Below are 57,671 nucleotides of genomic sequence, written 5' to 3'. Positions count from 1 at the left end.
TGGCGACAGCCGCCGACACCGTAGGCCGTCGTGGCTGTCATGCCGGCATGGCAGGGGAACGGTCCGTCAGTACAGGCTCGACCGCAAGTGGGGAACGTGGCGCAAGCAGGGTCGCATTCGGCGGCAGGCCAGATGACCGGATACCTCTACCAGTGCGAACTGGCCCTGCTGGAACTTGCCCGGCGCAGCTGGGACGACATCACGGTCGAAGTCCGTATGGAAGTCCTCGACGACATCGAGTTCCTGCGCGAACAGACGGATGATCCACACGAACTTCTGCAGTCCAAGCACCGTGAGAAAGCCGGGCGGTTGAGTGAGACCGGCAAGGACTTCTGGCGTTCCGTCGCCTCGTGGATCGACGCGCTGAGCGCACTGGATCGTCTGTCCGCCGGGAGCATGCCGATGCTGCGGCTGGTCACCACTCAGCTGGCGGCTGACGACACCTTTCTGTACCAGCTTCGCGCCGGCCCCGAGCGCTCCGTGGACGACGCCCTGGCCGGCATGGAACGGGTCGCCCGGGCTGACGATCCCGGCAATACGGCCGTGGACCGCAGGAAGTTCATGGAGCTCACGGCCGCTCAGCGCTACCGGCTGGTCGCCGCCATCGAGATCAACGACGCGTCCCCGCTGATGTCAGACCTCGACTCTAGTCTGGCCCGGATACTGGGGATCAGGCCTGGCCAGCACGCCCGCGCCGTCCTCGAGGACATCAAGGGGTGGTGGTACGGCGTGGCCGTCGAGTTGTTGGACAAGAACCGTGCGCGGGTCTCGGTCACCGCCCAGGAGCTGCAGTGCCGCATGGAGGAGATCACCGACCGATTTGCGGGAAAGAACCTGCCCATCACCGAGACGTTGCGCCGTCTCACTGATGCCGAGATCGCCGCGTACGGGGACGATTTGGTCGTTGCCCAGATGCAGTGGATCGGTCTGAAGAACCGCACCGTCGCCACCCACCTGCGGGACTACCACTACGCCCGCGCTCAGCGCTCCGTATGGCTGCGTACCTTCAAGATCACTGAAGAGGGGCTTGAGGACTACGAGCGGCGCCTGTGGGACGAGTGGGATCACGTTTTCACCCGGCACACCGACGACGTCGAGGACGATACCCCCGCGGCGCAGCGCAAGACCGTCGGCAAGCGTGTCCTGGACGACACCATGGACAAGGCTGCCGACATGCCCGCCCGGCCCGGCAGCACCACCGAAGGCTGGATCGGCCGCGGCACCATGCACAGCCTCGCAGGCCGGGCACAGAACGCCGGTGACGATGAGTCCGTCGGCTGGCACCCCGACTACCCCGACCTGTGCCAAAGCCACAACGAGTCGCAGGGCCAGTGACCATGACCAACCATCGCGTCCCCGAAGCGCAGGCCCTGCTCAACACGGCCTTCGGCGCCTACCTTTTGGCCACCAGCGTCCACGCCGCCACCAAGAAGGCCGACCGCCCCCTGCCCTGGCCCAGCGCCTTCCTCGTCCTGCCGTTCGTGCTGCCTGCCGACACCCGCAAGGACCTGCCCGCCCAGGCTGTCCAGTCCATGGCCGCCTGGCTCACCGAACACCCCCAGCACCAGGCCGCCTTTGCGCAGCGGGCCGCCACACTGACCGAATACACCCGAGCCAGCCTGCGTACCGCCGTCCGCCACCACGCCCTTGAGGTCACAGAGTCAGGGCTGTGCTGCCCCCGTACGCCAAAGGTCGCCTCGGCGGCAGCGAGCGAGGAAGTCGCGGACTGCGCCCGCCGCGCCGGCCTTATCGGCCGCTGGCTTGCCGTCGTCGAGCCCGCCCTTGCCTTCAACCTTCTCGGCGTCCGCCCCTGACCACCTCTCCACAAAGGAGCCCCAGAACCACCATGCAGCTACTCGCCCTGGCCCTCTACCACCGAGACGGCAGGCCCATTCCGAGGGTCGTGCGGTTTCGCCCCGGGGCGCTCAACATCCTCACCGGCGAGTCCGAGACCGGGAAGTCCGAGATCCTCGACATCGTCGACTACTGCCTGGGACGCACTACCCCCAACCTGCCCGACGAGCCCATCGACCAGACCGTGGGCTGGTACGCACTCCTGGTCGCTTTCCGCGACAGTCGTATGCTCCTCGCGAGGCCCCGGCCCGCGGGCTCCTCGACCATCCAGGCCATGATCCGCACCGGCGGCGACACCCTTGACCTGCCCCGCGCCGACGAGCTGGTACCGAACTCGAACGTGGCCGCGCTGCGCAGCCAGGTCAGCGCCCGCCTGGGCATCGAGGATTTCCGTTTCCAGCCCCCCACCGGTGCCGCACGCGCGGCCTTCGACGTCTCCGTCGCGCAGGCGGCCCTGCTGTGCTTCCAGAACCAGAACGAGATCGCCGACAAGAAGGCTCTCTTCCACCGCCAGACCGAGAACGGCATGGCCCAGACCCTCAAGGACACCCTGCCCTACTTCTTGGGAGCTGCCGGCCCCGAACAGGCCCTGCGCCGCTACCACCTGAGTGAAGCCCTGCGGGCCCAGCGCGCCGCTCAGCGCAAGCTCGATGACGCCCACCGCCACCGCGAGGCGGTGGACGCGAGCGGCGTCGTCCTGCTCCGCCTCGCCCAGAGCGAAGGACTCCTGGAGGAAGTCCCGGCAGCCCCCGGCCCCGAAGAGATTCGCAGGCTATTGGAGCGGGCGCTGACCATCACTGTGTCGACCGTGGGCCCGGTAGACCTGAGGGACCAGCGTCAGGGCCTGAGTGACGAACGGCGGGAACTGCGGGGCCAATTGCAGCAGCTCGATGAGGCACTGGCCCTGGTGGATCGCTGGCAAAAGCAGGGCGAGGCCTTCACCGGCGAGCTGCACCTGCAGCTCGGCCGCCTCAAATCCATCAACCTCCTGGGTCCCGAACACGACCACGACACCGCCGTCTGCCCGATGTGTACGCGCCCGCTGGAAGATCCGGACGCATCGGCTGCCGAGATCACCACACTCACCGAGCAGCTTGTGGAAGAACTCGACCAGGCCCAGACCATCCAGCCGATCCGCGACGAGCACCGCAGATCCCTGCAGACCGAGCGGGCCGCTATCGTCGAACGCCTCCATGTCAACGGGGTACAGCTGAGAGAACTCACTGCCAGCGACGAACGCATGCGCGGCCTCCAGGAGCAGCACGTACGCATCGCCCGGATCCAAGGACGGATCGACCAGGCGCTTACCGCTGGCACTGGATCACCTGCCGGTGACATCGGTGAACTGCGCAACAACCTGATCCTTGCCCAGGAGAATGTCACCACCCTCCAGGCAATGATCGACGAGGACGACGTCACCGCCGAGACGGAACGGCGCCTCGCCGACATCGCCACCAACATGACTATCTGGGCCAGGCGCCTGGACCTCGGACAGGCCGCATCGGCGGACGAGGTCGCCATCAGCCTGAGCCAGCTCAACGTCGTCGTGCGACGTCCCCAAGGACGCCTCCCGCTCAACCGCATCGGCAGCGCCAAGAACTGGATCGGCTATCACATGGTCGCCCACCTCGCCCTGCATACCTACTTCCGGCTCCACAACCGGCCCGTCCCCGGCTTCCTCATGTTCGACCAGCCGACCCAGGCCTTCTTCCCCGCGAAGGTCAAGGACGCCACCACCGTCCAGGACGCCGACTGGGCCACCGTCACGGCCTACTTTGAACTCCTCAGGGACGTGGCCGACCTCAACGAAGGCGCACTGCAGATCATCGTGTGCGACCACGCCAACCTCACGGAGGAATCCTGGTTCCAGGACGCCATCGTCGAGAACTGGCGGCCGGAGGAGGGGCATCGCAAGGCACTGATCCCGAACGGCTGGCTCGACTGACAGCTAGCGCCGGATCCATTTGGCGTTCCGCGCAGGGACGGCACGTCATGCCCGGTGTGGTTACGCGGGTTTGGGGTTGATGGCCTTCCCGACGAAGTCACGGATGATGGAGGCGACTTGCGCGGCGGGCACGGTCTGCACCCACCGGTGGTCTGCTCCGTCACTATGACGATGGCAGACGAGTTGGAACTCCACCGAGCCGTCTTCTTGCGTGCAGCCCCACGTGTTGCTGGGTGCCTGCCCGCAGGAGTCATGCGGTTCGAAGGCTGCCACCTTGCGGACGACGTCGGCGTGGTGGTGCGGCGGGAGGGTACGGTCACCGTGGCAGCCGGTGCACTGCAGGAGGTGCTCCACCGCTCTGGGCTGTTCGATGAACCGCGGGCCGCCCTCGGCGTTGTTGCACCGTACGCACAACGGGCCGCGGATAAAGCCATGCGCGTGGCAGTGATCCCAGTACAGGGCACGCCGGGGATCGGAACACATCCAGCACAAGAACGCATCCGCCGGGGAGCGCTTCGCGAAGGCCGCCGCGTATAAGCGGCCTTGCAGGTGGCCCTTGTAGGGCCTGGCGACGGTGGTGCTGCACGACGGACACAGAGTGATGAACCCCTTCGCGCTGGAGGACCGCCACTGCTTCCCTTCGTCCCTGGCACCGCAACCGCTGCAGAGCAGAGTCTGCTGCGCCACCTCGGCCGAGAGGACATCCGTGCGGTCCAACAGGACGGCGTAGCCGCGAGGGACCAGCCACTGAGTTCCGGACCAGGTGAGCAGCGGCAGGGGCCTGGTGCAGGCGATGGTGCGTCGGCTGTAGCGCTCTGAAAGCCGGTCTGCAGTGATCCCGGCGGAGGGCTCCTGCCCGCTGTTTTGCTTGTGCGCCCAGGTTGCCTGGAAGACCCAGTCGCTGACGCGTGATCGCCAGGCATGGCCTTCCCCGTCAGGCATCTGAGAGACATTGACCAGGTCCTCGGGATCGAGCTCGAGCCCAGCGAGTCGCTCGCCCGCCTTGCGGACGTCCCGGTCGTCCAGCCACCAGCGCTGCTTGTGCTTGCGTCCGGGCACAACGACATCGCCGATGAGAACGTACGGGCTGGCCGCGAAGTCGTAGCGAGAGGGCCTGCCGAGATCGCAGGGGACATCGCATCCCTCGGTGGCCTCGCTCAGGAGCCGGCAGGCTTCGCCCGGCGTGATCAGCATGGCGTGGTGGTGGTCGAGGCAGCCAGCTGGGCGGGCGCGGTGGCCTGCGGCCGATGTGTGGTGAAAGCGAGTGTCATGGTGCTTCCTTTGCCTGTTGCGGGGCGGGGCGATGGAGGGACGTGTGATCGCGGCAGGCTGCCGCGGCTACCCCTCAGGAGACGGCATGCGCGCGATACGCGGGCCGTGCGCCGGGAGGGTCACGGGCGCAGTGGCGGCTCTGGGCCGATGTGCAGCGGTATGCCGGGTTCCCATCCGCCGGCCAGAGAGGTGGCTTTGGCTTCCTCGACGGCTGTGCGGTGACCGGTGGTGAGCAGGAAACCGGTGCGGTCGCTGTACTCCAGGGGACGCGTCGCGGGGGCGGGCACCGACCACAGCGTGCTGCTGTCCGTGCTGTCCGTGTGGGTGAGGGAGTTGAGCCACTGCTGCAGGGGGTCGTTGATCGCAGGGTCCTGGCCGGGGCGTCGGCGACGGGTGCGGGTGTGAGCTGTCAGCCAGTCGGACAGCCAGGGTCTGTTGATGCGGCGGCCGAGTTCCTCCAGGAGAAGTCCCGTGGCAGCAGCAGGCCCTGCCGTGGTGGCTCTCGCGCGCAGCCGCTGTTGCCAGCGAGCGTCGCCGATCAGCCGGGCGACCGCGATTGTTTCCGGGTACGGCAGCAGTGCATGCGCCGCGACGGCAGATGCAGTACATCCGGTGAGCGAGGCCAGCCGGTGGGTGCGGTGCTGCCAGATGGCTTCGCCCGTCCACCCCTGTACCTGCCAGGACCACACCACCGCCGCGGCCAGGGCAACGATCTCCTCGGCCTGCGGGTGGGTCCGCGCCAGGGCGGTGTGCCGGCGGTGGGCGGCCAGCACTTCGGGCAGCGTCTGGAGGGGAATGAAGACCGCCTTCCTGCAGTGAGCGAGCAGCCAGCGCCGGTGGCGTAGACAGATGTGATCAGCCGCTGCGGGGTACAGCAGCACCGGTTGCCGGGGCATCCAGGCGAGGGCCGTGCAGGGCGGGCAGGCGGTGATCCACCTGAGGCGGGGCGCGTACCAGGCTGCCCGCGGGACGTCGTCGCCGAGCCGTTCCTCAGCGGGTTCCAGGCTCGGCAGCAGGCTGGTGAGTTGCGTGGGTGCTATCCCGGCGAAGCGGGCGAGAGCTGTCTGCGCGAGGGAGTTGACGAACAGCTCCAGCCCGGCCTTCGGGACCCGGAAGATGCGGACGGGGTGCGGGCCGCTGAGGGCAGCGCGCAGCAGGTCCTGGGGTGGCAGGCCGTAGCTGAGGGCGAGGCGCCGTAGCCAGGAGCTGGTCAGTTCCCGGGCGACGGGGAGCACAGGGGCATGCGTGTATGCAGAGGGGGAGGATTCCATGATCCGAGTCATCGGCGTGAGGGTGAGTAGGGAACAGGGCGTCGGGCATGTCGCGCCCTACCGGGACCCTTGGGCGGGCCTGGTGTTGTCGTTGCGGCTGGCTGGGGCAGGCCTTTCCCGATAGGGGTCAGGCGGTTTTCCGCCCGGGGGCGGCGCGTTGCGCGTTCGTGGCCTGGATGTCGAGCACCACCTGGGACAGCAGCTTCTTGGTGATGGCGTGGCTGCCGTCCTCGAGGGAGCTGATTGCGGCTTCTCGGATGAGAGCGGAGAGGCTGGCCATCACTCCCTGGGTGCGCAGGTGGATGTAGTCGGCGTGGCGCACGAGTGTCCCGGGCCGGTGTCGGCTCAGCCGCAATGCCAGCTCCATGTCGCCCAGCAGCTTGCGCCACATTGCTTTCTGTTCGGCGGTGCCGTTCATCAGCGGGGGAGTGCGCAGCATCTTGAAGCGGGCGGCCAGTTGTGCACCGCGGGGCCCGGTCAGCAGGGGAGATCTCTCCACGTCGACGCCGGCCAGTACGAACGTCGCTGGCACGCGTTCGGCGAGGGTTTTGAGCTGGTCGGAGGTATCGGCGCCAGGCTGTGTCCGGGTGTTGAGCAGGTGCACGTCGTCGATGAACACCAGCCGAGTGCGCCGTTCGTACAGGACGTGGCAAACGGCATCGGTGATGACGGTCTCCGTCATCCGGCTGTGGAGAGGAATGCCAAGAAAACGAGCGAACTGCATGACCAGGCCCTTAGGCGTGTACGAGGGCGGGATGGCTGCGAAGACCACGGGCAGATAGTTCGTGCGGCCGGGGCTGCGGCGCCGCTCGTTGCGTTCGAATTCCCGGCCCAGTTCCATCAGCGTCGTGGACTTTCCGGCCCCGGGGGGCCCAGAAATGATCAGTCCGCGCCGTGCCGTGCCCTGCTGACGGTTGTTGAGCAGGAGTAGCAGCTTCAACTGCTGCAGGGCCTGTTCCATGGAGCCGGTCTTCAGCATCACGAACTCGGAGTGGTACTCCAGTAGCGCCTTGCGGTTCCAGGAGAGGTCGTGCACCGGCGGGGCCGGCCGTCGGGCCTGGCCCGTATATGCCTGCCACAGAGTGCAGTTGGTGATTGGGCTGAGGGCGAGCAGCTCCTTGTCGGCGAAGCCGCCATCGTCCGCGAAGCCGACTACGGCAGCCATGGGTTCTCCTGCGGGTCGGTGTCGGTAAGGAGCAGGGACCCGTCGGCGACCGGGCTGCCGACGGGGGAGGGGCCTTCGTCGTCCTCGTCGGGGATGATCTCTTCGTCGATTTCCGGTGCGGCGTACACACCGGCCAACCCGAACGACAGGGTGGGGGTGCTCAGTACGTCGAGTTCGCTCGCCGGTACGGGGACCGCGCCGCAGGCGCGGGATGTGGCCATCACCCGCCGCTCCGTCCGCGACAGCCCGCCCTTTCCGGAGGCCCGCTTGAGGAAATCGTCCAGTGCCAGGGCGAGTTGCCCCTCGTGCTCCTCGCGCGAGGCGGTCCGCTGGACGGTCGCGCAGATGTGCTGCCAGATGTGATGGGTGAAGGGAAGACTCACCGAAGTGGCGTGAATCCAGGGCACTTCGCGGAACCCGTCGTCCAGCCGAACCCAGATCCGGGACGGGTCGTAGGGGTTGTGGTGCACCTCCCACAGGCCGTCTTTCTTCGACACCGTCCCGTGGCCGTCGTGCAGACACGGGGCGTCGTAGGTGCGGTAGTCGAACCGGATTCCAGCATCGGTGACCGGCTGCCAGCGCACCGGCAGCAGTTCCACGTAGTCCTCTGAGCCTAGTGGGACGGGCACATACCCGGCCACCGGCAGCAACGCCGCCCACATCTGGTTCGGAGTGAGGGGCTTCTTCGGCATCATCGGATGGCGAAGGCCCTCATGCGGACGGTGGTGCCAGTGCACGAGGAATTCGTTGAACAGGTCCTGCAACTCGTGCAGTGTCCACAGCGGTTCCTGCTCCACCGCGGTGCCCCGCTCGGACACATTCGATCCGGTGTGGCCCGGCAGCCACTGGCAGAACAGGGAGTTGATCGAGCCGAAGGTGCGTTCCTCATTGCCCTTGGCCGGCCCGTTGGCCGGCGGCACGGGTTGCACAGAGATCCCCAGACTTTCGCACGCTGCCAGCGTGGCGGGAGAGATGAACACCTTGCCCTGGTCCACCACTACCGTCTTGGGCATGATGACCGGGCGTGCAGCGGCGTCCTTGAGCCGTTCGTCCAGACTCAGCAGCCGCTCGTGGGGGATGACCGAGGAGGCCATCGACAGCGTGGCGGGCCAGCCGGGCCGCATGGTCATCGGCGTCATCATCTGCGCCAGCAAGACCGCCACATCGGTCAGTTTGGTTCCCGGCGGCCGCAGAATGCCCCACAGGCCGCGGATCGCCACGTCCAGGGCCGTGGTCAGCTCCGGCCGCGCCACCACTCCGTCGTCCAGCACACACAAGACATCCAGCGGGGTGCTGTCTGTCATCACCAGCTCACCGGGCCGCAGCGCCACCGTAGGTGTGAACGGCGGTTTCGGGCGTGCGGCCCGGGCACGCCGCTGTGCCACCGTGCCCTCCAGGCCCAGCGCCGCCTCCACGCTGTCCAGGAGCCTGTTGAACGTGGACTGGGGCGGGACTTCCACCGCGCCCGGGCCATGCTGCGCATCCAGTTGCCACTGCACCTCACGGCGCATCCGCTTCTTCCAGCCCCGAGACCGGGAGCGCAGCGCCTCCTTGCCCAGCAGCGTGCGTACCGCCTCGAGCACCTGAGCATCGGCCTGGCTGGGTGGCGCTGCGCTGCGGCGCTTGGGCACCAGGGCCCACACCCCGCCCGCACCGTAGCGGGCACGCCACCTGCGGACCGTGGCACGGCTGACGTTCTCCCAGCCCTGTGCGGTCAGTTCGTCGGCCTTGGCGTGTTCCCGTTGTTCCAGTGTCGTGGCCGCCAGGTCGTACTGAGGCTTCGCCGGGCCTTGCGGGTTCGGTGTGGGGTAACCGGTCTCCACCTCACGGACGTGCCGTTCGATGGCGTAGGCACGCTGCTGCTGGCCTTCGGGCACGGCTGCCAGCAGGCCCGTCTGGGGCACGCGAAGGCGGGGTGGACCGCCGACCACCCCGAAGGAGGGATCGCCCAGCAGCGCAGCCAGGCCGAACACCGCCAGCCCACCAGCCTCCTGGGTCTCGCTGAGCCAGACCCGCGCCTCGGGGGCCAGGCTCGCCTCGATCCCAGCAACGGTCCACTCACGGCCGTCATAGCGCACAGCAGCGCCGATGCCTGGCGCCAGCCGGTTCACCGGTGCTCCTTCGCCGAGGTAGAAGACGCCACGGCGACGACCCGCTCGTGCAGTGGCACCTCCAGCGGTGCACGCAGCAGTCCGCTCCACAGGGCATGAAACACCGCCGGCCACACCGCGATCGGATCACCCAGCGCACGTACTCCCTCGACCAGCGGTGTGGGATGTTGGAAGCGCTCGACAACATGCGCCAACAGCCCGCCCGCACACCGCGGATGCCGGTAGTCGGCGAGCCAGCGCACATTGGCCTCCACAGTCGGCGCCGGCGGCCCGACCAGCCGGTAGTGCCAGCCGACCACACCGACCGCGGTCTCCACCTGCACGGCCCGCCGGGCTAGACGCCGACCGGCCCCGGACCGGCTGGCGCAGTCCATCAGGAGCCCACTGCCATCCGCGAGGCGCGCCATCAGATGCGGGGCGTGCGACACGACCTTCCCGCCCCTGCCCCGCCACAGCAGCTCTACCGGCCGGCAGGCCAGAGCGACCACCTGAGGGTCGCGATCGAGCATCATCACCTGGGTACGCATCGCCCCGAACCCGTACTGCACCATCTGCCCGGACGTCGCCGCCCACCACCATCCCGGCGCGATCCGCCGCCCCCGCAACACCGGGAAATCCCGCACCGGGCGACACTCCTCCAGCGCCAACTCGCCGCCGGCCTGGAGCCAGGGCATCACCCGCTGGACACCGGATGCATCCACAAACCGCGCCTCCATCAGCGCGAGGTCAACCCGAGAGGGACGCAGCGAAGATGCGGCGTGCACCGCTTCCGGCTGCTGCCCGTGCTCCCCCACCAACATTCCAGACATGAAGAGACCACACCTTCTTCGGAGTGAGTGACCGGCCGGAGCTGCTGCCCCACCGCGCGTCAGACCGCTCTGCGCTGGTCAGACGGCTCGATAGCAGCGCGAAGCCTCATCTGCCGTACACCTGAGCGGACCTGAGGACGATCACTGTGGTGGACGTTGCCCCTCGCGGAAAGACTTCTGGCCTCGAACAGCTCGAACGAGCGAGCGCAATCAAGGCGGATCCTTCGCGCCACTCGCACGGGTGTTTCGGCGAAGATCCGCACACGGATATTCGTGCAGGTCAGATGGTCGTACCGGCGAAAAGAATCGTTCGCTCGCCTGTCCTGCCGCCCGATCTGATCGGGCATGCTGCGCAGCGCAGCGATGGATCCGCACCAGCGTCGCCTGCCGACCAGGGGAGAGGGCACGGCGGACGAGTTCGGGGAGGACGTCGCGCGCCACGGTGCCCCTCGCGGCATCGGCACCGGCCCTCCGTACCGCGACACCCGGAAGGGAAACTGATGGACACTTTCTCGGCGATCGATGCCCTCCTGGCCACAGCCATCCCGCTTCCCCCACCGCACAGACGTGCTCACGTCCGTTCTGACCTCCGCCTCACCCCCGGCCAGGTAGCCCGGGTACTTGAGACCGACCCAGCCACCCTGATCGCGTGGGAGAGCGGCACCACCGAACCCGAAGGGCAGGCCCGCACCACCTACGCCTACTTCCTCATCCGAGCGCAGACCGTTGCCGAACTCGTGGCGGCAACCGCTCCTACTCATCCACTCGGCGCGGCCTCACCCGTCGGGCAGAGCAAAGCGGCAGCGGGCCAGCGCATTCCAGCCCCGCGCCGCGGCGCGCTGCGCCCCTCCACAACCGTCCAGGGCCCGATCGCCGAGACTGTCAAGGCGGCGCTCGCCGCACATGGTGACGGGCCCAAAGCCACGGAAGCCCTCGTGGCCGGCGCTGCCTCTGATGCCATGCGGCTGTTCGAGACCTGCCGAGAGGGCGGCAGGTGCGACATCGTCCGAGACCCTCCCCTGCCCGACATGCTCCGTACGTCGCCCCCGGGCGCACCCGACCTGATCTGGGAGGCCCGCGTCGACTGGCAGCACCCCCACCTCACGCAGACACCCGGAACTGTCGCCACCCTCAACATCAGCGGCGCCCGCCTGTCCGCCCTCAAGACCCACCTGCCCATCGGCCAGCTCAAACCCACCGCCCCACACCATGATCCGAAACGCTCCGGCATCTACCGCATCACGCCCGCAACCTGGGAGCACGACACCTACCTGCCCAACCCCTTGGGCACCCGCCATGAACCCGGCCCCGTATGGATCACCGAACCAACCCTGCGGCTGCTGCTGCGCCTGATGCGCCTGGACTTGTGCGCCCCGCCAACCATCCATGAGGCCTATACATCCGGGTCCACCGAGAATCTGCTCGAAAGATTCCGGACCACGCTGCGGGACGCCAGAACCCAAGCCCTCGAAGAGGACGATCACGTCACATTGGCGTACGTGACGGCCATGCACACCAAGTTCGTCGCGGCCATGGGGGAGTTGGCCCACAACACGACACTGCGCCGCCCCGACTGGACGCACATCATCCACTCACAGGCATACGCCACCCTATGGATGAAGGCCTACAAGGCCTACAAGGCAGGTCTGACCTTGGCGCGGGTGCGCGACACCGGCGAACTTCACCTCCAAGGAGACTGGCGGCACGTCTTCGAGGAGGGCACAGACCTGGGCAAGGTCACGCTGAACAGCACCTACCAACCCCACGCGACCTCTGCAGCGAGCGAACAAGGAAAGCACATGTTGTGCATCGATCCGTGCGTCGAAAAGCGACGCTATGAGTATGCAGGCGGGCGGTACGTAGGCTGCCGCACCTGCGGCGGAGACTTGTGCACCGGTTGCAGGACGGTGCACCTCGCTCCATCCGATGTGCCGTACGAGCTCAACGACGACAACCTGTGTCCCGGTTGTCAGCAGGCAAAATGAGCAGCTGGCCCCGGCAGCCCCGCCGTCCTTGACGCCCTGTCACCACCTCCTGCGGCAATGCCCGATCAGATATCTGATGTGAGTCGAGGGGGGCTGACCACAGGATAGGCAGCCAAGGAATTGGGCTGTGCCAACGCCCCTGCGGCGCTTGGTTTATGTCGGACTGTTCGCCAGGCTGTCCCAGTGCGGCGTCTGTGTCGTGATCTCGCTGGCCATGGTCCGAGGCCTCGCCGCCCCCCACACCCCCCTGCGCCATTTCGGCGCAGGTGAGACCGCGGTCCTGCGCGTCGATGCCGCCCGACAGGTAGACGAGGGTGACCGCCAGTGGGCCGCCTTCTCCTCGGCCCTGGAGGATCTCCCCAGGGCGCTGCGCGACTGATGCTGACAGCACGACAAGGGGCACGACCTCGACAGCGTGGCCACTTCACGGCTCTGCCGTGTTGGAGCTCCAGCAACACGGCAGCTGGGCTTTTGACTCTCCATCAGCCTCCCGCTAATGTGCATGCCTAATCAGATATCTAATTTGGCATGCAAGGGAGGGGGGTGGGGGTGCTGTTGACCACGGGGCAGGCTGCGCAGGAACTCGGCTGTGCCGTCACGACCTTCCGCCGCCTGGTCCATGCCGGACTGCTGCTGGGTCTGTCGCGGCGTGGCGTGCGCGTGATGGTTCCGCTCGCGACTGTCCAGGCCCTTACGGCACGTCAGCTCGCCCCGCTGGAGCGGCTGAAGGCCCCCGAGGTCGCGGTACTGCGCGTCGATGCCGCCCAGCAGGTCGACGAGGACGACCGCCGGTGGATCGGCTTTTCCACGGCCCTGGGGCCGGATGATCTCCTTCGGGCGTTGCGCGGCTGGTGGCGTTGTGACGCGCCGAGTGTCGCGGCCGGGGGAGTGCTGCCGGTAACCGTGTCCGGCTACGTGGTCGCCGTACTCACCGGCCTGGAGACGTGGGAGAAGAACGAACACGGCCGCCACGCCTTCCCGAAGGCGCGGCTGGCCGGCTACGTCACCGATCTCGCCGCCCCGGCCATGGAATTGACCGGAACCACCCCGGCCGACCGGCAACTCGCGCGCCTGCTGCTGGGCACCCGCCTGCCCTCCCACGCCGGCGGTCCGATCGCCTACGTCACCACCCGCCCCACCGGCTGAAGCACCCCAAGGCTCAAGGAAGTCGTGATGGACGCACAGAGCTACACCGCCGCTCTCGCCGACCTGCGTGCGGTGCGCGACGACATCAAGAAGGCCCAGGCCGCCCTGGCCAAGCTGGAGGCTGCGCGGGACAAGCAGATCACGGCGCTGGCCGGGTATGAGAAGGCGAAGGCCGAGCGGATCGCGCCCGCCGCCGGGCTGAGTCTGGCCGAGGTCGTCGCTCTCGCTCCCGCTCTGGCCCCCGCTTCCCTCACCGCCCCCGCCGATCAGGCGCCCGCCTCGGCAACTGCCCAGTCTCCTGTGGCAGCCCCAGCCGCCTCGGGCAGCGACGGAAGCGACGCAGCGGCCGTGCCGTCTGCCTCACCGGTCGAGGACACCCCGGACGCAGTGCCCCATCAGGCGGCCAGTCCGCCGGCACCGCCCGCCGCTGCCGCGGTGCAGGACCTGGTGCCACCGGCGGCCCTCGGCGCGCCGCGGACCTTGCCGTCCATTGCCGAAGGAGCGGCGGGGGACGGCTGGTTCACGCATACCGCGAACCTCGTCTCGCAGCGCCCCAACTTCACCCAGCAGGCCCGCTCCACCGTCTTCCTGGACACCACCACCGGCGTCCTGGTCCACCGCAACCAGCGCACCCGCCTGGAGTTGAAGACCGGAGCGGTCGGCGAGATCCTCACTGCCGTCGCCCACACCGTCCCCGACGGGGTGGAGCGCATCTACATCACCGCCGGGGACCCCTGGCATCACGACGCGGAGCGCTACCCCTATCTGCGCGATGCGGTCGCCGCCTGGCTGAACGCCCCTGCCGAGGGCTGGCGTACTGACACCGGCCGCGGCAAGGACAAGATGGCCGGACACTTCGTCCACCCCCGCAACCCCGTCGGCCGCTACCAGAGCAACGACGGCCACGCGCATGTGGAGATCCGCTCGGTGGGGGAGTGGTTCGACGCCGACGGCGCCGACCCCGCCACCGTCCGCGACGCCTTCGTGCTGCTGTGGAAGGCACTGCGCCAGCACTTCGACGACGCCGTCATCATGGGCTCGCCCTCCCAGACCGGCCGCGACCTGTGGACCCGCACCATCCCCGCCCGCGGACAGCACGCCGAGGGCTACCCGGTGCTCTCCGAGGAACTGCGCGGCCTGCTGCACGCCACCGCCGGCCAGGGCCGCACCGAACTGATCACCCCGCCCCGCGTCCCGGAACAACTTCCCCAACTCGTCGAGTACGACCGCACCTTCGCCTACGCCAAGCACACCTGGAAATCCCCTGTCGGCACGCCGCGCCGCATCACCGCCGCCGCCTTCGCCGCCCTCAGCGAGAAGGAACAGACCAAGGCGCTCTTCGGCTGCGGCCACTGGCACGTACGGGTCACCGTCCCCGACACCTGGAACCACGTCGGCCTCCTGCCCGCCCCCGCCCCCGGCGAGCGCGCCTGGCACTACCCGGCGACGCCGGGCACCACCTTCACCACCTGGGCCGGCGGCCCCGAAATCCACACCGCCCTGGCCAACCCCCTCACCCCGTGGAAGGTCGACATCCTCGAGGGCATCCTGTTCGACGACGGCAAACCCCTGGACGACTGGTCCAAGAAACTCAAAGAAGCCTGGACCAACCTCACCGCCCAGTCCCGCATCCACGGCGACCCGCAGCAGGCCACTGCCGCCCACCTCGCCGCCCGCGCGGTGCGCGCCATCCTCCTGTACGGCATCGGCTCCTTCGCCCAGCGCCCCCGCATGGTCACCGGCACCACCCCCCGCCACCTCGAACGCGACGTGCCCGCAGACGCCGAAATCATCGGCTTCGACAACGAGTTGATCACCTGGCAGCGGCCCACCGGCTTCACCCGCGACCCCAACGCCCACCCCGAATGGGCCGCCGCCATCTGGTCCGCCGCCCGCGCCGCCCTGCTCACCCAGCGCCACCGCGAGGACGACACCTACGCCGGCGCCCTGCACACCCAACCCGGCAGCGTCATCGCCTTCCGCACCGACGCCCTCTACCTCACCCAGCCCCAGACCTGGCCCTGCCACCAACAGCCCGGCGACTACCTCTACAAGGGCCACCTCACCGGACCCATCCCCGCCCCCACCACCGAAGAAGACCTCCTGGCCCTGCGCGATGCCGGACGCGCCGCCCTGGCCTCCACCAGTCAGGGGACCTGATGCCCCGCCGCACCACCCCGCCCGCCCCGGGGCAGTTGAACGAGGCCGCCCAGCTCGCCGACCGACTCCAGGCCGTCGGCTACAACCGACGCGACATCGCCCGCATCATCAACCGCGACGCCTCCCTGGTCTCGCAGTTCTACACCAAGAACAAAGGCGCAGCCTTCGTCACCGCCCTGCGCGAAGTCCTTGACGCCGTCACCACCGCAGGGATCATCGAGGTGCCCGAACTCGCAGCCCTGGCTGCCCGCCACATCACCCGCCGAACCACCCGCTCCGGCACCCAGGCCCGTGTCCGCCACAAGGCCGTCCTGATCACCCCCACCGGCACCGGCACCGGTCGCGTCGGCGCTCAGGCGATCGCCTCCGGCTCCGCCCGCCTGCGCCCTCTGATCGCCGAAGCCGCCCGCCAAGGCCTGCGCTTGGCTTTCACCGTGCGCCTGGGCAAGACCGGCTACCTGCACCCCTCCGGCAGCCGCACCGACTCACCCGGCATCCGCCGCGACGTCATCCAACGCGCCGACCACACCGAGGAACGCTCCTACGGATCAGCGGCAACCGGCGGATTCGACGCCGCCGACTTCGCCCGCCGCGTTGATGCCGCAGGCGGAGACGTCACTGCCGCCGTGCACCAGTGGCTGGTTGAAACGAGCCGCATCCACCCCCACGCTCACATCACCCACCTCGAAGTCCGCACCTGGCGCCCGCGCTGAACTGGCCAAGCCGGAATGGTGACTTGCGTCCGTGCCGAGTGAATTCGCGGGCCACCCCGTCAAATACTCGAACGAAATATCGAATTCCCTGACTGGGGAACCTCTTCCGGGCTGGCGGCTTTAGTCGCTGGCTGTTGCTCGCATCAATCTGGCCGAATACCGCCCAGCGGCTCACGGGTCGGCGGCCGCGCCCCGTTTCCCTTGAGCGGCAGGGCCGCGCGTCATCGACATAGCTGCTCCTACGTTCTTCGGCGCAGCTCAAAGCCGCGTCCAGCGTCCTGCATCGTCGGCCGTCAGCTGAACCCCACGCAGGCCGCCATCGGCTCCCAGCCCGCCGCGCACAGGGCTGACAGTGAAGTGTTCGAGTCACACGGAGTGGGGGAGTGTCCCCCCAATCTGCGGGATTCCCGGGGGTGTTGTCAGTGGCGGCCTCTACGTTTCCCAACGAAGCCCGCAGCAGTGCGGTGCTTTCGGGCCGCAAGGAGGGGGAGTTGGTGCCGACACAGGAGCCGGAGTTCGCAGGATCCGACGATGCGCGGCAGGTTGTGGGATATCTGGTGCGACCAGAGTCCGGCGACTACATCGCAATCATGGATGTGCTTGAGGGATCGGTAACCGACCTGACGGCCGCCGAAGTGGCAGCAGCCCTCGCGGCCAACGGGCTTCGCATGGATACACGGGTGGTCGAGACTCGCCTGGATGCGCTCAAAGCAATGAACGCGGTCTCGGTGCGCTCGGACACCAGCCGTGCACGCCGGTACGCCGAGATCTTGGCACGGAACTGGCGCTACACCGCCAGTCCGGCAGGCCGGCACGTCCAGCGTTTCTACCGGCAGGTCCTGGCCGGGACGGCGACCGTGCGGGAAATCCCGATCGTGTCACTGAATCGCATTGTCACGCACCTTGAGGAACTCGCGGCCGCCCTGGGCGCGCACGACCCGAACATCGAGCGTGTCGGCGCTGCATGCATGGACGCGGTGGGGGCCGTGTTCACCAGCCATGACGATCTGGACGCTGCCCTGGTGGGTGCCGAGGACGTCCTGATGAGCCTGGCCGACCGGTTCGATCTGGACGAGGAACGCACCCATGACCTCAAGGGGCTGCTGGTCGACTATGCCACCCGGGTTGCCGCCGAGCTGGACTCAGGTTCCGCGCGCGCCGCAGCCGCCCTGAGTGTTTTGAAGCCGTGGTTCGTGCTGCTGGCGCATTCCGCGGTCGATGCCTCCCAGGCCCGCGACCTCATCACGGCCGGTGCGCTCAGCGCCTCCCGCGGCGGACGCATCGAGGACTGGGACGGGCTGTGCGCCTGGTTCGATGCCCGCACCGGACGCGCGGCACGGTTCTCGCTGCGTCTGGTGCGCACGCTGCCGGGCATGCACGCCAACCTGCGCCGACTGCATTCCTCGGCGGGCACCGCCTCCAGCCGCAGCCGGGCACTCCTGCTGGCCCAGGCGGTACTGACCCCCGAGGTGGGGGTGCAAATCTTCCAAGCCGCGGTCGGGGACCACTCCTGGCGCAAGCTCTACGGCCAGGCCGACGAGGACGAAGCCGTCCGCAATCCGTCCTGGCGCGGCGGACCGCAGGTCCCGGTGCCCACACTGCTGCGCACCGCCGGCCGCTCCGGTCCGCGCGGCCGGGGCGCCGCACCCCGCGACGACACAGCAACAAAGGCGCAGGTGGCCGAAGCCCGGGCCCGCCGCCAAAGCGAACACAGTGCCGCTGTCGGCGCGGTCCTGGCCGCGATACCCGGACAACAACTGGACGAGAGTGCTGCCCGCATCGCCCTCGCCGCCCTCATGACCGCCGCCCGCGCGGGCGCGAGGGGACCGCAACGCACCGGCGTCAGCGGCGGACTGGCCTGCACCCTCGTCCACACCGGAACCGGCACCGGCACCGGCACGCTGGACGCCCCCACCTGGCGCGTGCTCCTGCCCGGCCGCATCCCCTTGTTCCACAAACCCGGCCAGCGCCCCTCCGCCGCTGCCCTCGCTGCCCTCGCGGGCACCACCGTGAGCAACGACCCAGCGCCACGCGCCGCCATCCACCTCACCGGATCCCGCGCGGTTCAGCGCCGCGTCGGCCTTGAGGCATCCGATGCCCATACAGCGCAGGAGGGCGCCGCATGAGCGAGACACCCCGCGACGAGCCTCCCGCACCCGATCTGGCGCCCGCCACAGAAGCGACGCCACCAGCGCCCCGCCCGCGAAAGGCCTGGCGGCCTGAGGCCGACTCTGAGGCAGCGGCACTGCTGCGCCACCTCGCGGCCACCCCCTGGCTGGTCGGCGGCCGCGACGACGCGACCATCGCCGCCGTACGCCGTAACGAGAGCGCACTACGCGCTGCCGTCGCCCGGCTGGGATGGGTCCTGGTCATCGAACGCGACCTGGTACGACTGCGTAAAAGCGCACCGCCGCGCCCGGCGGTCTGGGCCCAGCAGGGCCCCAGCCCGGCAACCTGCTCCTGGTTCTTTCTGCTGGTCGCTGCCGCCGAGTCGATGCCCCCGAGGGCCGCCCTGGGACAGCTGGTCACCGCCGCCCGCACGGCTGCCGCGGAAGCCGCACTGCCCTCCCGCAACGACATGGCCGAGCGCCGCGCCATCGTGGCCGCACTGCGCATGCTCGACGAACGCGGCGTCGTCGAGCGCCTCGACGGCGACCTGGACGGCTACCTGCACGACGAGCAGGCTCCCGTCCTGCTCGCCGTCCACCACACCCGGCTGGCGCATGTGGTGGCCAACCCGGGCACCCTCGACCCGGCTGCCGACCCGCAAGGATGGCTCGAGCAAGCACAACGCGAACCAGACGCGGCCCGCCGGATGCGCCGCGCCCTGGTCGACGACACCTGCGTGCACACCGCGCTCCTGGACGAGGCCGAGGCCCAGTGGCTGAGCCAACGCGCCCGCGGCGACGACGGCGCCCCCCTGGCAACAGCATTCGGCCTGGTCCTGGAACGCCGCGCAGAGGGCGCGGCATTCGTGGTGCCGGACGAGGCCTTCCGCCACTTCCGTGAACTCGGCCCGATGCCCTTCCCCATGCCGGGCACCGTCGCGCACGCCGCGCTGCTACTGCTCGACCACGCCACCCTCCACGGCATCACCGGCAACGGCCCCGGCCCCGGCTGGCGCGGCCTGACCCAGCAGCAAGTGGTCGCGGCCTTGACGGAATTCGCCGACGACAACGCCAGCGGAAAGGGCGGCTGGGGCGCTGAGTACTCCAGCGACCCCCTCCTGCTGGCGGCCAGGGTCCGCGACCTGCTGACCGGCACGAACCTGATCCACTTCACCTCCGCCGAACCGTCGGACAGCGACACCGCCGACTCGATGTGGTGGCTGGCCCCCACCACCGGCCGCTGGGCGAAAGAAGGCACCGCCGTGCCCAAAACCGCCCGCACCCGGCCCGGCTCTACGGCCGCCAAGCGCCCACCCGACCGCCCGCACCAACGCAGTGCACGGATGCAAGAAGGCCCGGACCTTTTCAGTGCCTTGGCGGCCGAGCCGCAGGAGGAGCGCTCATCGTGAACGACACCCTCGATCTGGACTTCACCTCCCCGCCCCCGCCTGCACCGGCCGGCAACGCCGACCGGTTCGGCGGCCGCTGGCGGCTGGTCGGCGCCGGCCTGTCCAATGTGTGGCGCTACGGCGACCTGAACCTGCCTGCAGCATCGGGACGCCTGCTGCTGCGCGGGCCCAACGGGACGGGCAAGACCACCGCCCTGGAAGCGCTGTGGCCCTACCTGCTCGACCTGAATGCCGCCAAACTCGCCGCCGGCAAAGCACGCCCGACCACCTTGAAACTCCTCATGAGCGAAGGAGCCCCGGCCAAGGGCCGCCGCTACGGCTACCTCTGGCTGAGTTTCGCCGCCCCCGCCAAAGAAGCAGCGACCACAGCCGACACCGAGGACCCAACTGACGCAGTGGTGAGTTTCGGAGTCAGGCTGCAGTACTCGCCGAGTTCCACCCCCGCAGTGAAGGTCGTCCCGTTCACGGTGCCCGGCCGCCCCCTGCACGAGCTGGCTCTGCGTGCCCCGGGCGGGGCCGCGCTGGAACACGAGGAGTTCACCACCCGCGTCGAAGCCGCGGGCGGGCGAGTCTTCCAGGAGCCGGAGGACTACGTCGAGCAGCTGGCCGTCCGGATCTGGTCCACCACGGCCGGCGAACTGCGCGAACTCGCCGCGCGCCTGCGGGAAGTCCGCAATCCGACCCTGCTGGGCGATGTCTCCCCGGCCGCGGCCGCCGACGCACTGCGCCAGTCGCTCCCGGGTGTGGCCGGTGACGTGCTGACGGCGACCGCAGAGGCGCTCGCCGAATCCGACACCACCCGCGCGGCGTTCGAGCGGGACGCGCAAGCCGCCACGGTCCTGGCCGACTTCGCCCGCGTGTGGACCGCTCATGCCGTCGACGTCACCCGGACCGCGCACACCGCGGCGCAGAAGGCCGCCGACGAAGCGGCAGAGCGCGGTCGGCAGGTTCAGCGAAGCACAGGTCTGTACACCCGGGCGAAGGATGCAGCAGAGGAGGCGCGAGCGGAGGTCCAGCGGCTTGACACCGACCACCGTGAGGCACGGGCAGCCGCCCGCGCCATCGAGAACTCCGCAGCGTACAAGGCCCATGGGCCCATCACGGATCTGCGTAAACGACTCAAGGCCGAACAGCTGGCAGCACGCAGCGGGTTCGCCACCCTGGAGACCGTCACCGCCCAGGCCCGTACTCGCACCAAGGACGCCCATGGGGCTCTGGGCGAGGTCATCGACGACCTCGCCGAACTCGCTGCCGCTGCCGAGGCTGCCGGCAGTACGCCGCCCGCGCTCGACGCCCTGCTGGCCCACCATCCCCGCGCCCGCGCCACCCGTTCCGTCGCCGACCGCACCATCGACCCGGGCCCCGGCCTGACCCTCACCCATAACCGCCCGGGCCTTGAACAGCTCGCCACCCTCTGGAAGGCCGCGGCACAGGCCCATCGCGCCACAGCCGACCGAGCAGCACTGATCAAGCGCGACCACGGGCCGGTCGCGGAGGCCGCCGAGGCAGCCACGACAACAGACGGCAAAGCCGCCGACGCCGAAACCAGCTGTGACGAGGCCCGCCAGGCAGCCGACCGCGCCACAGCAGCTGCCCGCACAGCCGCCGACCAGACACTCGCCGACGTCGCCCGCTGGGCACGCGAGCATCCTGAACTGCGCGGCCTGCACAACGATGTGGCCCTGGCGCTTCCTGCTGGCGAGCACCCGGTGTGGGAGACAGGCGACGTAGACGCTCTCACCGGCGCGGAACCCGCCGTGGTACGCGATCAACTCAACGCATGGGCCGAGCAAGTCCTGCGCACCGGCGAAGCCATCGCTGCTGTCCACGAGAATGCCGCCCAGGCCCACCTCGCCGACGCAGCGGATCTCGATGCCACTGCCGCACAGCACCGCGCCGACGCCCGCCGGCTGCGCGCCGGGCAGCTGCTGCCGCTGCCGCGCCCGCACTGGGCGGGAGCAGGCGATGACGACACCGCGCTCGGAACGCTGCTGGAATGGCGCCCCGCCCTCGAGCATGCAGATACACAGCGGGCGATGATCGAGCTCGCCCTCGCCCATGCCGGCGTGCTCGGCGCCCACTTGCACACCGGCGGCATCACCACCGACGCCTGGCACATCAGCCCCACAGGTCCAGTGGTGGAACACAACCTGACTGCCGTACTGGACGTCGTCCGCGACCACCCGCATGCCGATCTCGCCCGCGCCGTCCTGGCCCGCATCGAGCTGGCCGACAGCGCCACCGCTCTGAGGGACCGCACCGCTCTTGTGATCGGACGCGACGGCACGTTCGCTGCCGGCCCGCTCGGAGCGGCACCCGCTGCTGCCCTGGCCGGCGCCGAGATCCCCGCCGCGTCACATATCGGCGCCCGCACACGCCTGGCCCGGGCCCGCGCCAAGGCCGACGAACTCGACGCCACCGCACAGACCCTCGAAGACGACGCCGAGGGCAGGCGTAGCGTCGCTGCACAGTGCCGTCAGCAACGCGACACCGTCCGCAGCCAAACGAAATCCTTCCCCCCACGACACGACCTGACCAACGCCGAGGCCAATCGGTCCACCACTGCTCATGCAGCGCATGAGCTCCAGGACACTGCACGAACCCTGCGCCGCCAAGCGGACGAAGCCGCAGCCACGCACACCAGCCTGCATGACGCCTGGGCACAGCGCGCCCAAAACCTGGGCATGCCCACCGGCCACGACGAACTGACCACACTGATCAACAACGGTCACGCTCACGCTGAACAGCTGGCCACATGCACCCAGCGGCTCATCCACCGCTTCCTGCCCAAACTCGACCGCGTCCTGCGCATGCTTCCCGATGAAACCGCACTGGCCACTCAACTCGCCGATCTCCAGCACACCGCGCAGAGCGCACACACCACCGTGCTCGAAACCCAGGCCGAGCTGGCCGAGGCCCAGGTGCACGGCGATGCCGACGACGCCGCCCGCCGCTTCGAAGCCGCCACCGCACTTGCCGAGGACCTCTCTGCGCAGCTCGTCATCGCCCGAGAAACAGCCACCGGCGCAGAAAAGCAACTCAGCACCCGCGAAAGCGAACTGAAGACCGCGCACGAACGACTCACCGAAGCACGTCCCGACCAGACATCCACCCAGGCGCACCTGGCCGCACTGCTCGCCTGGCCGCCCCTGGCCCAGGCCCTGGGCATCGACGCCGACCTCACCGCCCCCGATGCCCACCGCGCGGACGGCTCTGGCCCACAGCTCCTCGCCACGGCGGAAGCTCTGCTCGCCCGCCGCCCCACCGCCTCGAAGCGAACCCTCGGCGAGCACTACGACGAGGTCCGCGCCGAACTCGCCCAGACCTGGACCGTCGCCCGCGACGACCCGCCCACCGGACTCGACGAACTCGACACATTCGTCTTCACCCACGCAGAAACCCGCTATGACCCGCTCAGCGCCGCAACCCGCGCGCAGACCCTGGCCGCCCAGGCCCGGGGCGCCCTCGACGCCGCCGAAGCAGCGGCACTGCGGGACTTCGTCATCGGCCGCCTGCCTGCCGCCATCGGCACCGCATGGGTGGCCCTGATGGACTGGAAGAAATCGGTCAACGAGAAGATGCGCGCAGCCCAGGCATCCTCAGGGGTCGGCGTCCAAGTCCACATCGGGCTGCGCGACGACCTCGACGCCGCCACCCGCACCGTGTACGAGCTGTCCTGCAAAGTCAGCGATGCCGTCCGCACCGAAACGCAGAAACAACAAGTCGGGCAAGCGCTGCAGGCGCTGCTGGCCGCCGCCGACGGCACCACCATGACCGAACGCCTCACCGCAGCAGTCGACATCCGCGACTGGGTCGACGTCCACTACCTCGTCGAACGCCCCGGCCCCGAGGGCACCCCCGTCTCCCGGCGATGGGGCTCACGCACCGGCCTGTCCGGCGGCGAACGACGCCTGGTCGTCCTGGCACCCATGCTCGCCGCCATCGCAGCCAACTACGACCGCTTCACCGATACCGGCCTGCGCCTGGTCCCCCTCGACGAAGTTCCCGCCGAGGTCGACGAACGCGGCCGCGAAGGACTCGCCCGCTACCTTGCCGCACTCGACCTGGACATCCTGTGCACCTCTTACCTCTGGGACGGCGCCCCCGGCGCCTGGGACGGCATCGACGCCCACGACCTCGAAGCAGGCAGCGACGAAACCGTCGTCGCCTTCCCCATGCTGATCCGCGGCCTGCACCCACTTCCCGGCGACACCGACATCAACACCCTGCCCGGGAGCCCGGCATGACCTGCTCCCTGTGCGCCGATGCCTGCTCCGGCGCCGACCTCGCACCACTGCTTGCCCCCGAACTTGCCTGGCTGTGGCAGGCAATCGCGGCGGCCGCCGACCGGCGCGGCGACGAAGCCCTCACCGACGGCCCCGCAGTCACCGTCAGCATTCCCGCCTCACCGACCCAGCGCGCCGCCGCGGCAGGCCTGATCAGCGGACAACCACTGGCATCGGGCCAGCGCCGGCGGATCGACCTGGGCCACCTCACAACAGCCCTGACCGCCCGCGGGCCGGCACTCACCCCCGGCGCCGTCGCCGCCCATGCCTGCGGCCGACGCCTCGCGGCAAGAGCCCGAGCCCGCACCGAACACGCTGCCTCCACCGACCGGCTCCGCACCCAACTGGAGACCACAGCAGCCTGCTTGCCTGCGCACGTCCGCGAACTCGTGAGCCCGACCTCGGCCTTCACCCGGCTCCGCAGCAGCGGATGGATCGCCCGCATCCTCAACCAACCAGACCCTGCCGCCCTACTCGCCCAGGCATTTCAGGTCGCCGGACGGCTCCCCGAGCCCGGCCACCGCATCGACCGCCGCACCCTGGTCCCCGGCGACCCCCATGCACTCGACGGAGGCCCGCTGCCCGCCCTGGTTCTCGCCCTCACCCAACACTCCGGCACGGTCCCGCGTCTGGGCTGGGAGCGGCTCGGCGTGGACTTCGACGACCTGATCGGCGGACTCATCGTCACAGGCGTCACACCCCGCGGTTGGCACGTCCCGCCCGGTGCAACGCTCACCCTGCCGCCGAGGGAACTCACGAACATCGCGTGGGCGCCGCCCCCAAAGCCAGATGCATGGGTCTTCGTCACGGAGAACCCCTCCGTGCTGGCCGCGGCGAGCACGCAACCTTCTGAGGACGACCGCACCCCAACACCGCCGCGGGTGATCTGTACCGCAGGCACTCCCTCATCGGCGGAATGCGCGGCAATAGGCGCCCTGCACCACGCCGGCTGGCGTGTCGCGGTCCGCGCGGACTTCGACCAAGCAGGCCTGGCGCACATGCGAGCCCTCCTGGCTGCAGCGCCTCAAGCCGTCCCATGGCGGATGAGCGCGGCTGACTACCTCGCCACCGCCCCGCAGGGCACCCTCGATCTGCGGCTTGAGGCGTCGGATGCCCCCTGGGACGTACATCTGGTGCCGGCGATGAAGGCGCGCTCCGCCTACACGTACGAGGAGGATCTTCTGCCAGCGCTCCTCGCCGACATCGCGGCGGGCGTGCCAGACACGGGCCTGCCATGATGACGGGGGAGCAGGGGCGCGGCAGCGCTGCCGGCCGGTATCAACGGTGCCGCCTCACAGTGCCTCTACCCATTCGCAGGCCTCGTCCGCCGCCTCGGGCGAGAGCGGCGTGTTGGAGGGCTGGGTGGGTGTGCGGGGCGGGGGTTCGGGAACGGCCGCGGCGTGGGGGATGGCGCCTGCGCAGCCGCGGCAGACGTCTGCCAGATGCCAGGTGCGTCCATTGTTGCTGCAGATCAGCATTAGCCGCAGCGGGCCGGAGCAGGGTGTGGGATGGCGGTGCCAGGCACAGGCGTGCTCGCGGCACTGGCAGATCCGCAGGTGCAAGGGCAGGGGCGCCGCGGCGAGATGGCTGGCGAGGTGACGCCGTGCTTGATTCATCAACGCGATGCCCGGCTGCGCGGTGAGGGAGCGGCAGGCGCTGCAGGTGACGGTCGGGATCCGGGCGCGGGTACTGATCGTCACGCTCCAGGAGCGTGAGGGCAGAGCGGTCATGGGGTCCCTTCGAGCAGGTGCGGGCGGCGGAGTCGGAGCCGCAGTGGGGATGTCCGGCGAGCGGACACCGTAGTGCAGACCTGTTCACCGCAGACTTTCACCCGGACCGCCACAAATAGGGCAGAGGTCTGCACTGTCAGGGCAGGGGTCTGCACCGTCGGATGGGCAGGTGACGATCTTCCCGCCGCCGGACCCGGACCCGACGGCACTGCGCGAGTCCCTCGCCCGCCTGCGCGCGCAGCGCGGCTGGAGCTACGACCAACTCGCCGCGCACAGCGGCCTGTCCCGGCGCACCCTCATCGAGATCGAGCAGGGCCGCACCGTCGGAACACTGGCCACTTGGCACGCCCTCGCCCACGCCTTCGGTATCCCGATGGGAACCCTCCTCGACCCCTTGTGCACCGGTCACGAACCTCCGTCTGGCGAACGCTGAACTTCCCGCCGCCCCTCACCTGATCGGGACACCAGACTCGACCAGGGGCACGATTCGAGACTGCACGTTCGCTTCTTGTCATTCTCCAGAGGGGACCCGTCACGACACGCCCCGGCGGCGTGCGACTCGGCTGGCACCTTTCACTCCGGTACCTGCACCGCCCGGTGCAGGGCTCTCCCGCATGTCCGCACCCTGGTGTGGGCTGTCACGGCTTCCCGGAGACCCCCTTTCATGTCCTTCACCCCCACCGAGGAACAGGCTGCCGCCCTCAAGGCGTTCAGCGACGGCGACCACCTCGTCATTCAGGCCGGCGCCGGTACCGGTAAGACCTCCACCCTTGCCTTCCTCGCCGAACAAACCGGCGGCCGCCGCGGCCGTTACCTGGCTTTCAACCGGGCCATCGCCCAGGACGCGGCCACCCGCTTCCCCGCATCGGTGCAGTGCAAGACCGCTCACTCCCTGGCCTACGGTGCACTCGGCCACCGCTACCGCGAGCGCCTCAACAGCCCCCGCCGGCCCGGCTGGAAGGTCGGCCAGGACCTCGGCCTGAACACTCCCGCCCGTATCAACGGCCGCGACCTGCTGCCCGCCACCCTGTCCAACACGGTCCTGCGCACAGTGGCCCGCTACTGCCAGTCCGCCGACACCGAACTCGCCCACCACCACGTGCCACAACTACGCGGCCTCGACACCGGCGAGGCACATGCCGAACTCGCCGACCTCCTGCTGCCATACGCCGCAAAAGCCTGGGACGACCTGCAGAACCCCCAGGCAGGCATGGTGCGTTTCGAACACGACCACTACCTGAAGATGTGGGCCCTGACCGACCCCGCCCTCAACACCGACTACCTGCTCCTGGACGAGGCCCAGGACACCAACCCCGTCCTCGAGCAGATCGTCCTCGCCCAACGCGAGCGCACCCAGATCGTCATGGTCGGCGACTCCGCCCAGGCCATCTACGGCTGGCGAGGCGCCCGCGACGTCATGACCGGCTTCCAAGGCCACCACCTCACCCTGACCCGCTCCTTCCGCTTCGGCCCCCGCCTCGCAGACGAAGCCAACCGCTGGCTCACCCTCGCCGACGCCCCCATCCGACTGACCGCCAGCGCCGATATCCCCACCACCATCGGCCCCCACACCGGCCGCCCCGACGCCGTACTGTGCCGCACCAACATCGGCGCCATCACCGAAATCCTCACCCTCCTCGACGCCAACACCCCCACCGCACTCGCCGGCGGCGGAGACGCCCTGCGCGCGCTGGCCCAGGCAGCCCGCGACCTCATCCAGGGACGACGCACCCACCACCCCGAACTGGTCCTGTTCACCACCTGGAACGAACTGCGCGACTACGCCGAACTCGACCCCGCCGGCGCCGACCTCCAGCCGTTTGCCAACCTCGTCGACGACCACGGACCCGACGCCATCCTTAACGCCGTCGACCGACTCGTTCCCGAGACCCAGGCCCAGGTCACCGTCTCCACCGCGCACAAAGCCAAAGGCCGCGAATGGCCCCACGTGCGCATCGCCCCCGACTTCACCCCACCCCCCGACACCGACGAAGTCGACAGCGCCGGACACCCCATCCCCGGCCCCATCGACCCGGACGAAGCGCGCCTCGCCTACGTCGCCGTCACCCGGGCCCGCCACCACCTCGACCTCGGTGGCCTCTCCTGGATCCATCAGCGCCCTGACGGAAATCCCGTGTACGTGGCGGATGGTCGGTGTGCTCCGCACGCCAGCACGGACCATATGGCATCCCCTCAGGGGCCTGTGGCGGCAGCTGGTTGAAGCGGCGTCCTTGCTTGCGTAGGGGAGAGGACGGGGGGCTTGCTGGGCGAGTGTAGGTGCGAACAGTAGGCCAGCGCCTCGAGAAGGAGGGACAGCCTGATGCCCGGCCTCCCGCGGGCCCGTGCAGCGCTGTCCTCGACAGCATGCCCAACCTGCCCTGGATCGAAATCGAGGGTGCCGATGAGGAGACCGTGCATCTCCAGGCCGGTCTTGCCGCGCCTGATTCCCAGTAAGGAGGGAGTGTGTACCTGGATGTACGCCCCACGTCGAGCCCGCTGCGCAACAGGTGCCGGAGCTCAGATCCGACACCTGATGCCTGTGCAGGCCGGGCGAGTTGACTGTGTGTGGTGGGTGGGGGACCTGCCCCGGCGTTCCCGGTTCGTAGCAAAGGGTTCGGCGGCGCGCTTCCAGGGGCTTGCAGTCGCGCTGCAAGCCCCTGAAGGACGGCCCAGACCTGGGGGTGGAAGTGGCCCGGTTTCCCGTTGCCCTACTTAATCCTGATCATAGAATGATCTGGATTCATCGTCGTCAAACTTGACATGTAGGGCGACGAGTTCCCCGGAAGCCGATACGTCCAGCATGGCCGCATGTGAGCCAATGCGCCGAGCCGAAGCTTCGCCCAGCAGGCGAATCGTGACGCCGTTCACGTATGGCTCGACATTGAGAATCCCATCCACCTGCGGATCGTTCGAAAGGAATGGGACGCCTTTCTCGAAAGCCATGCCCGCAAGCTCGCCAGACGGATCCTTCTTCGCGTGCCAGTCCAATAGGATGAACTCAAGGAGACAGCCGTCAAGGGCGGATGTCTTAATTTCGACAGTTACTGTCTCGTTGGCGAGCACTTCAGAATTGGGTCTTTCCAACTCCGAAGAATATCGGGGCCACTGCACAGTCAACGGTACGTACGGATCGATCGTCAACTGTGGCGCCTTGGAGTCTTCAACCCCGACAAGTCGGAACACCATGGTCACTCCATCACGATTCGTGCATGTTTGAGAACAGGATCAGCGCCTGCTTGTCCGCCCTTGGGTCGCACAATGATCAGTTCCCAGCCGTGACTGATGGCCTTGTGGCCGTACTGGATACCGTTCACCGTTGCCGCGTCAATCGATCTGTACAGCCCTACCAGATAGTCCTCGGTCAACATATCCTTGAACCGTCCTGCCCGTCTCAGCTCTTCCTCGATGTGCTTTGTTGCATTCGGGTGGACCCAGACACTACGGCCGTGAGTCGTCTCAATCGTGAATGATTTTGGGAGCTTTGTCCCAGGATAAGCCTTCTGGGTTGGGCGAATCTTCTCAAGGATCCTACCAAAGACGGTCTTTGCTGCAGATTTCGCAAGGAGTGAGCCGCCAACATCTACCGTACCCTCAGAACGTACATCGCACCTTAGGGGCGCCTGTTTGGCGCACTCGTCCGACTGTCCGAGATTCTCCTTGAAGTAACGGGCAGTATCGCGCGCTGCATTCGCCCAGAACTTGTAGTCGTAGATGTCAGGAGACGACGGCGCATTGTGGTCTTGGTTGGCTTGGATGTATTCGTCGACGTTGGGCCCGTAGCCGAGGGAGGGGCCGTTTTGGTAGATCCTGCTAGCGCTGTCCGCCTGGGCTGTGCCGCCACTGAAGCTGTTGTAGGGCTGGTGTGGCTTGGGTCTGCCGTGGTCGGGGTTGCCGTCGCCGTTTGGGTCGTCCTTCGAGCAGGGGCTGGGGTCCCATTCCGTCTCGCACGTCCCGCGCAGGCCGGTGGGGTCGCTCGAGGTGATCGGGGTGTTGTTGGCGTAGGCGTAGCCGTTAAGGGATTGGTGCTGATCCAGGCTGAGTAGTGGGTCGACGCTGATGAACTGGCCGGTGGCGGGGTCGTATTCGCGGGCGCCGATGTGGGTGAGACCGGTTCCGGTGTCGGCGGGTTTGCCGAGGAAGGCTTTGTCGTCGGGCCAGTTGGTGGCCTTCGTTCCGCGTGGGGTGCCGAAGGGGCTGGTGTAGCGCTTGGTGATGGCGTAGGTGCCGGCGTCGAGGGCGAGGCTGGAGGTGCCGTGATGGTCGGTGGCGAGGAAGCTGAGCTTCGTTCCGCTGACTCCGCTGGTTGCGGTGCGAACAGCGATGGTCTGGCCGTTGGCGGTGTAGTAGCGGCTGCCGCTGAGGGTCTTGGTAGTGCCCTTGGCGGTGAGGCGGACCTCAGTACCGCCCAGGTAGAGGATGCTGTCGCCGTCGCCCTTGGCGCGGCGGATGAGGAGTTCACCCGAGGCGTCGTAGAGGTAGCCGGTTTCGGCGGCGCCTTCGGTGAGCTTGGCGAGCTTGCCTTCGCTGTTCCAGTCCAGGCTTTGCTGGCCGGTGGGGCCGGGGCGGGTTTTGGTGTCGCCGGTGTTGTAGTAGGTGTAGGTGTTGGTCTTTGCGCCGGTTTCGGTCCGGGTCAGCGTGTGCGGCTGCCCCTTGTCGGTGCCGTAGCCGTAGCTGGTCTTGGTGTCACTGGTGGCCGCGTGCTGGGTTTCGGTGTCCCGCTGGCCGGACTTCTTGTAGGTGTACGAGGTCCAGTACGGGGCGGCGCCGTCGATGTTGGCGGTGGTGCGGCCGGTGGCGGCGCAGTCGGCGGTCTTGGGCGTCCAGGCTTCGCTCAGGCGGCGGTGGCCGTCGTAGGTGAAGCACTGGTAGTCGGGCTTGATGGTGCCGCCCTGGGTGCTGCCGTCGAAGATGGAGGTGACGTTGCCGGCCTCGTCCTGGCTGAAGGCCAGCTCCTGCGGCATGTAGCCATGCACGTCGTCCGTCACGAATGAGCGGGCCAGACGGCGGGTGCCCTTCTCGTACTCGTAGTTGAGGTAGGCCTTCTTCGCAGCGTTGCCGCCCTGCATGCCGAGGCTGAGCTGCGTCAGATCACCCTGGGGGGACAACACGGCGCCTTGCAGGTAGCCGGTGGTGCCCTGTGAGGTGAGCTGCTGGCCGGTGGCGTTGTAGGTGTATTCGACGGCCTCGGAGGCGAGCCCTGCGACGGCCGGCTCGGTCTGCTGACTGGGGGTGCCGTCGAGCCGGTAGCTGGTGCTGAATGACAGGGTCTTGGGGACGCCGGCCTTCACCAGCTCGTCGTCGTCGGGCAAGGCCAGCTGGCTGCCGGTGACCTGGTAGAGGCTGTCGTAGGAGTCGACCTTCTGGGTGTAGGCCTTGCCGGCGGAGCCGCCGACGTAGCGCGTGGCACTGTCCTGCTGACCCTTGGCGAGGGTGTCGAATTCCCAGGCGGCGAGCTTGTTGGCGGCTGTTTTGTCGGTCTGCCACAGGCCGGTCTTGCGGCTGAGCTCGTCGTAGCCGTAGAGCAGCTTCTTGTTCTCCGCGTCGACGCTGTAGTCGATGCGGTCGAGGTTGTCGTACCAGGTGTTGGTGGTGCCCTTGTCGGGGTCAGTCGACGTGGTCTGGCGGCCGAACAGGTCGTAGCCGTAGGACCACTTGGCGTCGTCCGGGCCGGTGACGGTCTTGTTCTGGCCGGCGGGGGTGTAGGTGTACGTGGTGGTGGTGTAGTCAGTGCCCTCGGGCTTGGGACCCGCGTATTCGCGGCGCTCGACTGTCTGGCCAAGGGCGTTGGTGATTACCGCGGTGGCCTGTCCGCCGGCCTGGGTGCTGGCTGCGACCTTGTCGCCGGTGTAGGTGGTGTTGGTGGTCCAGCGGGTGACGCCGTGGTGCTGGGTGACCGTCTTGGTGGCGCGGCCGGCGCCGTCGTAGGTGGTGTCGGTCTGTACCGGGGCTTGGGAACCTTCGGTCTGCACCGCGTCGTCACCGGCGGGCGCGGATTCCTTGTCCCAGATGTCGCCCTGGGAGCTGATGGCGAGTCCGCGGTCGTCGTACAGGGTCAGACCGACGATGCGGCCGCCGATCGGAGTCGGGGTCTGGGTCTGACGCGGGCGCAGCAGCGAGTCGTAGTACATGTAGCTGGTGTTGTAGCCGGAGCCGTCGCCCTTGAGGGTGCCGGTGGACACCCACGACATGTCGGCGCTCTGGACCTTGTAGCCGAAGACGTAGTTGGCGCTCTTCTTCAGGACCTTGGACCGGTTAGGCAGCCAGATGCCGGTGACGCGGCCGAGGCTGTCGTACTCGGTCTCGGTGATCTTGTCGTTGGCGTCCTTGGCCTTGACCGGGTTGCCGGTGGCGAAGTCCACGTCCGTGGTGGCGGTGTGGCCCTTGATGTTGGCGACCGTGCTGGAGGTCAGCGGACCCGACGCAGCCGGGGTGTACGTGGTGTCGGTGACCTTCTTGCCGTCGGTGTCCTTGACCAGCAGCGGACGGCCGAGGCTGTCGTAGCTGGTGGTGGCGGTCTTCTGCCAGGAGGGGGTGCCGCTCGCATAGGACTTGGCGCGGCCGGTCCATACCGCGTCGCCCTTGGTGGGCTTCTGGTCGGCGGACCAGGTGGTGGCGGTGGTGTCGTCGTAGACGGTGGCGGTGTCGGAGATGATGTCGCCGGACCGGGTGGAGTCGTCGGGCAGGTCCAGGGTGCTGTCTGCGGTGGCGCAGGTCTTGGCGACGGTGCGGGTACGGGAGACGAGGTCGGTGAGGCCCTTGTCGGTGTTGCGGGCGTACCAGGTGCGGGTGCACTTCTCGTCGCCGGTGATGGCCTTGTCGCCGCTGTCCTCGACGGTGTCGGCCAGGCCGTAGTCGTCGTAGGTATAGGTGGTGCTGCGGGTGCGATTGGTGGCTGTGCTGCCGGAGGTGATGCGGGTGCGGTCGTGCTCGGCGCCGACGCGGACCCTGTAGGCCTCAATGTCGGCGTAGGACTTGTGCTGAGTGGCGGTCTTCTTGGAGGTGACGCTGTTGACGGTGCCGGACACCTCGTCGGCACCGTTGTAGGTGACCGTTTCGCGGGTGAAGCCGGCGTACCGGTCGTGGTCGTCGATGGCCGGGGCGGTGATGCCGGTCATCGTGACACTCTTGCGCTTGTCCTTGTCCGGAAGCTTGCCGTCGGCACTCAGGACGCGGTCGCCGTTCATGCCCCGCAGGTAGAGCGTCACCGTCTTCTGCTGGGTGCCGCTGCCACCGGTCAGGTGGGTGACCTTCTCGTAGCCGCGCCAGCTGGACCAGGTGCGTTCCTTGGCCGGGGTGAAGGGGTCTTCGTTGTAGTGCCAGGCCCCGCCCCCGCTGTACTGGTAGGTGTGCTGGACGGCCTGGGAGCCGCCGCGCGGGTCGGTGGCGGAGACGGAGGCGACTGGGTACTTCTGGAACCAGTCCAGGATCGGGGTCTTCTCGCCGTTGGGGGACCAGAAGACGGGGTAGCAGCGCCTGGTGTTGTCATCGACCTTGGGCATGGTCTGCCCGTAGATGCAGTCCGCGTCCATGTAAGTGACGATGGTCTGCGCCCCGGTCTCGGAAGTAACCGTCTTCAGGCGAGGCTTCTCGAGGGAGAGGATGTCGTCGGTGGTGCCGTCGACCCGGTTGGGCTTGAACTCGTGGGTGAACTTCACCGGGTCCAGGGCGAGGTCGGTGCCGCGCTTGCCGGTGTGCTTGATCTCGTCCAGCCACAGCGACTGGTCGTGGGAGTCGCCGGTGTCGCCCGGGTCGAGGTAGAGCTGCTTGAAGGTCCAGTTGTCGACCGGCTCGAATTTGTCGGTCGCGGTCGAGGCTGCGTTCCAGGCGTGGGTGGTGATGCCGGTCATTCGCTTGCGGGTGAAGAACGACGGTGCGGTGTTGCCGGTGCACTTGTCGCCGTCCTTGCAGACCACATCGAAGGGCACGTCGGGCCAGTTGTCCCGCTTGTCCTCCGTGAGCGCGTCGCAGCCGGTTCCGGCGGCGATGCAGCGCTCCGCGTAGGTGAAGGTGACCTTGTTGGATGCAGCGGGGCTGGCGGAGAACAGGGAGCCGCTCTTCTGGCCGTAGCGGATTTCCTTGAGGTAGCCGCCGCGGGTGTAGCTGGTGCCGGTGGATTCGTTGCCGAGGGTGTCGTAGTTGTTGGTCTCGTCCTCGTACCAGTAGGTCATGGCGTTGTTGTGGGTGTCCTCGACCAGGTCGAGGTTCCAGCGCCAGGCCTGCTTCTTGTCCCGACCGGAGAAGGTGGTGCCGTCCTTGTAGCCGGGCTCGCCCTCGTCGTCACCGAAGACCGGCACGGTCCAGGTGGACTTGGTGCGCTCGTCCGTGCCCGCGCCGGGGAGCTTGTGCAGGCCGAAGGTATAGCTGGTGCCGTCGCCGGTGGTGACGGTCCAGTACTCGCCCTTGCCGTCGATATCGGTGGCACCGTCATCGCCGTTGTCCGCGCCAGTGTGGTGCTTGACGGTGGATTCGTCGTCGTTCTTGAGGTGCCACTCGCCGCTGGTGTCGTCCTTGACCAGTTCGGTGGCCTTGCCGTTGAGGACGAGGGAGGCGTTGTCGTACTTCCAGCACAGGTCGAACTTGTCGGCCTGGTCGTCGTCGTCGCACGAGCCGTACTTGCGCTCGATGTACGACGACGTGATGTCGAAGCCCTCACCCAGCGAAGTGCCTTGGTTGTTCGTGTTGCCGGTACGGCCGTCCACGCTGCCGGAGTTGTAGGAGATCGACAGATCCGGCTGGGGGCCGGCCGCCGCGGGCGGGGTGCGCAGCGGGTAGGACCAGGTGAAGGTGCCCGAGGAGCCGCCGGCCTCCCAGGTGGAGGAGGAGGCCAGCGGGGTCGCCTTGTAGCTGCCGGCCGCGGACTTGTCACCGGCCGCCAGCGCCAGGACCTTGGTTTCGCCTGCCGCTGGTGCGCTGTTCTTCGCCGACGCCGAGTTGGTGTCCGCATCGAAGGTGAGAGGCGTCTGCAGCTGCTGGCTGCTGCGGTGGTTGGTGAACTCAAGCGGTGTGCGGGTGCGGCACTTGGCCTTATCCGGGTCCTTCAGCGCGCAGTCGGGCAGCTCGAGGACCTGCAGACGGCCGGCCCAGTCGCCGCCGTAGGCGGAGGCGAACGCCGAGTAGTCCAGGCCCACTTGGGCCTTGCCGCCGCCCGCGGGCCCGGTCACGGTCAGCGCGACGCCCTTGACGCCGAGCTTGGTGGCGGCCTTCTGGTCCAGCACGTTGACCTTGACCGCATCAGCGGTCTTGATCTGCTTCTTGGACTTGTCCGGCTTCGGCGCCGCCAGCGTCACCGGCAGCTTTCCGGGCTCGGCCTTGGCCGTGCCCTTGCCCGGCATGCTCAGCGTGGCCGCGCCGCCGATAGGCCAGGTCACTGTGGTGCTCTGGTCCTTGCGGGCGCGCTCGGCGGCCTTGCGGTCCGCGGCAGCGGACTTGGCGACGATGTCGGCGTTCTTCTGGTTGGTCTTGACCGTCCAGGGGGAGACCTTGGCGGGCTTGGGGTCCTTCAGGTCCGGTCTGCCCAGTGGATCTGCCGCCGCTGAGGCGGGGGTGACCAGGGGGGTGAGCAGGCTGGGCACCAGGATGAAGCCGGTGACCACGGCGATGCGCCGGGCCCAGGGATGTCTGTGACGCTCGGCCCGGCCCGATGAGGGCATGCCGAAGGCGAGGGGATTCATAAGGGGTGTTCTCCTCGCGTGCGGCCACCCGGCTGTCGGGTGGCCGCACGCTGTCGAAGGTTGCTTTGGAGAGCCGCCTGCCGGCGGAGGGATCGTGGAGGCCGGCTACTGGGACGGTGCGGCGATCTGGCTTGTGACCTGGTTGCCGGTCATAGCACCGGTCCATAGGCGGACCTTGGCCAGGTCTCCGGCCAGGTAGTTGCCTGTCTTACCGCCGACTGAGCCGCTGCCGGCTGCGAGGATGCCCGCGCCCTGCTGGACGCCCACCAAGAAGGGATCCTTGCCGTCCTCGCTGCCCTGCTGAGGCGCCGGGCCGACGTACAGCTGGGCTACACCGAACTCCTGGCTGCCGTCTTCGGCGGTGAAATCCTTGGTCGCGTCGAAGACACCCGTCACGTTGACCCAGGTATCGAATTCCTTGGGGCCCACCTTGTCCTCGGCTGGGGCGAGCGCGGTGTCGACGACCTTGCCGCTGGCATCGACCGCCGTACGCCCGAACTTCCACTGGTAGACATCGGTGTCGACCTTTTCCACCCACAGCGCCCAGGAGGATTCCTTGCCTGCGGGGGTGGCCTGGCTGGCCACCAGCCCGCGGTAGCCCACCGGCTTGGCCGCCAGCAGCGTCTTTTTCAACCGCACCTGCGCGGACACGGTGAACGAGCCGGTCTCGTCGACCACCGGTCCGGTGGTGGTGGCAGTGCCGGAGGTGCCGTTGAGGACGAGAGCTGTGGTGTTGTCATCCCCGTTCAGGGCTGCTCCCGAGGCGGAAAGGGTCATGCCGCCGCGCTGGTAGGGGAAGCTTTTGCTGTTCGGGTCGTCGGGGTCTTCCTTGCTCTCGGGCATCGAGGTCCCGGTCGCGTTTGCTGCGTCCCAGTGGGCGACCAGCTCGTTGGCGGGCACACCGTCTTTCTCCAGCCGCGACTCGAGGCGGATCTGCTCTGTCTTGTGCGCCTCCTGCCACACCGCGACCTCGTCCAGGCGCCCCAGGAAGTACTCCGAGCCGGTGCCGTCCTTGACCGACCGGCCGAACTGCAGGCCAGCCGTAGCAGTCCACGGCTCGTAGGTGGCTGCGGCTTTGGCCAGCAGGACCGGTTCGCCCTGCGGGCGGCCGTTGACGAACAGCTGGATGGTGTCGTTGGCCGGGTCGGTGTCCGGCTGACCGTCCTCGCCCTCGGTCTTGTACACCGCGGCCAGGTGCGTCCACACCCGCAGCGGCGGGTTCTCCGCGTCCGCCATCGACCGGATGTACACCGGGCTCTTCAGATCCCTGTCAGTCCGGTTGAACACCCACTTCTTGTAGGCGGCCGAGTAGTACAGGGTGAACGCGTTCGCGTCCTTGCCGGGCTGGGCCAGCACCACGTGATTCTTGGTGTCGTCCGTCAGATAGGCCCAGGCCGATACCGTGAACGAGTCCCCGGTGTTGACCGCGGGCGCACTGGTCGTGGCATGGCCGACCTGCTTCGCAGCGTCGGTGAGGTTGTCGTTCAGGCGCAGGGAGTAGTCCCCTGCGCCGCGCCGCCCGAGCGTGGACCAGCCGGTGGCGGCCTCGTCGTGGATCGTCACGTCGTGGCGGGTGCCGACTTCGCCGGTGTCCTTCGCCACTGTCACCGCATTGCCGGGCTTGCCGTCATCGAAACGCCACCGCCCGGTCGGCCCCTGATCGAGGCCGACCTTGAACGTGAAGAGGGCGGCCGGTCCCCAGCGGACGCGGCCCTCCTTGTCGAGTACCAGGTCGCTCGACTTGACCTCGAGGGTCTGGGTGCCGGACAGCGCTGGGATGACGGCGCTTTCGGTCCACGGTCCGTTGGTGACCGTGGGCTTGACCGTTTTGGTGGCCTTTGCGTCACTGGTCAGCAAGCGCCATTGGTAGGCCTTGACGTCCTTGTCCGCAGCGTTGGGCTTGAAGGTGAAGATGCCCGGTGTGCCCGGAGTGCCGTTCGGCGCGCAGTCGTTGGTGACGCAGGTGGTGTAGGGGCCGCCCGTGGTGATCGTGGGCTCCAGCGTCGACTTGGTATCGACGCGCAGGTAGCACCAGGAGGAGTAGGGCGAGAACAGGTCGCCCGACTTACCGCCATAGACCCAGTGTGACTGGGTGCGTGCCCGGAAGCGGTACAACCCCCCCTCGGCCCGCTTGGTGGTGATCGCCGTTTCCAGCGTGCCGTCCGGGTCCCAGCCTGCCTCCGGCTTGTAGTCGCTCCACACCTGTGACCAGGTGCCCTTGGACGTGTCGTCGCTGGAGCGCTCCATGTAGAACTCGGCCTGCAGCGAGCCCTCCTCCTCGCCCTGGTGCTGCTCCACCAAGGTCTGCACCCGGGCCTGGACGGTCGGCGTGAGCACCGTGACCGTCTGCGGACTTGTCGGCGATTTCTGGCAGGGTCCGGCCTCGTTGCCGGTGCCGTTGATGGCACCCACCGAGGTCGGCACACCCGGCTTGTGCACGTAGTTGACCTTCAGCTCCGCGTTGTTGTCGAAGCGCTTCCAGGCCCGCGGGTCGCCCTCGTCCTTCGCCTTCAGCATGAGGGTCAGCCGGTCGAACTTGCCCGCCGCGAAGGCCCTGACCGTGGAGACCAGGTTCTCGTCGGCCTCATCGGGGTTGTCGTTGAATTCGATCCACGAATTGGGCTGCGAGGGGCTGCACAGGTCGGCGCGGCCTGCCGACACGTAGCGGTCGCCCATCTGGTCCAACATCTTCGGGCCCGGCCAGCGAGTGCCTTCACCGAAGTTGTCGGTGCGCTCCAGGTCCACCCAGTGCGGATCGCAGTTCCACGACCACGTCTCATACGCGCGGAACGTGGCATCCAGCACGTACTTGCCCGACAGGGCCCCCGGACCGAACTCGAAGTACATGCGGTCCTTGTAGGCGCCGTTGCCGTCGCGCGGGCAGGCGTAGCCGTCGGCGTATCCGCAATACCCCACGCCCTTGGGCTCGGTGAACTTGTAGAACTTGTCCCCGTCCGAGGACAGCTTCGTCCACTCCGAAAGCCCCAGCCCCACCGACGGGTCGATGAACACCGGATAGACCGTGTCCTTGCCCCGCAGGAGATCCAGGTCCGGCTGCACCGACACCGCACCGTCCCCGACGGCTACGGGCAACTCGGCGGTGACGTTGCCCTCGTCGGGCTGAGCCGGATCATCTGTCTGCTCGGGCAAGGCCTTGACGTTGCTGGTGGTCCTGCTCTGCGGCGCCGGGGTGGGGACGGCGGAGTCCCACATCTGCCCGGCCGGCCCGCGGAAGACGGCATTGCCGTCCGCATCCACCGCGCGCAGGCCGCCGCCCTCACCCGGCACCACACTCAGGCCCTCGCCCGCAGCGGTGAGCCGGATCTTCTCCAGCTCCGAACTGGCCGCTGCCTCAGCCGACTTGACCACCAGCACCTCGCGGTAGCCCTCGGCCGTCGCGGTCAGCTGCAGATCGACCCCCTTGACCGGCACATTGGCGTACGTCGCCGCCGCACCGTCCAGGGTCGGCTCCGGCAAGGCGCCCGGCCAGCCCAGCTTCAACTGCCGGTCGCCCCTGGACAGGCTCAGCATGCCCGCCCCGCTACCGCCGGCGGAGAACGACAGGTCCACGACCGCGGCCTTCGGGGCAATCCGTCCGTCCGCACGCTTCTCCAGCGTGATGTCGACATCCCGCCACGAGCCGTCCTTGGCCCGGGCCCGCTGAGGCTGCGTCGCCTGCGTCAGCGTGAACGTACCGTCCGGATTGGCCAGCGTGGTCGTGTACTCGGTACGCGCCGCGGTCACCTCCACCGGCTCCCCGCTTGCCGCCGCCCGCTGCGAGGCGCTCTGCTCCGTGAGGCCCCCGGCCTGCACCGCTGCCTCAGCCGCCGGAGCCGTAGCGAATGACGCGACAGGCATTACCGAAAGCAACGCCCCGACGGCAGCCACCCATCCAACCGTGCGTCTCGCACGGTCTCTTCGCACACGGGCATGACGAAAACTTCGCCCCAACACCACAGTCCCCACCCCAGCGTCACCAAAAGTTCACGAGCGAAGTGGAGTTAACGTCCCATCAGTTCCCCAAGTCAATGTGGGCCACATCACACCATCGCAAGATGGCATGCCTCTGAGCTGCGAAAACGCCCGGAGATGCCCGGCCTGTGCACCCCTCATCAACCGGCAGCCTGGCTACATACGGTGTTCAACGCGCAAGACAAATGAGCCAGACAGCCAGGAGGCCTCCGGGGGCGCCTGCGCACCCCCATGCGAGCTGTCATCCAGCAAACATGCAGTAGCTTCAGCACAGTTGCCGGCGGTGCTGCCCGCTGGTCGAGGAGCGCGGGAGCGCATAGAACACGCCAAGCGCTTACCCTTCATCCGCTGACGGTGACTGTCTGCAGTCGAAGACTCGCTGCTGCGCCGCAGGGGGCATGCAGGCGCCCAGAATTCGCCTGGGAATCATGACCAACACACCCTCAAAGGGCGGCAATAGAAAGTGTGATCAAGGATGCTGCCCCCGTGCGGCGGCCACCGTAATGGCCGCGAACTCCACATCCACCAGGTACGGCCAGGACGGTGAGCGGGTCTCGAAAGGGTGACACCCCGGTACTCGGCGAACCGTGGGCCGGCGCAGCGCCGTCCTCGACGGCATGTCCCACCTTCATCTTGAGCAGCCCGGCCTGACCCGGATCACCGTCGAGGGCGCCGATGAGGAGACCGTGCTCGCCATCGCGCACGCGCTCACTGCCTGCCACAACATCTCCGGGCCACTCCCGTCGCGCCCGATTCCCGGCGAGGAGCGAGTACACACCTGGATGTACGCCCACACCGAGCCCGCTGCGCCACAGGTTCCGGAGCTGAGCACCGACACCTGTATAGACCAGGCGAGTCGACCGCGTGCGGCCCCGCGAGTGAGTGCCTGCACCCAAGCCCTTGTTCGCGGCAAAGAGCTCGGCAGCGACCGGCTGGCGGACCGCCATCGAGGGTCGCCGAGGCGGTCCTGCAGACCTGGAGCAGCAGGCACGGCGAGACGAGCAGGGGAGTGAAGGCCCGGGGTTGGATGGACTGACGAGAAGTCCTGCCACGTGAGGTACAACTTTCGTTGTCTGTGGTGCAGTTGGCCTGCTACCGGTATCCTGTTGCCGTTCTGTACGTGCAGAACCACCTGCGGACGGCTACCGCAACTGGCAGAGGGAAACTGGGGAATGAAAAAGAGAAGGAAATTGATGGGGCTCTTCAGCCCCACCCGATGACTTCCATCGGCTCTACCCCAGCCTTGCCAAAAACAGCCCGCCATTCCCGCCGTATCCCCAGGTCAGAGGCCCTTCTCCCGCTGAACTAGCAGGGACGCCCCGGTCGTTGCGATTCCCTGCGAGTCGCCGATGGTGACCGCAGCGGCCGGACTGACGCCGGACCTTCTGAAACTTCCGCCCGCCGCGGCCTGGGTCGTGCTGCTTCTCGCGGTGGTCGGTGTGGCCCTCAAGGTCTACCGGGGCATTGCCCAAGAGCGCAGGGCCAACCGCCAGGAGCAGACCGCGAGAGCCGACGCCGAACAGCGGCGTGTCGACCGGCATCGGCTCACGGACCTGGCAGCCGCCCCCGGTACGCCCCCTGAGATCCGACGGGCCGCCCTGGAAGCTCTGCAGACATATGGGCCGGAGGCAGCGGGACCGTCTCCGGGAGGCGGCACTCAGCCGCCTGCCTCCCGGGCGTGACTCATAGCCCGAGCCGAGGGCGGCGCAGCGACGGCAGCCGCGCCGCCTGGCCCTGCCTCGCACAGGGTCGACCCTCTGTGCTCCCGGGCTTCTGTGTCGTGGACGGGCGGCGCTATGCGGTGGTGTTCGCGAGCGCGGCCAGGCCGGACTCCCGCATCACCCGGTCTGCGGTCTCCTGCAGGGTGCTGGCGGCCGGGATCACGGTCTCCACGCCGCCGGGCAACAGGTCCAGGGGCCGGTACCACTCGGCCAGGACCTCCGGGCTGACTTCGTCCGCGATCGGCTTGGTCGCGTGCCGCGCGAGGGTCTCCTCGTACGGCACATCGAGGTAGTAACAGTGGGCGCGGCCCCGGTAGTCGGCGAGCAGTCCGGCGAGCATCTCGCCGTAGTGCGCGACGTACAGGAGCCCTTCGAGCACCGTGTGGAAGCCGTGCTCCATCGCATGACGGACGGTGAGGTCGATCAGGCCGATGTTGGCGCCGCCGACGACGTCCCGCTCGCGCAGTACGACGCGGCGCAGGTTGTCCTGGCCGACCAGGGCGATGCCGCGTCCGTACCGATTGCGCAGCTCGGCGGCCACAGAGCTCTTGCCGCTCGCGCTATTGCCGCGCAGCACGATCAGCGTCGTATCGGAGGGGGAGGAGAGCGTCGTCACCGGCATGAGGCTATCCACCAGGTCAGGTTGGCGGAGGCGTTGTCGTCCTACGAGTCGCCGGTGCTCATGGAGCCGCGCCTCTCCCGGCTGTCGGGGGTCGCCTGGGTGGGGTCTTCCTCCTGCGGTAGAGGAGCATGAGTCAGGGCTGGCCCGATGAGGCCAGCCCTGACGGTGGTGCACTTCGGGTGGTGCCTGCGCTTCAGGAGAGCAGAGGCAGGCCCAGGTCTTGGTTCTCGTCGCTGAGCAGCTCTTGCAGAGCTCCGGCGCAGTGGCGCAGGTGCTGATCCATCGAGTTCATGTTGCCCAAGACCAGAAGGAGTCCAGTGGTGGCGCCGGGTTGGTTCGACCCGTCGCGCAGCGTTCGGAATGCCCGCGCCTGGAGCGATCGGACCTCGCGCAGGGTGGCTTCGGCGGTATCCCTTGTGAGAGTCCGGTTTCGCACGACCTCTTCGAGCTGGCGGATCAGATGGCTTGCTCGCGTGAATTGACCTGCCGCCTGGCGCTCAGGGCTGGTGACTCGGATCTCCGAGTCGATGAGCTGGCGTCGTGACTGCCTCAGATCCTTGAGCAGCTGCTGCAGCATCTCGAGGGCGTACTGGACCTGGCCGTTGTCGTCCTGGCGCTGGGAACGGGCGGCCGGCTTGAGGTTGATAGTGGCCGTCAAGGGGGACCGCAGACGCAGCACGCTCAGGTTGGAAAGGCCAGCTTCGCGATGCAAGGCTCCGCTCAACGAGGTCAGCATGTCCTGGTCGGCGTCGGTGAGCAGTTGGTCGAGCATCTCGTCGCCAGGCTCCGACGGGTTGCGGGCGTGAGTGTCGGTCATTGTGTGCCTCCCGTCTGCAGGCCCAGGATCTGCTTGAGCCGGGTGCGGGCCCGGCAGTGGTTCTGCCGCACGGCTGCGACGGTCATCTCAAGCGCCTTGCTGGTCTCTTCGTAGGTGAAACCGTCCTGGGCCCAGGCCATGACCTGTTGTTGCGTCGGCGGGAGCTGGGCCAGGGCGTCCAGGACACGCTGGTTGCCTTCCTTGAGGGTCACTGTGGCGACGGGGCAGGTGCCACCCGGCCGGTCGGGCACGGGATCAACGGGTCTAGTCCTGCGGTCGTTCTGCTTCAGATAGCAGCGATGGGCCGTGGTCCGCAGCCAGGCCCGCGGAAACTCCAGGCTCTCCCACTTGTCCGGCAACGCCGCGATGAAGGCCTCGTGCGCGGCATCCGCCGCTTCATAAGGGGACGCACCCAGGCGCATGAGGAACCGGGTCAGGAACGGCATCTCCTGCTTGTACAGCTTGGCGAACTCGTCCACCACCGGTGCCGCAGGCATGCGGCGTGGTCGGCTGTCGCTCCCTCGCACCGCTGCCGGCAGGGGCGGCCTTGGCGAGGCGGGCAGTTCAGCCATGGTCGCCGCCACGCTGGGCCTTGGGCGTCCCTACCTCGATGTCGACTCGCCAGCCGGAGTTGCGCTCGCGCAGACGGCTGCCGGGCGGGAGCGACCGGGTCCGCTCGCTCAGCCCCTGCTGGCCGGCCTCAGCCACCTTGATCTGGGCGCGGCCGGTGATCCATGCATGGACCACCCGCAGGAGCCACACCGCGAGCGCCCCCATCAAGGCGATCAACACCGGGTCCATGCCGGCCTCCGTTCTGCTCGGCGACACCCTGCGCGCCGCGTACACCCCCTAGTGCAGAACACCACCGCAGATGTGACATCGGTTCCTCGCATCGGAATCCCGGCCACCTTGTGCCGTGCTGTCCGAGTGAACAAACGCTGGGCGGCGGGTCATTGATCGCACGCCTGCTGTCTTCACGGGTACAGAGGACAGATGATCACCAGCCGTATCCGCAGCCGCCGCTCATGGGCTCTCGTCGCCCTGCCGTGCGCCCTGTTCCTCTCCTTCGCAGCCGCGCCCGCGGTGTCTGCGGATGTCCCGGCGGGGCCGGTGCCGTTGAAGACGTCGCTGCAGAAGGCCGTCGCCCTGCTGCCGGTGGTCGAGGAGATCCTGATTGCGGAGGCCACCACGGAGGTCACCCGGGCGAGGGCTGCGCGGTGACCGAGGGGGAGTGGGTGTCGTACTACGACGACCAGACGATCACCGGCAATCCGGGGCATCAGATCGACATCGATCACATGGTATCCGTAGCCGCGACGGCCTAGTTGGGCGTTCTCCCATGTCAGCACGTCACCGGTATGCCGGAGTCCGTACTGCCGGCTCCTCCGGGGGAGATCCTCACGCGCAGCGCACTTATGACGCTGCGGGAGAGCATCGATCGCTTGGGCGCGTACCTCCACCGAGTTGGTCCGGACATCCACTGAGGTGGTTCGGAGAACGCGTGTACGCCTGTGTGGCCTTCAGGCAGCAGGCACCACAGCGTCAGTTGCGGTGCAGCCGTGCACACCGGCTGGAACTTGCATGCGGTGGGCGCCTCCCAAAGGTTCGAATCGTGCGCCGGCGGGGCCGCCTGCCACGAGGCCCACCGAGGCGTGGTGTCTAGGTCGACAAGGGTGCGGTGTAGGCCCTCATGTCCGGGGAACAACAAGCAATCGTCGCCGAGGTCGCCTCCGGTGCTTGAGTGGCAGACGGACAGACGAGTCCTCACCCGTTGTGGCCGCGACGGGACCGGCGGGCTGGTGCTGTCCGGCTGTGGTGTTGCTTCGGCCGCGGCCTTGCGGTTCCGATAGGCCGTCTGACGGCAGGCGTTCGAGCAGAAGAGGCGCGGTCTGCCCCCGTGCATCTGCCCGGGAGATGGTTGATGCAACTCGAATTGAGCTTGGCACTGGGCGCAGTGCCTGGTCAGGGGCGGGACTTCCTGCCGCGCCCGCCCTGCGTCCGCTGCACGGAACTCGTCAACCACATCGAGGACGTCTGAATGCCGCAGCTTGTTCCTGGCCCTATGAAGCAGCCCCTGTACACCCTGCTCCGAGATCCCCATCTCGGAGGCGACCGTCGCCACAGGGTGCCCCTGGAAGACCATGCGGAAAGCCGAGGCCTCGCGGGGCGTGAGCCTGCGCAGCACTTCCTCGATCTGGATCGAGGAAGTGCTGCGGTTCGCCGTGGGATCACGGAAGGTGTGCTGCCGCCTCACTGCTGCCCCCTCTCCCCAGCCATCGGCAACTGCACGGTGTCGGGGCGCAGCTCCGTCAAGGCCTCGCGGACCACGGCGACTTGTCCGGCGGTGAGGTTGATTGTCGAGGGCTGCGGCGCGACGGCGCCAGCCCCTGAGGGCTGCGCCGGTTCTCCAGCCGGGACTGCCTCGCCAGCGGTGTTGCGCCACTTGCCCCACGGCAGGAAGCAGGACAACGCACCGATCACCTGGCTCAGCCCGACCAGGACATCCGGCACGTCCTCCGCTTGCGTCTTGTCGAGCACCGCTCGGATGACCCAGGCCACGAGGGCAGCCAGGACGACCACGAGCGCGATGACGCACACCACGTAGATCAGCGAGCCGGAGAAGAGACCGGCAGACAGCACATACACGAACGACCTCCGAGACGCGAAAAGCCCCGGTCAGCAGACCGAGGCTTGGAGACGACGGGCAAACAAAAAAGCCCCCGCCTCCCGGAGGGGGAAGCAGGAGCAGCAGGGGTGCACAGGTATACCCGCGCGAGGACGAGTCTGCCATGAAGCGCGCCCCGAGTGACGCCCCGCCTCCACCTGCACCTTCTTGGACTGCAAGGACTAAGGAGGGAAGCACAGGTTTCGTAACGCACGCTCAGGCGGGCCAGCCCGAATTACTCGACAGCGGGCAGCGCCGCCGGCCGGGCACTTGGAATGAGCGAGTCACGCCCGACCGCGAGTTCCGGAACGTACTTGTACAGCGTCGTACGTGAGACGCCCAGCAACTTCGCAATCGAAGTGATGGTGTTCTCCGGGTCGGTCAGCAGGCCGCGGGCGTGACGGATCTGTTCCTCCGTCATGGCGGGTGGCCGGCCGATCCGCTCACCGCGGGCTCGCGCGGCTGCTAGGCCCTCGTGGGTGCCTTGCATGATCGATTGTTGGACGCCCTCTTCCGATGAGAGTTCACCTGCCATGCTGAGCAGCTGAGTTCCCACTCTTTTCCCCTTGGAGAGCAGACGTGGACTTGAGCGCCACCGGCGAGCCCGTCATCGTGCAGGAGGACACCCAAGTCGATGTCGGTGTTCACCTTCGGCCGGGCACTTTGACCCTCACCCAGAACGGCCTGGACTTCGCGGTGTGGCACGCCTTGGTGAGGTTCGCCTCTGTCCAGGCGAATCCGTGGACAGCGCAGGAGGTCAAGTTCTCGGCCCAGGACCCGGACGGTAAGTCCGTGCCATTGACCGTGGATCTACTCAACGACGCCTGCGACGGTCCCAGGGCTGGCGTTCCCGCCGGGATTTGGAAGGTCGTTGCCCTCGCGGCGACCTCCGCCGGAGATGTCGGCATCACCTACACGCCCCCTGGCCCGAGCCTGATGTAGGGGAGGTGGCGAACGGTGTGTCGGTGAGCTCCGACTTCCGCTGCCCCCTGACGGTCGTGCGGTCCGGCCTTCATGGCCGGCGTGCCGATCGGTTTCGAGGTCCTGGAACGCCTGCACCTGATGGGCGCAATGAGGGCCCGACTTGCTTATGGGCGGTCCGGGTCGTAGAAGGTGCCCGCGTCGGTGGAATCCCCGAGGACCTGCTCGTCAGACTCGGCGTGCTCCACGTAGCTTGCCGAGACGGGCGCGGGCGTGACGGGTTCACCTGTGGTCTGACCTGCGCTCACGGTGGCTGCCGCCGCTGCGTTCTCCTGTGCAAGGGCATTGGCGCCTTGCACAGGAGGTGGGAGCGCCCGCGGCAACGGACGAACCCGCAGCATGTGGCTGACCGTCCGGACCAGGACAGGGCCACCGCCCCGAAGACATGGCTCGGGAACTGTGTGCCCTAGCATCCATGGGCCTTTGGCGTTGCGGGATGGCGGACAAACCATTCGGATGAAACGAAACAAAGTGGCGTCTGACCTGCACCTGGGGCTGCGCGCATCCGAATCGGAGGGAGTCGGCGGGCATTTTCCCCAGCCGGTAGGCGGTTGGGGCACCTCAGAGCCGACTTCAAGGCCGGTACGTATCCGGAAAACGAGTGCCCTGGAAGCTCCTGTGCCGGGCGGCGGTTCATGTCACGGTGAGTACACGTCAGGGGCGGCAACCCATGACGTACCGTCAACGACCGTCCGGACCAAGGAATTTGACCATGACCCGATACATCCCTGTTCAGAATGCGCCGGTGCCCGAGGGCGCCTTCTGTATCGGCCTGCCCAGCGGCCGGCGCTTCGCCGTCCCCGCACTCCTGCCCGTCGGCACCCTGGTGATCGTGCTGGTCTCCCTGGGGTACGACGTGTCCGCCGCTATTGCGGCGCTCCTGGCAGTGGGCGCTGCTTCGCGCGAACTGACCCGCGCACGCTGACGAGTTCCTCAACCCCTTGGCGGTGCCGTTCGACGGCACCGCCCCGTTGGCCGTTGAGGAGCAGCGATGCCGCGGTTGGAGAAAGACATCGACCCGCAAGCCCCGTATGCCGGGCTTGCCCACCAGCTGCGTGGTCTTCGCAGGAGCGCGGGGAACCCCACGTACGAGTCGATGGTGGCGCGGGTGGGGGACTACTCGGTGACGACCTTCTCGAAAGCCGCCAGCGGCAACGTGCTGCCGAAGCTGCCGGTCGTGCTCGCCTATGCGAGGGCCTGCGGCGGCAACACCCAGTACTGGTCGGAACAGTGGCTGATCGCTCAACGGCCGGGCCCCTTGGATGGCCTGAGCGCCCTGCCCATCCGGTCGACAACACCTCCCGACCCCGGCACGGCAGCGACCCCCGGTGAGTTCGTCGAGCTACTGCGCGACATGCGGACGTGGGCGGGCGAGCCCTCGTTCAAGCAGTTGAGCAGGCGGACCGGATTGGCCGTGAGTACTCTGGCCGACGCACTGAGCCCGAGCCGATCAACCGTGCCAAGCAATCGGGTGGTCACCGCCCTGGTCTCCCAATTCCTTCACCTGGTACATCGGAGCGGGCGCCCGCTTGCCATGGAGCCAGAGCTGGTACTGACGCAGTGGAACAGCACTCGGCAGGCTCTCGCTGCACGGCGAACGCCGTCGAAGCTGAGCGCCACGCGAGAGCGAACCACTGCGTACGCAACGACCCAACCCCAGCCCCAACTCGGCAAGCAGCAGAGGGAAGAACGCGGCCGCCCTTGGCGGCCCCTGGACGGCCGCCTCGCACCGGAACGGCGGAAGCTCGCCGAGGCGCTCCGTGATGTGTGCTCCTCATCGGGACTGAGTCTCCGTGAGCTCTCCCGCTCCGTCTGCATGAGCCCCTCCGCTCTCTCAAGGCACCTGAGCGGGGAGCGGATCCCCTCTCCGGAAGTGATCAGCGCACTCATTCGGAGGATCACTTCTGACTCCCCGGCAGTCGAGAGGGCACGGCACGTGGAGATCTACAGGCTGCACGCGCAGGCAGTGGAAAAGACGGGCAGTACCTTCGAGCAGCTGCGCCTGCGGCTGCAAGAGGAGGAGGCGCAGCAGGCCAGGCTGACCCAGCAGATCAAGTTGATGGAGGAAGAGCTGGACTCCACCCGGATCGGCTGGCAGAAGGAGGTGATCGAGCTTCGGGAGCATGAGGAGGCGAAAGCCGCCCAGATCGGGGATCTACTGAGGCATGTCGAGGTGCTAAGCGGCGGCCCGCCTGGCCGGGAGTGGCTGATCGTCCGCCTTCGTCGGTCGGCCTGATGCCGACGGGGCACAGCACCTGAAAGGAGGCGGGGTGACATGCGGGAGCTGCAGTATCTGTCCATAGCCAAGCTCGATGACTTCTACGAGCGGCCGCGAAGGAGGCTCACGGATCGAGCCGTTGAGGCCGAAGCCAGTGTGTTGGGTTCTGGCGGTCGCGTCGCTGTGGGGGAGGGCGGGGTCGGGGAGCGAACACCTGCCGAGCGTCTGGAGCGCGTCCTGGAGCATCTGGAGAAACAGTGCTGGGCGCGCTCATGGGAGCCCGCGGCGTGCGGGCATCTTGGAGTCGATGCCTGGTTGGAGTTCCGTGGCCCGTTCCGCTACGGCGCCGCAGTCAGCGATGTCGGATTCCATGACCGAGGCGTCTTCGCCTATGCCTCATTGGAAGAGGGCTGCTGCCCGCACCGCGATGGTGAGTTCTGCCCCAACATCGAGCTGCTGCTGTGCGGTTCGAAGCAGCATGTACGGGCTCACCGTGATCATCCGCCGACGAGGATGGGATCCGGCTCGGATTGGCTGCACGCCATGGCAGCCGACCTGGTCCAGCGAGAGGCCCGTGGAGACACGACGACTCCTGAGGCATTGGCCTCTACCGGGCTGAGTGACCAGGAGTTCGCGGCCAGGTCCGCCTTCTCCATGATCTCTCGCTTCTACCGGACTCCTGGGTACCTGCGCGGGCATGCCCGCGTGTTGTGCAACTTCCCGCCGCAGCGGCTGCAGCACCGGATGATCGTGGCAACTCCCTTGTACATGGAGGTTGGGGTGCAGCCGGCTCCGCCAGTCACGTCGACACCTCACGCCGGAGAGACTGCGCGCCACCGGCGCTGGTGGCGACCACGACGCTGACCTGGGGCCGGGCAACAGGGCGCTCGAGGAGTTCACGGGCGGCGGTGCGGCTGACCAGTGTGTCCAGAGAGCTTCTGCGAATCTGCGCGCGGTCGAGGGCGGGAGAGCCTTGACGATGACGTGGGCTGGACACTTGCCCCATGGGACCGGCAGAGGCCCCGGGCCCGCCAACACATGTGACGGACGTGGGCCAAGGCGTGATGGCCCTGCCCACAGGCGCCCGTGCCCACCGGTGTGGCGCCCGCTCAGCTGATGATCTTGTGGAAGAACAGCACCGAGGCGGCGAAGGCCGCGCCTGAGGCGAGCGCCCCCTGGGCGGGGGCGGCGCCGCCCAGGACGGTCAGTACCCCGGCGGTGGCCGCGGTCAGGATGCCGAGCAGCAGGATGAGCGCGGCGCGCTGGCCGAGCAGGGGATCGCGGTCGTTGTGGGCCACATCAGCTCCGTGGGGAGAAGCACGACCAACAGCGCAGTGGCTGCCGGTCCGGTTGCAGATGCTGTAGGCGATCGACCTCGAGATCCCCTCGCGTGATCCATGCCACAGCAGAAAGTGCCGGAAGAGGCGAGGGGAGAACCGTGTGACGGCCCTATGACGTACTGATGTGAGGCACCCTCAGGCAACCAACGAGCCGGCCGCTACGCGAAGGAGTGCATATGTGTGACGAGGCAGCGGGGACTGCCCGCCATAGCGGCACTCCCACCACCGACGACGCCGAGCTCCACGCCCTGGAGGGCGAACTCGACCGCTTCGAGGCGCTGTTGGCGCCGCACGCAGCCGAGGAGAGCAGGCCGGAGCGGGCTGAGCGCCGCGCCCGGGACGCCGAGGTGGTGGAGATCCTGCGCGTACAGGACTTCACCGGGCCCTTGTTCAACCGGTTCGCCGGCCAGCTGATGGAGTACGCCTGGCCCGTCCTGCTCAACTGGACTGCCAACGAAGAGATCTTCCGCCAGGCCCGCCTGGCCGGCTGCCCCATCCCCGCCGGGCTGATCATTCCCTGGACCTGGGAAGACCGCTACGAGGTGGTCACCGACTCCGTCCTGGACGGCATGGACACCTTCCGCGGCAACGCCCTTGCGCGCAGCCGCTGGAACCCGGCCAAAGGCGCCGCACTGAAGACCTATTACGTCCGCGCCTGCATCTTCGCCTTCCGCAAGGTCTACGGGGCCTGGAGCATGGACCGCGCAGCCTCCCAGGGCAGACGGGCCTACACCGGACTCGACGACGACCCGGTGCTCGCCATCCCGGACCAGCGCGCCCCGGACCCCTGCCACACCGCCGTCATCCACGACGAACTCGACCGCATCCTGCCGCTGGTGACCACCCCGGAGCTGCGCGCCGCGCTGGCCTGGCGGGCGGCCGGCTGTACGCAGGAAGAGGCCGCCGAGCGTGCGGGGCTGACGGCCAAGGCCCTGGAAGGCCGTCTCACCCGGGTGCGCACCAAGGCCCGCGCGCAGAACACCGAAGGGGGAGCACGATGACCACCACGACAGGTGGAGCCATGGATCTCAACCGTGTTGAGAAGAGCCTCGAGGAGTTCGACGCCCTGCTGGACTCCTCCACCCTGGGAGCCCCCAGGGTGCGGGCGGTGCGCAGTCACACACCCGAGGCCATGCGCGAGGAGCTGGCCGCCCGGCTTTCCGACCGCAGTGCCCCCGTGACGGATGCCGCCGAGGTCCTGCGTGCGCAGAGGGCCGCCGGGCAGGCCGCACCGAGTGCCCCGGCGCCGGATGCAGTCCCGCGCCCTGTGACACCCCGGTCAGCCCCGATGGGCATCGACCACGGGACCTGGACGGCCCGTGGTCCGCAAAGCGGCATCAGGTCACCACATGATGTTCCCCGTTATCGCTTTCTGGTATTGGGGCTGGAGACATTCCATGCCCGAATTACTGACGAATTTAATTGGGGAACACCATTCTTGCCCGAAGGGGTGTCAGAGAAATTCGGGTTGAACCGGCAACTCTGTTTTGTGCTCCGAGGCGGGGTGCAGGAGTCACGTCGCATGGCGGCAATGTCGCTTCTGGCTGGCCTGGTGGATTCGGTCCGAACTGACTGCGAGCCGTTCCTGACGCGCCTGCGGCGAGAGTTGACCACGATGGGGTGGGCCAGAGGATTTGGGGCTGTTCCGTTTGTCTGCCCGGTGGAGCCGTCGAAGACTGGGCAGCCGGGGACGGACCGGGTCGGGGAAAGCAGTATTGGACGCTTTGGCATGGGGGTGAAACTTGCACTGGCCTGCTCCGGTTCCCTGGTGGGGGAGCGGCCCTTTGGTGCCCATGTGACTGCGCGTTCATTCCTTGGCAGTCAGCCTGCCGCAACGTCCCTGTACATCCAGGGGCATTACTGGAGCGATCCCGTTGGTTTCCTTGACGGTTGGCTGCAGCGAGGCGGAGCGTATCTGTGGCGCCTGGACGGGGAGCGGGCTGCATACGCAGGTATTGCTGCGGATTGGTACGGGCAGACACAGAGGGCGCAGCACTGGTGGTACCGGCTGGCAGGCCGTTTCACTCCTGTGGGTGGCCACCGCACACGCGACAGTGTTGAGCCGGCCAATCGCCTCACTCCAGGCACGAACTACGTGTGGTGCAAGAGTGCTTCGTCCCAGACGAGCGACGGCAACCGCTACTGGCTGCGGACAGACCTCGACACCGAAACCGTCTGGCACCGCCAGTACGTGTCTGCCTTTGCCCTGTCTCCCTGGGGCAACGACCGAGCCAAGGACAATCGCGGATACGTCATCCCAGACTGTTGGAGCGGTCGGGGCAGGACCGCAAGCATGTTCCTGGCAGCGCACGAAGCGTGGAGAACCACTGCTGCATCACGCGATCGGGACCATGTGACAGCGCACTCGATCCATCCGTTGGCGCCCACAAATCAGCATGGATGCCTGCCGGAGCAGACATGGTGGAACGACTTGCGGGACGCACCGGATCAGCGATCGGCCATGGCTCTTGCACTGGCCTGCGCAGGACCATTGCCCAATGACTGCGGGCCTCATCACTGGCTGGAAAGACTGAGCAAGCTTCTTGCCGGCACACGTGCCCGACCCGCGTATCCATCGGACACGTCGGTGTGGGACCTCGTCACGATTGCTTGGTCGACGCCGCTGGCATTGCCTGCGCCAGCCAGAACTCCACATGGACAAGCGGCAGCGTCCCTGCGGGTCATGCGGGAACGTGAACCTCTTGCCGCGGCCGGTGGTACAGCATCCCCGTGGCTGCTTGCGGAATCGTCGTGCCATCTTGAGACGGCTCAGGGGGTGACCATGGTGCGGGCAGCCAGCTGCCTGCTTCTGCTGGCCCCACCAGAACCGATTCCCGTTCCCGCAACCTTCACCTATCGCAGCGATGACCCGTACGCGGTGCATGCCGTCTTCGAGCAGCCGGCAGGACACCAGGTTCCCTGGACCTTTGCCCGTGACCTGCTCGTTGAGGGAATGAACGGCGTCGCTGGATCGGGAGACGTACAGGTATGGAGGGCAGACGAACCAGCGGGCAGCCAGGAAGGGCATTGGGTGAACATCGCACTGAGCGTGCCCCAAGGAGAGGCCGTACTGCAGATGCGGCAGGCCGACCTCCGTCAGTTCCTGGACCGCACGCAAGCACTCATCGGCTACGGCAGCGAGCATTCCCACATGCAGGTGGCACTGGACATTGCTGCCAACGAACTACTGCACCGTGCCACGTCTGCCGGCACACAAGGTGCTCGCATCCTCACGGGCGATCCAGGTGAAGGTTTCACCGTCGGTGAAAGGTCAGAGGCTGTGGACGATCCCAGGCCACCAGTTGTGCGTGAACGGCCTCATCAGGGTTGCTGTGCGGAGCTGGAGCAGTCAGTCAGGAGCGCAGAGCATGAGCATCACAGCGGCTGTGACCCTCTCTAGCAGGTAGCGGTGTAGCCACCAGGACGCCAGGGCCGGCCGATTGGATGTCCCTGACGGGCCATGTGCCAATACACCGGCTGGACTCACCAGGCTCGAGGGATCTGGGATGAGCTGAGCCTGTTGGGCACGCAGGTGCGATCGAAGAACGGCTGTGTCCGGATCGTTGCAGCGCGCCTCTGGCACGGGGGACGGTGCCGAAGAAATCCTCTATCGGTGTTCAGCATTTGGGGTTGCGTGGCACTCTTTACTACGTGGACCGGCTGAGGCTGGTTGCATCGCGGTGCCTGGCATCGCGGTTGGGATAGATGGTCTGTCTCCGCGCTCCGGCCAAGAGACTCAGGGACAGACCAGCCAGGCGGGAGCTTTGAGCTCCCGCCTGTTCCATGCCTGCCCCTGGTGCCCCTTGGTGTCCCCAAGACTGGCCGCCGCTGCCTGCAGGAAGCACAGTTGCCCAGGACGTATCGGTCCGAGCACCGCAATCCACGTCCCCCTGAGTGGCCAGTGCGCCTGCACCTGGAAGACACGAACACGTCACTGCTGTACGCCGGCCAACAGGCCTGTCCTGGTCGACTGCTAGAGGCAGCGCAGATCACGAGCGCAGACGGTCGGCCCTGGCAACCGCTGGAAGGGATACCAGCACACCTGCTCTCGATGCTCGACTGCTGTTGACCAGGAAGCCAGATGACCGCGTGCCCCTGGCGGATCGACTGCTCAACGCGTCAGCCGATTGCTAGAGATAGGCATGCGTGTCCTGGCAGAGGACGACTGGCCCCTGCCAAGGACCTCCAGGCGGCAGCATCCGGTTCGTGCAGCAGCTCGCAGTGCCCCGGACAAGGAGTTCGTCCACTGGTCACTGTCATCGACGGACTGGACGAGGTGCTGCAACACAAGACGGCACCCGTGGGGCCTGTGGGGTACTGAAGCAGCACGGGCACCCCGGCCGGCTGCTCGCTCCGAAGCAGCTCTGCGCCCCGCCTATCAACCGATGCTCGGCAACTCCTAGCCTTTAGAACCGAAGAGGAACCAGCACCATCGCGGAAGCTGCTGCCCTCCTCCACACGCGGCCAACTCGGTCAGCGCGCAACATGGCAATTTTATCCGGCTGTTGAGAGATGATGCCGGTTCCCGTTTGGCAGGCCATCCAGCCAAGAAAAACCAGTGGAGCATCGAACGCCGCTTCCCAAGGATGACGTCCTTCCCGTTGAACGACCTCAAAGATGATTCATGTATAGGGAAATGAAATAGAGAGGGTGCTCCACCGTGCACCCTTGGCGGAGAATGTTCGTGGTACTGAAGCATCTTGTTGAACTCATCTAGTGCAGCGCCTTCGGCGTGGATCCCATCGACGGTCCTTCCCTCTATTCGCTGCTCTCGAATGCCGTTGAGGCGGAGGGATCTGATGACTCATACCTCATGTCTCCGTACTGGGCCATTCCAAAAGGAGCCCACTTCTGCACGGCCGGGACGGACTGCGCCGGAGTGCACAGGATCATCGCACCGGCCGACGCCAACCGTTATGCCGGCAACGAACTTGCTTTCGGCACTCCGGAGACCCCATGGCGCATACATGTATGCGCCCGCGCAGCGTTGTGATCTTGATCCTCCGGGTTCGGCGACGCCACACGCGCCGCACCCTCGTCCCCCCGGACCCGCCCGCTGTTGACGCATCGTCAACAGAAATCAGACGGGCCGGGAACCGCCGATGCGCCGATAAACACGGGATTGGTGGACGGGCGGGGCCAGTTGGGGCCATCCTGTTCCGTGGCGGACCCTCGAGTCTCTGGCCGGAGCGCGCGGCGGGACGTCATATCCCATATAAATCAACCGACTTGGAACTCCCCGGAGACTCCTCAGTCGGTCCACGACATCAGGACGATCATGACGATCCTGCCGTTCTCCGAGGAACCGCAGCTGAGGCCCTGCCGAGTGACCCGAAAGATCGCAGATGAGCTGATCCGCCGGGTCACACGGCACTTCGCCCCCGACGAAATCGAACTGACCACCCGCTACCCCATCCCGCGCGACCGACGCACGGACCACAACCCGTGCGTCACCACGACCGGGGGGACGCTCGCCGAGCTCCTGAACGACCCCGGGATCACCGGGTCGGTCCCCGGCGACACGGCCATCGAGCTGTCCGACCTGACGATCACGGCCCGCAACACGACCCGCATGATGCACGTGGAGATCACCAGGAAGAAGGTGAGCGCCCGTATCGAGGGAGCCGACCGGGACTGGGTCCAGGCCCGCTCCAGCGAGGTACGCCAAACCCTGGAAGGCAACCACCCGTGGTGGGCATGGTGGCGCACCCCACGCCGACGCGGCTTCCTCGGACTCGGCCTGGCCCTCGACGTCGCGGCCGCCGCCCTGTGGTGGGCCAGTACAGGCAACCTCCCGAACTCCGCGCCCGCGATGACCGCCAGCGCGGTCACCCTCGTCCTGATCCCGCTGATCTGCTGGCTCATCACCAGCCGCTTCACCAGCGTCCGCATCGGCAAGACCGACCCGGTCTGGTTCTGGCAGCGCTGGACCCCCGGCGACAAGATCGCCTGCGCGGCCCTCGCGGTCGCCGTCATCACGCTGGGCAGCCGCCTGCTGTCCCCGGACCCCTCCGACGAGGGCCAGGCGCCGCCCCGCACCCCGCACACCGTCGCCATGGACCGTGAACTGCGATGACCCCACCCCCTGAACCACTCAGCCGCGGGCCGAACCCCACACCCCCGGGGTCCGCCCCGCGCAAGCCGTCCTTCACCGAGTTCTACAGCCGTACCTACCCCCAGCTCGTAGCCCAGGCATGCACCTACACCGCGAGCCACGACTGGGCCCTCGACGCGGTCCAGGACGCCTACGTCGCCACCTACCTCCGCTGGGACGAGGTGGACAACCCCACCGCCTACGTCGCCACCGTCACACGCCGCAACATCTACTCCCAGACCCGCCTGCGGTCCCGCATCACCCTCACCGCACACCCGGAGGACACCCAAGACCTCCAGGCACCCGACCAGACCGAGACCGTCGACCAGCAGGACATGCTCCTGCGAGCCCTACGGCAGCTGCCGTACATGCAACGCACCGCCCTGGTCATGTACTACCTCGAGACCTGGACCATCGACGACCTCGCCGCAGCCCTCGACATCACCCCCAGCACCGTCCGAGCCCACCTCACCCTCGGACGACGCCGGCTGCGCAAACTACTCACCACCGGGCACCAGCCCGAGCCCCACACCCCGCCCACGAACATCACGGAGCACAAGACTCCCGACACCACCCCCGCCCCGCACCGCCACGAACCCTTCCACGACCTCTACGAGCGCTACGCGGGACTCGTCTACGACTACATCTACTTCCACACCGGCAACCCGACCACGACCGAGCACCTCACCCGGGAGACCTTCCGCCAGGCCGTGTCCCGTACCACCCGCGAGACCGGCCAAGACCAAGACCCCCACGCCTGGCTGATCACCATGGCCCGTACCCTGCTCACCAACCAGGGCACCACCCCCTACGGCGGCCGTAACCGCCAGCACACCGCCCTCACCCCGCCCAGCACCACCCAGGACACCCCGGCCCGCCCGACCGCCGTCCTCCAAGCCCTGAGCGCCCTCACCCCCGCCCAGTACGAGTGCATCGTCCTGAGGTTCCACCAAGGCCTCTCCGCCGCCGAGGCGGCCCGCATCATGGACCGCACGGAGGCAGCCCTCAGAACCCTCCAACAGCGCGCTCTGCGAACCCTCGCCCAGAACCTCGAACCGGGCACCACTTCCCCTTCGAACCCCGGCACCCCCGAGACACCCCCACGCAGCCCCCGCTCCACAAACCCACCCATGCTCACGAGGATGATGACCGCCCTGGAACGGCTGCTACCGGCACCCGATATCGGCCTCATCCACTGAACACCCCCGGCCCGCCGGCCCGATCGTCAGATCGGCAGCCGACGGGCCTTCTCATGCCCAAAACCCGACACACACCACAGAGAACCCAACGAATTCCAGAAGAGCCAACACACAGAAAAATAGAGAGATTTATCGCCAGATAAATCAAACAAGCCTCCAGACAAACAAAACTGACTTGCCGTCAGGCAAGAAACATAACAGAAAAGGCCGCGCCAGCGGCCTAACCCACCCCCACAGATTCGCCGCCAGGCGAATCAACACACCCCACAAACAACCCACTTGATTTGCCGTCAGGCAAATCAACACGCAAAACCAAGGGCCGCGTCAGCGGCCCGACATAAACCACAACGCATTCGCCGTCAGGCGAATGCACGCGGGCGTGAAATTCCGTCAGGAATTTCTTTAGA

Annotated in this window: 44 protein-coding genes; 25 read left to right on the top strand and 19 right to left on the bottom strand. The window is 67.7% G+C overall.

Translation table 11 applies throughout. From position 1 onward, the window contains the following. Nucleotides 1-132 precede the first annotated feature (132 nt). From OG430_RS00210 to OG430_RS00200, 3 genes are read left to right on the top strand one after another with little or no spacing between them, the layout of a single operon-like run. The gene (locus OG430_RS00210; protein ID WP_327350294.1) at nucleotides 133-1,335 is read left to right on the top strand and encodes an ABC-three component system protein; all 1,203 of its coding nucleotides are present in this window, start codon (nucleotides 133-135) and stop codon (nucleotides 1,333-1,335) included. Between the two features lie 2 nt (nucleotides 1,336-1,337). Then, nucleotides 1,338-1,814, top strand: a complete 477-nt coding sequence (locus OG430_RS00205) for a three component ABC system middle component (RefSeq protein ID WP_327350293.1) — start codon at nucleotides 1,338-1,340, stop codon at nucleotides 1,812-1,814. Between the two features lie 32 nt (nucleotides 1,815-1,846). After that, nucleotides 1,847-3,799, top strand: coding sequence for a DUF3732 domain-containing protein (locus tag OG430_RS00200; RefSeq protein ID WP_327350292.1), 1,953 nt, complete (start codon nucleotides 1,847-1,849; stop codon nucleotides 3,797-3,799). A 60-nt stretch (nucleotides 3,800-3,859) separates the two neighbouring features. On the opposite strand, the gene OG430_RS00195 is transcribed toward OG430_RS00200, so the two are convergent. The 5 genes from OG430_RS00195 to OG430_RS00175 all read right to left on the bottom strand — a co-directional run bounded on the left by OG430_RS00195 (nucleotide 3,860) and on the right by OG430_RS00175 (nucleotide 10,427). Then, nucleotides 3,860-4,993: an endonuclease domain-containing protein gene (locus OG430_RS00195; RefSeq protein WP_327350291.1), complete on the bottom strand. Its 1,134-nt coding sequence runs from the start codon at nucleotides 4,991-4,993 to the stop codon at nucleotides 3,860-3,862. A gap of 197 nt (nucleotides 4,994-5,190) precedes the next feature. Then, nucleotides 5,191-6,306: a TniQ family protein gene (locus tag OG430_RS00190; RefSeq protein ID WP_327350290.1), complete on the bottom strand. Its 1,116-nt coding sequence runs from the start codon at nucleotides 6,304-6,306 to the stop codon at nucleotides 5,191-5,193. 163 nt (nucleotides 6,307-6,469) lie between these two features. Continuing rightward, nucleotides 6,470-7,507: an ATP-binding protein gene (locus OG430_RS00185; RefSeq protein ID WP_327350289.1), complete on the bottom strand. Its 1,038-nt coding sequence runs from the start codon at nucleotides 7,505-7,507 to the stop codon at nucleotides 6,470-6,472. Next, nucleotides 7,495-9,618 (bottom strand): transposase, encoded by a 2,124-nt coding sequence (locus OG430_RS00180; RefSeq protein WP_327350288.1) that lies wholly within the window; start codon nucleotides 9,616-9,618, stop codon nucleotides 7,495-7,497. Before OG430_RS00180 ends, OG430_RS00185 begins: the two co-directional genes overlap by 13 nt. After that, on the bottom strand, nucleotides 9,615-10,427 hold the full coding sequence (locus OG430_RS00175) for a TnsA-like heteromeric transposase endonuclease subunit (RefSeq protein ID WP_327350287.1): 813 nt from the start codon (nucleotides 10,425-10,427) through the stop codon (nucleotides 9,615-9,617). The genes OG430_RS00180 and OG430_RS00175 overlap by 4 nt, the downstream gene beginning before the upstream one ends. Before the next feature lie 500 nt (nucleotides 10,428-10,927). Here OG430_RS00175 and OG430_RS00170 point away from each other — a divergent pair, with 500 nt between their 5' ends. The 9 genes from OG430_RS00170 to OG430_RS00130 all read left to right on the top strand — a co-directional run bounded on the left by OG430_RS00170 (nucleotide 10,928) and on the right by OG430_RS00130 (nucleotide 25,472). Next, complete coding sequence (locus OG430_RS00170; protein ID WP_327350286.1) at nucleotides 10,928-12,412, top strand: transcriptional regulator; 1,485 nt, start codon at nucleotides 10,928-10,930, stop codon at nucleotides 12,410-12,412. A gap of 148 nt (nucleotides 12,413-12,560) precedes the next feature. Then, nucleotides 12,561-12,791 carry a hypothetical protein gene (locus OG430_RS00165; protein WP_327350285.1) on the top strand — a complete coding sequence of 77 codons (231 nt, stop codon included), beginning with the start codon at nucleotides 12,561-12,563 and terminating at the stop codon, nucleotides 12,789-12,791. A 170-nt stretch (nucleotides 12,792-12,961) separates the two neighbouring features. Further along, nucleotides 12,962-13,558 carry a helix-turn-helix domain-containing protein gene (locus tag OG430_RS00160; protein ID WP_327350284.1) on the top strand — a complete coding sequence of 199 codons (597 nt, stop codon included), beginning with the start codon at nucleotides 12,962-12,964 and terminating at the stop codon, nucleotides 13,556-13,558. Between the two features lie 27 nt (nucleotides 13,559-13,585). Next, the gene (locus OG430_RS00155; protein ID WP_327350283.1) at nucleotides 13,586-15,718 is read left to right on the top strand and encodes a coiled-coil domain-containing protein; all 2,133 of its coding nucleotides are present in this window, start codon (nucleotides 13,586-13,588) and stop codon (nucleotides 15,716-15,718) included. Further along, complete coding sequence (locus OG430_RS00150; protein WP_327350282.1) at nucleotides 15,718-16,431, top strand: helix-turn-helix domain containing protein; 714 nt, start codon at nucleotides 15,718-15,720, stop codon at nucleotides 16,429-16,431. The genes OG430_RS00155 and OG430_RS00150 overlap by 1 nt, the downstream gene beginning before the upstream one ends. Before the next feature lie 494 nt (nucleotides 16,432-16,925). Next, nucleotides 16,926-18,557 (top strand): DUF2397 domain-containing protein, encoded by a 1,632-nt coding sequence (locus OG430_RS00145; protein WP_327350281.1) that lies wholly within the window; start codon nucleotides 16,926-16,928, stop codon nucleotides 18,555-18,557. Beyond that, the gene (locus OG430_RS00140) at nucleotides 18,554-19,948 is read left to right on the top strand and encodes a DUF2398 family protein (protein ID WP_327350280.1); all 1,395 of its coding nucleotides are present in this window, start codon (nucleotides 18,554-18,556) and stop codon (nucleotides 19,946-19,948) included. Before OG430_RS00145 ends, OG430_RS00140 begins: the two co-directional genes overlap by 4 nt. Next, nucleotides 19,945-24,195 (top strand): SbcC/MukB-like Walker B domain-containing protein, encoded by a 4,251-nt coding sequence (locus OG430_RS00135; RefSeq protein ID WP_327350279.1) that lies wholly within the window; start codon nucleotides 19,945-19,947, stop codon nucleotides 24,193-24,195. The genes OG430_RS00140 and OG430_RS00135 overlap by 4 nt, the downstream gene beginning before the upstream one ends. Continuing rightward, nucleotides 24,192-25,472 (top strand): DUF2399 domain-containing protein, encoded by a 1,281-nt coding sequence (locus tag OG430_RS00130; protein WP_327350278.1) that lies wholly within the window; start codon nucleotides 24,192-24,194, stop codon nucleotides 25,470-25,472. The genes OG430_RS00135 and OG430_RS00130 overlap by 4 nt, the downstream gene beginning before the upstream one ends. Nucleotides 25,473-25,526: 54 nt before the next feature. Here the strand turns inward: OG430_RS00130 and OG430_RS00125 are convergent, their stop codons facing one another. Then, a complete protein-coding gene (locus tag OG430_RS00125) occupies nucleotides 25,527-25,934 on the bottom strand; it encodes a hypothetical protein (protein ID WP_327350277.1) in 408 nt (135 codons plus the stop codon). Nucleotides 25,935-26,133: 199 nt separating this feature from the next. Here OG430_RS00125 and OG430_RS00120 point away from each other — a divergent pair, with 199 nt between their 5' ends. After that, nucleotides 26,134-26,397 carry a helix-turn-helix transcriptional regulator gene (locus OG430_RS00120; RefSeq protein WP_327350276.1) on the top strand — a complete coding sequence of 88 codons (264 nt, stop codon included), beginning with the start codon at nucleotides 26,134-26,136 and terminating at the stop codon, nucleotides 26,395-26,397. Between the two features lie 231 nt (nucleotides 26,398-26,628). After that, nucleotides 26,629-28,185 (top strand): UvrD-helicase domain-containing protein, encoded by a 1,557-nt coding sequence (locus OG430_RS00115; protein ID WP_327350275.1) that lies wholly within the window; start codon nucleotides 26,629-26,631, stop codon nucleotides 28,183-28,185. Nucleotides 28,186-28,676: 491 nt separating this feature from the next. Here OG430_RS00115 and OG430_RS00110 read toward each other — a convergent pair whose 3' ends face one another. The 3 genes from OG430_RS00110 to OG430_RS00100 all read right to left on the bottom strand — a co-directional run bounded on the left by OG430_RS00110 (nucleotide 28,677) and on the right by OG430_RS00100 (nucleotide 39,493). After that, nucleotides 28,677-29,150, bottom strand: a complete 474-nt coding sequence (locus OG430_RS00110; RefSeq protein WP_327350274.1) for a hypothetical protein — start codon at nucleotides 29,148-29,150, stop codon at nucleotides 28,677-28,679. Between the two features lie 2 nt (nucleotides 29,151-29,152). Further along, on the bottom strand, nucleotides 29,153-35,635 hold the full coding sequence (locus OG430_RS00105; protein WP_327350273.1) for an RHS repeat-associated core domain-containing protein: 6,483 nt from the start codon (nucleotides 35,633-35,635) through the stop codon (nucleotides 29,153-29,155). A gap of 105 nt (nucleotides 35,636-35,740) precedes the next feature. Then, entirely contained in the window at nucleotides 35,741-39,493 is a 3,753-nt protein-coding gene (locus OG430_RS00100; protein WP_327350272.1) for a LamG-like jellyroll fold domain-containing protein, read from the bottom strand. A gap of 731 nt (nucleotides 39,494-40,224) precedes the next feature. On the opposite strand from OG430_RS00100, the gene OG430_RS49370 reads away from it, so the two are divergent. Both OG430_RS49370 and OG430_RS00095 read left to right on the top strand, forming a co-directional pair. Next, entirely contained in the window at nucleotides 40,225-40,620 is a 396-nt protein-coding gene (locus OG430_RS49370; RefSeq protein ID WP_442816419.1) for a DUF6207 family protein, read from the top strand. Between the two features lie 336 nt (nucleotides 40,621-40,956). Next, entirely contained in the window at nucleotides 40,957-41,289 is a 333-nt protein-coding gene (locus OG430_RS00095; protein ID WP_327350271.1) for a hypothetical protein, read from the top strand. 112 nt (nucleotides 41,290-41,401) lie between these two features. On the opposite strand, the gene OG430_RS00090 is transcribed toward OG430_RS00095, so the two are convergent. From OG430_RS00090 to OG430_RS00075, 4 genes are all read right to left on the bottom strand, one after another. Then, nucleotides 41,402-41,950, bottom strand: coding sequence for an AAA family ATPase (locus OG430_RS00090; protein WP_442816678.1), 549 nt, complete (start codon nucleotides 41,948-41,950; stop codon nucleotides 41,402-41,404). A gap of 193 nt (nucleotides 41,951-42,143) precedes the next feature. After that, nucleotides 42,144-42,767 carry a hypothetical protein gene (locus OG430_RS00085; RefSeq protein WP_327350269.1) on the bottom strand — a complete coding sequence of 208 codons (624 nt, stop codon included), beginning with the start codon at nucleotides 42,765-42,767 and terminating at the stop codon, nucleotides 42,144-42,146. Beyond that, the gene (locus tag OG430_RS00080; protein WP_327350268.1) at nucleotides 42,764-43,264 is read right to left on the bottom strand and encodes an RNA polymerase sigma factor; all 501 of its coding nucleotides are present in this window, start codon (nucleotides 43,262-43,264) and stop codon (nucleotides 42,764-42,766) included. Before OG430_RS00080 ends, OG430_RS00085 begins: the two co-directional genes overlap by 4 nt. A gap of 67 nt (nucleotides 43,265-43,331) precedes the next feature. Next, complete coding sequence (locus OG430_RS00075) at nucleotides 43,332-43,568, bottom strand: hypothetical protein (protein ID WP_327350267.1); 237 nt, start codon at nucleotides 43,566-43,568, stop codon at nucleotides 43,332-43,334. Nucleotides 43,569-43,760: 192 nt separating this feature from the next. On the opposite strand from OG430_RS00075, the gene OG430_RS00070 reads away from it, so the two are divergent. Beyond that, entirely contained in the window at nucleotides 43,761-43,988 is a 228-nt protein-coding gene (locus OG430_RS00070) for a hypothetical protein (protein WP_327350266.1), read from the top strand. A 121-nt stretch (nucleotides 43,989-44,109) separates the two neighbouring features. On the opposite strand, the gene OG430_RS49365 is transcribed toward OG430_RS00070, so the two are convergent. The 3 genes from OG430_RS49365 to OG430_RS00060 all read right to left on the bottom strand — a co-directional run bounded on the left by OG430_RS49365 (nucleotide 44,110) and on the right by OG430_RS00060 (nucleotide 45,922). Continuing rightward, nucleotides 44,110-44,952 carry an RNA polymerase sigma factor gene (locus OG430_RS49365; RefSeq protein ID WP_442816677.1) on the bottom strand — a complete coding sequence of 281 codons (843 nt, stop codon included), beginning with the start codon at nucleotides 44,950-44,952 and terminating at the stop codon, nucleotides 44,110-44,112. A 65-nt stretch (nucleotides 44,953-45,017) separates the two neighbouring features. Beyond that, complete coding sequence (locus OG430_RS00065) at nucleotides 45,018-45,413, bottom strand: hypothetical protein (RefSeq protein WP_327350265.1); 396 nt, start codon at nucleotides 45,411-45,413, stop codon at nucleotides 45,018-45,020. Between the two features lie 254 nt (nucleotides 45,414-45,667). Next, nucleotides 45,668-45,922 carry a helix-turn-helix domain-containing protein gene (locus tag OG430_RS00060; protein WP_327350264.1) on the bottom strand — a complete coding sequence of 85 codons (255 nt, stop codon included), beginning with the start codon at nucleotides 45,920-45,922 and terminating at the stop codon, nucleotides 45,668-45,670. Nucleotides 45,923-46,011: 89 nt separating this feature from the next. Between OG430_RS00060 and OG430_RS00055 the strand changes: the two genes are divergently transcribed. Next, entirely contained in the window at nucleotides 46,012-46,374 is a 363-nt protein-coding gene (locus OG430_RS00055; RefSeq protein ID WP_327350263.1) for a hypothetical protein, read from the top strand. A 146-nt stretch (nucleotides 46,375-46,520) separates the two neighbouring features. Here the strand turns inward: OG430_RS00055 and OG430_RS00050 are convergent, their stop codons facing one another. Further along, nucleotides 46,521-46,661, bottom strand: coding sequence for a hypothetical protein (locus OG430_RS00050; RefSeq protein ID WP_327350262.1), 141 nt, complete (start codon nucleotides 46,659-46,661; stop codon nucleotides 46,521-46,523). Nucleotides 46,662-47,125: 464 nt separating this feature from the next. On the opposite strand from OG430_RS00050, the gene OG430_RS00045 reads away from it, so the two are divergent. The 3 genes from OG430_RS00045 (at nucleotide 47,126) to OG430_RS00035 (ending at nucleotide 49,495) form a co-directional block, all read left to right on the top strand. After that, entirely contained in the window at nucleotides 47,126-47,338 is a 213-nt protein-coding gene (locus OG430_RS00045) for a hypothetical protein (protein ID WP_327350261.1), read from the top strand. 198 nt (nucleotides 47,339-47,536) lie between these two features. After that, the gene (locus OG430_RS00040) at nucleotides 47,537-48,649 is read left to right on the top strand and encodes a helix-turn-helix domain-containing protein (RefSeq protein ID WP_327350260.1); all 1,113 of its coding nucleotides are present in this window, start codon (nucleotides 47,537-47,539) and stop codon (nucleotides 48,647-48,649) included. A gap of 39 nt (nucleotides 48,650-48,688) precedes the next feature. After that, nucleotides 48,689-49,495: an SAVMC3_10250 family protein gene (locus tag OG430_RS00035; RefSeq protein ID WP_327350259.1), complete on the top strand. Its 807-nt coding sequence runs from the start codon at nucleotides 48,689-48,691 to the stop codon at nucleotides 49,493-49,495. 245 nt (nucleotides 49,496-49,740) lie between these two features. Here OG430_RS00035 and OG430_RS00030 read toward each other — a convergent pair whose 3' ends face one another. Next, nucleotides 49,741-49,929 (bottom strand): hypothetical protein, encoded by a 189-nt coding sequence (locus OG430_RS00030; RefSeq protein WP_327350258.1) that lies wholly within the window; start codon nucleotides 49,927-49,929, stop codon nucleotides 49,741-49,743. A gap of 218 nt (nucleotides 49,930-50,147) precedes the next feature. Between OG430_RS00030 and OG430_RS00025 the strand changes: the two genes are divergently transcribed. The 4 genes from OG430_RS00025 (at nucleotide 50,148) to OG430_RS00010 (ending at nucleotide 57,264) form a co-directional block, all read left to right on the top strand. Beyond that, nucleotides 50,148-50,972, top strand: coding sequence for a sigma-70 family RNA polymerase sigma factor (locus OG430_RS00025; RefSeq protein WP_327350257.1), 825 nt, complete (start codon nucleotides 50,148-50,150; stop codon nucleotides 50,970-50,972). Then, a complete protein-coding gene (locus tag OG430_RS00020) occupies nucleotides 50,969-53,371 on the top strand; it encodes an SsgA family sporulation/cell division regulator (RefSeq protein ID WP_327350256.1) in 2,403 nt (800 codons plus the stop codon). The genes OG430_RS00025 and OG430_RS00020 overlap by 4 nt, the downstream gene beginning before the upstream one ends. A 1,878-nt stretch (nucleotides 53,372-55,249) precedes the next feature. Beyond that, complete coding sequence (locus OG430_RS00015) at nucleotides 55,250-56,047, top strand: hypothetical protein (RefSeq protein ID WP_327350255.1); 798 nt, start codon at nucleotides 55,250-55,252, stop codon at nucleotides 56,045-56,047. Then, a complete protein-coding gene (locus tag OG430_RS00010) occupies nucleotides 56,044-57,264 on the top strand; it encodes a sigma-70 family RNA polymerase sigma factor (RefSeq protein WP_327350254.1) in 1,221 nt (406 codons plus the stop codon). The genes OG430_RS00015 and OG430_RS00010 overlap by 4 nt, the downstream gene beginning before the upstream one ends. Nucleotides 57,265-57,484: 220 nt before the next feature. On the opposite strand, the gene OG430_RS00005 is transcribed toward OG430_RS00010, so the two are convergent. Continuing rightward, nucleotides 57,485-57,671, bottom strand: a 187-nt coding sequence (locus tag OG430_RS00005; protein ID WP_327350253.1) for a hypothetical protein, incomplete at its 5' end; no start/stop codon positions are given.

Source organism: Streptomyces sp. NBC_01304, assembly GCF_035975855.1.
In the GTDB taxonomy this organism is placed as follows: Bacteria; Actinomycetota; Actinomycetes; order Streptomycetales; family Streptomycetaceae; genus Streptomyces.
The sequence above is the reverse complement of the archived record's forward strand: the minus strand, read 5'-3'. Positions and strand labels throughout refer to the sequence as shown.

Excerpts from the sequence above, each read along its gene's own strand:
- OG430_RS00045 (WP_327350261.1), top strand. The coding sequence starts at position 47,126 with ATGACCCGATACATCCCTGTTCAGAATGCGCCGGTGCCCGAGGGCGCC.
- OG430_RS00175 (WP_327350287.1), bottom strand. The coding sequence starts at position 10,427 with ATGTCTGGAATGTTGGTGGGGGAGCACGGGCAGCAGCCGGAAGCGGTG.
- OG430_RS00100 (WP_327350272.1), bottom strand. The coding sequence starts at position 39,493 with ATGCCTGTCGCGTCATTCGCTACGGCTCCGGCGGCTGAGGCAGCGGTG.
- OG430_RS00105 (WP_327350273.1), bottom strand. The coding sequence starts at position 35,635 with ATGAATCCCCTCGCCTTCGGCATGCCCTCATCGGGCCGGGCCGAGCGT.
- OG430_RS00205 (WP_327350293.1), top strand. The coding sequence starts at position 1,338 with ATGACCAACCATCGCGTCCCCGAAGCGCAGGCCCTGCTCAACACGGCC.
- OG430_RS00075 (WP_327350267.1), bottom strand. The coding sequence starts at position 43,568 with ATGGACCCGGTGTTGATCGCCTTGATGGGGGCGCTCGCGGTGTGGCTC.
- OG430_RS00195 (WP_327350291.1), bottom strand. The coding sequence starts at position 4,993 with ATGCTGATCACGCCGGGCGAAGCCTGCCGGCTCCTGAGCGAGGCCACC.
- OG430_RS00095 (WP_327350271.1), top strand. The coding sequence starts at position 40,957 with ATGGTGACCGCAGCGGCCGGACTGACGCCGGACCTTCTGAAACTTCCG.
- OG430_RS00115 (WP_327350275.1), top strand. The coding sequence starts at position 26,629 with ATGTCCTTCACCCCCACCGAGGAACAGGCTGCCGCCCTCAAGGCGTTC.
- OG430_RS00090 (WP_442816678.1), bottom strand. The coding sequence starts at position 41,950 with ATGCCGGTGACGACGCTCTCCTCCCCCTCCGATACGACGCTGATCGTG.
- OG430_RS00110 (WP_327350274.1), bottom strand. The coding sequence starts at position 29,150 with ATGGTGTTCCGACTTGTCGGGGTTGAAGACTCCAAGGCGCCACAGTTG.
- OG430_RS00035 (WP_327350259.1), top strand. The coding sequence starts at position 48,689 with ATGCGGGAGCTGCAGTATCTGTCCATAGCCAAGCTCGATGACTTCTAC.
- OG430_RS00070 (WP_327350266.1), top strand. The coding sequence starts at position 43,761 with ATGATCACCAGCCGTATCCGCAGCCGCCGCTCATGGGCTCTCGTCGCC.
- OG430_RS00140 (WP_327350280.1), top strand. The coding sequence starts at position 18,554 with ATGAGCGAGACACCCCGCGACGAGCCTCCCGCACCCGATCTGGCGCCC.
- OG430_RS00210 (WP_327350294.1), top strand. The coding sequence starts at position 133 with ATGACCGGATACCTCTACCAGTGCGAACTGGCCCTGCTGGAACTTGCC.
- OG430_RS00080 (WP_327350268.1), bottom strand. The coding sequence starts at position 43,264 with ATGCCTGCGGCACCGGTGGTGGACGAGTTCGCCAAGCTGTACAAGCAG.
- OG430_RS00060 (WP_327350264.1), bottom strand. The coding sequence starts at position 45,922 with ATGCAAGGCACCCACGAGGGCCTAGCAGCCGCGCGAGCCCGCGGTGAG.
- OG430_RS00025 (WP_327350257.1), top strand. The coding sequence starts at position 50,148 with ATGTGTGACGAGGCAGCGGGGACTGCCCGCCATAGCGGCACTCCCACC.
- OG430_RS00170 (WP_327350286.1), top strand. The coding sequence starts at position 10,928 with ATGGACACTTTCTCGGCGATCGATGCCCTCCTGGCCACAGCCATCCCG.
- OG430_RS00200 (WP_327350292.1), top strand. The coding sequence starts at position 1,847 with ATGCAGCTACTCGCCCTGGCCCTCTACCACCGAGACGGCAGGCCCATT.
- OG430_RS00155 (WP_327350283.1), top strand. The coding sequence starts at position 13,586 with ATGGACGCACAGAGCTACACCGCCGCTCTCGCCGACCTGCGTGCGGTG.
- OG430_RS49370 (WP_442816419.1), top strand. The coding sequence starts at position 40,225 with ATGTCCCACCTTCATCTTGAGCAGCCCGGCCTGACCCGGATCACCGTC.
- OG430_RS00130 (WP_327350278.1), top strand. The coding sequence starts at position 24,192 with ATGACCTGCTCCCTGTGCGCCGATGCCTGCTCCGGCGCCGACCTCGCA.
- OG430_RS00185 (WP_327350289.1), bottom strand. The coding sequence starts at position 7,507 with ATGGCTGCCGTAGTCGGCTTCGCGGACGATGGCGGCTTCGCCGACAAG.
- OG430_RS00150 (WP_327350282.1), top strand. The coding sequence starts at position 15,718 with ATGCCCCGCCGCACCACCCCGCCCGCCCCGGGGCAGTTGAACGAGGCC.
- OG430_RS00015 (WP_327350255.1), top strand. The coding sequence starts at position 55,250 with ATGACGATCCTGCCGTTCTCCGAGGAACCGCAGCTGAGGCCCTGCCGA.
- OG430_RS00085 (WP_327350269.1), bottom strand. The coding sequence starts at position 42,767 with ATGACCGACACTCACGCCCGCAACCCGTCGGAGCCTGGCGACGAGATG.
- OG430_RS00010 (WP_327350254.1), top strand. The coding sequence starts at position 56,044 with ATGACCCCACCCCCTGAACCACTCAGCCGCGGGCCGAACCCCACACCC.
- OG430_RS00020 (WP_327350256.1), top strand. The coding sequence starts at position 50,969 with ATGACCACCACGACAGGTGGAGCCATGGATCTCAACCGTGTTGAGAAG.